Genomic DNA, 56,675 nt, shown 5'->3' with positions numbered 1-56,675 from the left:
ACCTTGATGCAACTGATCAAAGTGAAGAACTGAAAACCGCCATCGAAAAATCGAAGCAAAAAGACGATGCAAAGATTGAAATGATCCCCAACGGAAATTGGCGGGAAGCCGTGCCATCCATGGATTGGATTTTGTATGTCGGAGAAGGTGAAGACTCAAAAAATCTCCGCGAATTGGAAACGGTTTGCAAACAAGAGCAAAAAGGATTTTTTCCGGCAGTCTGCCTCAAGCAGGTTGGTCTTCTCGGACCTGTTATACCGCCTGATTCAAGTGTTTTTTGGGAGGCGGCATGGCGGCGTGTACACCGTAGTGCCCTTCATGAAAATCGGGAATCGAAAGCCTTTTGTTCAGCGGGAACAGACATCCTGACAAACGTTCTCTCCTTTGAATTGTTCAAAATGGTCACCGGACTTACGCCGCCGGAAAAGCGGCATGAAATGTATCTTCTTGACTTTAAAACGCTTGAAGGGGCTTGGTATCCGTTTCTTGACCACCCGCTCATCAACTTCGACGGAGCTGAGGCTGAATTGCTGGAGGATATTGAAGAAAAGGCGGAAACGAAGCACCGGGACGGCCGGTTATTTCAGTTATTCAGCGACCTGACATCGACAACAGCGGGGATTTTTCACCTGTGGGAAGAAAAACATGTAAAGCAGCTGCCCTTGTCACAATGCATTGTTCAAGCCGCTGATCCCTTGTCATCCGGACCGGCCGAACTTTTGCCTGAAACGGTGTGCGCCGGTTTAACACATGAAGAAGCACGACGAGATGCAGGCCTGACCGGGATTGAAATGTATATGTCAAGACTTGCGGGCCCTTACCTCAAAGAGATAGGACAATACGGAATCGGCGCCGGGGAAACGCTTGCCGAAGGCGTATCAAGAGGAATGCAGATATGTTTGGATGATCATTTCACACAGAGACAAATTAGCGGAACAGAAACGATCAAGCTAAGCCAGTTGGGTGCTGTAAAAGATACGCATGCCGCCTACTATCTCGAAACACTGTCCATGATGCACGGCACCCCCGCGCTCGGCATAGGGGAGGACGTTTTTGGCTTTCCCGTTGTATGGGCGGGCGTTGATGACCTCTGGTACGGAAGTCCGGGGCTCAATCTGACATTGGCGTTCAGGGAGGCGCTCAAGCGGGCGCTGATGGATATCAATCCGCTGCAGGAAACGGCCGTTGTTTTACAAGAAAACGAAATGAAGCTGGAGATTCCTGCTTTTGAGGATCCCCCGCAAGCCCTAAAGCCGGCATGTCAAAACATCAAGCGCAGCGGTTTACAGCTCTTCGTCTACGATCTGCCGGCAGAACCTTTTTTGCAAGAAAATCTCGCCGGTATTTATGCTGCACGCATCAAAAAGGAGGAGGCTTGATGAAAGAGAGAATGCTGCTTGTTGGTGAAGGCGTAATTGCAGAAGCTGTATCCAACCGTTTGGCCGCTCATTACACATTCACCCGCCAGCCTGATTTTAATGCTGGAGTACCCGAAGGAACGGCATTCGCCATTGTTGTTCACGATGCTTCGCGTCCTTTGCTCTATCGGGAGGCCGAGAACAGATTGAGGCCCGCCGGCATCCCCTGGCTCCGCGCTTTCGCAACATTTGGCGAAGGCGTGATTGGACCACTCATTGATCCGAACGAATCAGGGTGTTCGCAATGCGCTGATAAGAGGAGGTTTATCGCTGCCCCGGACAGCAGGGAAATGCTTGAGCTTGAGCTCGAGCAAAACAACCGAGACGCCGTCCGCGATCCTTGGGTATCAAAGACTGGAGCGCGCCATATAGCCCTTTTCATCTGCAATGAAATCGACAGGATCATGGGAGGCGATACCAGCCAATTGAAACAAACGCTGTTATTGATCAATTTAAACACATTAGAGAGTTCTCTTCACTCTTTTATACCTGACCCGCTGTGCACGATCTGCAGCGTGATGGCTGATGACTCACAGGAGGCGGCGAAAATCGCGCTTCAGCCAAATCCAAAAACGAGCCCGGAAAGCTTTCGCGTCAAAGAGGCTGACGAATTAAAGCAAACGCTCGGAAAAGGCCTTCTCGACCAGCGGACAGGGATTTTCAACGGCAAAATGTACGACGCGATCTTGCCCTTTGCCGATATGATCGTTAACATGCCTCTATGGACGGGACATGAAGGTGTCGGCGGCCGCAGTCACTCATATGAAAACAGCGAGTTAACCGCTCTATTGGAAGGTTTGGAGCGTTATTCAGGAATTGCACCGCTCGGCAAAAGAACAATCGTTCACGACTGCTATTTCAATGTAAAGGACCGTGCACTTGATCCAGTGAAAACGGGATTGCATGACGAAAATCAGTATCGGCAGCCCGGCTTTCCTTTCCGGCCGTTTCATCCAAAACGGCCGCTCCATTGGGTTTGGGGCTATTCCTTTTTACAAGAACGGCCGATATTGGTTCCGGAATCGCTCGCCTATTACAGTCTCGGCCGGGAAGACGCCTTCGTCTATGAAACGTCCAACGGCTGTTCAATCGGCGGAAGTTTGGAAGAAGCGATTTTCCATGGCATATTGGAAGTGGCTGAAAGGGATTCGTTTTTAATGACCTGGTATGGGCGGCTCCCCTTAAGGCAGCTAGATATTCAGTCGTGCGAAGATCTGGAATTGAAGCTGATGGTCAATCGGGTTCGCAGAGTCGCCGGATATGAACTGTATGTCTTTAATTCGACAATGGAACACGGCATCCCAAGCATTTGGGCCGTCGCCAAAAACAGCAAGCGGCAGGGGCTCAACCTTATTTGTTCTGCCGGGGCGCATCCCGATCCTGTCAAAGCGGTCAAAAGCGCCCTTCATGAGCTGGCGGGCATGATGCTGAAGCACGACCGTCACCTTGAAGAAAGCCGGGATAAATACGAAGCGATGCTGCACAATCCTTTTTTGGTCCGGGAAATGCAGGATCACAGCATGCTGTACGGCTTGCCGGAAGCCGAAGAACGCCTCCGGTTTTTATTGGAGCAAACGCGCCCGCCGCAAACATTTAGCGAAGCCTTCAAAGAAAGAAAGAAAACCCTTGATTTAACGGAAGATCTTCGTCATCTGCTCGAAACATTCCGCCGCCTGAACCTTGAAGTGATCGTCATTGATCAGACGTCGCCTGTGACCAAACGAAGCGGACTGTCCTGCGTGAAAGTCCTGATTCCAGGCATGCTGCCGATGACATTCGGGCATTCCCTCACCCGGTTGTCTGGGCTTGAGAGGGTGCTTACGGTTCCGATGGAACTCGGCTATACAACAGAGCCGCTTCAATCCGAACAGCTGAACCCGCACCCGCATCCGTTTCCTTAAATTTCATAACATGTCTATTTTTTTTGCCTGTTCTGCTTTATAATAAAGCGGAACTTTTTTAGGCGGTGAATGCATGAAACAGGAATACAAGCGGCCGCTTCTGTTCGCATCGGCTCTTTTAATGGCTTTTTGCTTTCTTTACTACGGCGGCAAGCTGATCGGCTTTTATATGACGGAATATCCCAAATGGACCGGGAAGAGCGCTGACGGGAATTGGGAGGCGGTCATAAAAAAAAGCGACAACGGGTACAGCGGAGATTTATATTGGACAGGCGGCGAACCGGATGATACGTATTTGGAAACATTCGTTGTGAAATTTGATGATGAAACGGCCCTCAGCTCCGAAATTGAAACGGCGATGAGCGACTATTCCGGCGGTGTTTTGCCCGGCGGAGGAAGAAAAGAGGAATCCGTATCTTTTCTGGAAAATATGGAGGAATCCGAATTCGACGGCCGCACAGTCACCGTGCAATTGAATTGGAGACAGGGAAAGCACGTTTCCCGTACAGAATTTATCCTTGAAAAGAAAACATTTTAAAACGGCGAAGTGTCACACTCCGCCGATTATAATTTTGCTTTTCATAACAGCTTCCTCCCGCGGTCCCAAAGCCTGAAAGCCTGTGACCTCATGCGGCAGATCAAGATTCGGGGCGTTGGTCATCCATGTATAGGGCTCCAGACAAAGCAGGTCTGAATCGTCAGATGTCCCGTTATACACGACCCAGTGTTTGAAATGACTGTCGCACTGATATGACAGGCGGATGTCGGCAAGGCGGTCGCAAATGTCCGCGGTGCTGTTTCCTTCCTGATCCACTTCAGCCGCGAAAATATCATCCAGCCTTTCTCCAGCCGCGGTTCTCCCTGTCTTAAATTCCTCTGTCACATGATATTCACCCGTCGGCAGCAACCGGTCTGTCAGCACCCATTGTTTCTCAGTCGGCAGGGAAAACAGACATTGCGCTTTATCTCCTTTTTCATTGAACGGATAGCGGAATGAAGTGTGATATCCAAGGCCGAGCGGCATCGGTTCTTTGCCGTGGTTGACAACAGAAGCATCCATCTGCAATTGTTTGCCTTCCAGCCTGTAGGTGATGACGATCGAAAACGAATGGGGAAAGATGCTTTGAATGTCGGGATGCTCGTCCGCATGCAGCACCGTCTGCGCCATGCTTTTCTGATCATCGGCCTCCGCTTTTGTCAGCGTCCATTTTTTATCATGAAGAAATCCGTGCAGATGATTTTGCAGCGGTTTTTCATTGATGGGCAGCTGATAGGTCTTTCCGTCATATGTAAATCTTCCTTGGTCGATCCGGTTTGGCGGAAAAAGGATCGGGATTCCGAATAAAAAAGGGTTGGCATCATACTCTTCCTTTGTTTCAGGCGTTTTCAGCAAGCTCAATCCGCCGGGCTTCCACTTCAGGGAAATCAAATTGCTCCCCCATCCCGGCACAAGTACAGCCTCCAAATATTCATTTTCCATCAAGATTGCTTCTTCATTTAAAAATCGGCTTTTTTTGGCAGTGCAGGACATCTCGCATTTCCCCCTATTTTTCATCTATTCAATACAGGCATACGCTAAAAACCTTTCTATAAGCCTATTATATCTAAAGAAGTCAGCGCTTTCAAAAATACGCCCGCACACACGAAAAGTTTTTGAAATATTTTAATTTAAGTATATCTTCTATTTTTCTGTTATAATACGTTTACGCACAAAAGCATAAAAGGATTAAAGACTGATATTTTTTCTAATGAGGTGTATGATTTGTCAAACGAAAAACGCTTATCGTTTTCCATATCGGCTTTATTATTTGTTGTCATCTTAGCGGTCATTTTTACATGCCTGTTTGTTTTTCACGCCGAACCGCATGTGCCATTATTGATTTGCGTCGGCTTTTTGGCGGTCGTGGGCGTGTTTAAGGGCTATTCCTGGAAGGAGCTCGAAAGCGGCATCGTCTCCGGAATCCAAAATGGCGTACAGCCGATTATCGTCCTTTCTTTAATCGGCATGTTAATCGGAGTTTGGGAATATAGCGGAGCGATTCCGACCGTAACGGTTTACGCGTTAAACCTGGTCGAACCGCATTATCTGCTCCTGACGGCTTTATTCAGCTGCCTGATCATCAGCTCACTGGTCGGTTCAAGCTTTACGACGGTCAGCACGATCGGCGTCGCCTTGATCGGCGTCGCCCAGGCGGCGGGTGTGCCATTGACATGGGTGGCAGGGGCCGTGATTTCGGGCGCCTGTTTCGGCGATAAAATGTCCCCTTTGTCTGATACGACAAACTTTGCCGCTGGAATTGGCGGACTTCCGATTTTCAAGCATATTAGACATATGATGGGCACGACGATTCCGGCACTTTTGGTGACCATTCTGCTCTTCTTTTTCATGGGGCGCACGCTTACCATCGGCGCGGCCTCTACGGATAATATTCAAGCCATTGTCAGCGGGATTGAAAACACGGTCGATATCAGCCTGTGGACGCTGTTATCACCTCTTTTGGTGATTGTGCTTGCCGTCAGACGTATGCCGGTCATTCCGTCCCTTGCGGCGGGAATCGTGTCGGCGGGCATTCTTGCCGCGCTTATTCAGCCTGATGCAGGCATTTCCTCCTTTTTATCAGCGATGCAAAAAGGACCTGTTTTTTCAGCGGAAACTGAAGCTGTTGCCAATATTTTAAACCGCGGCGGCCTCCAATCGATGATGGGCTCCGTTTCCCTGATAATCATCGCCTTTGCGCTCGGCGGTTTGATGGAAAAAACGGGATTGATTACAAGCCTTCTTGAAGGCGTGATCCGCGGCATCCGTACAAAAGGCCGCCTCGTTTTCTCAACCGTTTCATCAAGCATCGGCATGAACTTGTTGACTGGTGAGCAGTATTTATCGATTTTGATTCCCGGCCAGTCGTTTAAAAAACTGTATGATCAGCTTGGGATTGACCGGAAGCATTTATCAAGGTCACTTGAAGACGGGGGAACATTGATCAATCCAATGATTCCGTGGGGCGTCAGCGGCGCGTTTATGTCAAGCGCGCTCGGCGTTCCTGTCATTGAATATTTGCCGTTTGTGTTCTTCCTGTATTTATCACCGTTCTTTTCCGTGCTGTTCGGATTTCGCAAGTCATAAAAAAGCGCCGTTTCCAGAGATGGAGACGGCGCTTTTTTTATTACACAGGTTTTGCTGTTTCTGCCAAAATACTGTTTTGCATTGCTTTTTGCACTTCTTTTGTAAGCGGTCCGGGCGTTCCCGTGCCGATCTCCTGTCCGTCGATTACAGTGACCGGGATCACTTCAGATGTTGTTGAAGAAATAAACACCTCATCGGCGGTCAGCAATTCTTCTTTTGTGATGGCCTTTTCCTCGTGCTTCCAGCCGTTTTTCGCAAACAGCTCCAACAGCTTCATCCGCGTAATCCCGTTTAGAATCAGGTTTGTCGCAGGATGGGTGTAGATAACGTTTTGTTTGACGGCATATACGTTTGAAGACGTTCCTTCTGTCACGAACCCGTCGCGGACCAATATCGCCTCAAATGAGGACACTTCGCTTGCCTTTTGTTTGATCATCACGTTGTACAGCAGATTCAAACTTTTAATATCGCACCTCAGCCAGCGCAGATCATCTGCCGTAATCGCGGAAACGCCGTTTTGCTGTTCTTGTTCAGGCTTTTTGATCGGGAATGTATAGGCGGTCACCTGCGGGGTAAGGCCTGCTTCATATTGGTGCTTCCTCGGCGCCTTCCCTCTTGTCACCTGAAGGTAGAGCCCTCCGTCTTGAGCCTGGTTGACTTCAATAAGCTCTTTGAGCTTTCCTTTCAGCTCCGTTTCTGAAAACGGCAGTACGATACCGATTTCAGAGGCGCTTTTGTAAAAACGGGCAATGTGTTCGTCAAGCGTATAAAAGCTTCCATTGTAGATGCGGATCACTTCATAAACACCGTCTCCAAACTGATAGCCTCTGTCTTCGATATCAACAGCACATTCGCTCCGTTCAACGAGCCGGCCGTTAAAAAGAACCTTCATTTCTCCATCCCCTTGCTATTTTGTTGGTTTCTCGATTTTCTCCATTCCATTCTAACACGTCGCCCCCGTTCAAAATAGTGCAAGATTTCCAAAAATTTTCCGAGTCTCATAGTCTGCAAATTTCAGCATGTTCTCTAAAAATTTGCTATATTTTTCGTCCAATCCGGTATCCAACTTCTTTCCAATCCTGTATACTTAAACATTGTGATCCATTATTTTATGAGACTCGCAATCTATATACATAATGGAGCCGAAAAATGATACGGAGAGAGTTACATGCGCCAAGTTTCCAAAAGAACTTCCCCATCTGTCACCTACCTGTTGATGAAAACAGCATGTTTTGTCATTTTGTGTCTGATCCTTCTTTACGTTTGGGATTTATCACAGTCAACTGAAGCTCCCGGCAAAAAGGAGCTGACAATGTCCGAAAACAGCCAGATGCGGCATGAAGGAGACAGCATTCCGCTGAAAAAAGCGACACAAGGTCAGCTTATGGATCACCTGAGCACGAAACAGGAGGCAGCAAAACGCAAAGAAGAAAAAGAAAAGAAAAAAGCGGCGGAAGAAAAAAAGAATCAGAAAACGGTTTATTTGACTTTTGATGACGGGCCTTCTGCGGTCAGCCAAAGACTGCTTCAAGTCTTATCGGAACATGATGTCAAAGCGACATTTTTCATGCTTGAACCAAACATGAAGGTTCATAGACAAGCCGTAATCCAAATGAAGCAGCAGGGCCATTCACTCGGGCTTCATGGAGTGACACATGACCAGAAAAAGTTTTATAAAGACGCCAATTCTCCCAATCTGGAAATGAAACAGGCGCAAAAAACGCTGAAATCCATTACCGGGGTTGAAACCCATTTGATCAGAACGCCTTACGGCAGCAAGCCGTCCCTGACCGAAGCTCAAAAGAAGGTTCTGAAGAAAAACGGGTTTACTTATTGGGACTGGAATATCGACAGCCTGGATTGGAAATACAGAAGCCAAAAGTTCGTTCCGGAAGTCATGAACCAGCTCAGCATCATCGAAAAACGGCAGTCAAAACAGCCGATTGTGATTTTGCTGCATGATATCCCTTCAACCGTTCAGTCATTGCCGCTGTTGATCAACAATTTAAAAGAGATGGGCTATTCATTTGACACGCTTGATGAATCAATGACACCTGTCCATGAATAGCATGACGATCCCCTTTAGCAGGGGATTTTTTTATTTGTCATCAAATCTGACACATTGTTTGCCGAAAAAACGCTTTCGGCTATAGTAAGGGGCGAGGTGTTGTAAAATGCAAATCGAAGAAGTAACATCGATGTCACCGTATATGGACCAATTGGCAAACCTTCTCGTTCAAGTGGTGAATGACGGCGCATCAATCGGCTTTCTGCCGCCGCTTGATCATGAGCAGGCTTTAAGCTACTGGAAAACCGTCCTCTCACCGGACGTCATTTTGTTGATTGCCAAACAAAACGGCGAAATTGCCGGGAGTGTCCAGGTTGCCCTTTGCACTAAACAAAACGGACGCCACAGAGCCGAAATCTGCAAGCTCATGACAGCGCCCTCCTTCAGACGGCAAGGCGTCGCCCGTGCACTCATGCAAAAAGCGATCGAAAGGGTGAAGCAAGACGGCCGATCCCTGCTTGTTCTTGATACGAGAGAAGGCGACCCTTCAAACCTGCTTTACGCATCACTCGGATTTCACGAGGCCGGACGAATTCCCGGATACGCAGAATCGGCAGACGGAAAACTGGATGCCACCGTTTTTTATTTTAGATGTTTAACGAAAGGGGAAACATGATGATGACATGGAAAGTGAAAACAGCCAGTGAACAAGACGCTCCCGTCATTCACAAACTGATCGAATATCGCTGTCTTGCCGTTTCCCTCCAGCGCGTTGACGGAAACGGCGGAATCCTTAAAGACAGCTGTGCAAAACGGTCCAGAACAAGCCGTTTTAGTTCCGCTCGGTTCAGCCAAATGTAGATTCTCTCGTCTTTTCACGGCTCTCTGTCACACCAAAAGCGAGGGAACATTCATTCTGGCGTATTTCGAACGTCATGCCGCAACCTAAGGCAAAGCAAAAAGCTGCTGCTTGGTGCGGACCTCACTGCCTAAAAACATCAGTTTTGCGGTGATCAAAGAAGAGGATGTGGTCAACCCCGAATGGCTTTTTCGTGAAAACCGCTTTGATGGAAAAAGCATTGCGCTAAAAAGGCGTTCCCCCTATGGAACGCCTTTTTATCCGTTTATTTCTTTGACAAATTCTGCGACTTTACGATGGATGACAAGGTCAAACAAATAATCATCATCCGTTTCATCCAGATTGATCATGATTTTCTTCAGACCCGGTATGCCGTGGGCCTCCTCAGGAACAAACCTGACGGGCGCCACTTCAAGCGAGGTGCCGATCACCAGAAGCAGATCGGATTGATCAAGGCTTGCAAACAAAGTATCGAAATGCTGAACAGCATCGCCGAACAATACGACATCCGTCTTTAAAATCAAACCGCATTCCCTGCCGTTTTCATTCACACGGCTGCATCTCGGAACCTCATCCTGCAAAATGTATTCAAGTCCGTAGCGCGTTCCGCATTTAGGACATGCCGCCGTTTGGATGGAACCGTGCAGTTCGTATACATGGCGGCTGCCCGCCTTGACATGGAGCCCGTCAATATTTTGCGTGAACACTTTGACTTCTTTTCCCTGCCGCTCAAGATCGGCTAAATACAGGTGCCCGGCATTCGGCTGATACGATCCGGTCATTTTCATTTGAAACAGCTCTTTAAATTTCGGCCAAAAAAGCTTTGGATAACGCTCATAATAATCGAGGCTCATCGCTTCCATTCTGGACATATCTTCCGTCCAGATTCCCCCGGCTGAACGGAAATCCGGGATTCCGGACTCAGTGCTCATTCCGGCCCCGGTTAACACGGTGATACGTCTGGCGCTTTCGATCAATTTCAAAAATGTCTCGGCTTCTCTCCGCATGTGCCGCTCCCCCTTCATGAACCGCTGATCACGCTTGATCTTGCTGATCCTTCATCTTCTTTAATTCAAACAGACTGTGGCCGGGTGATACAAAATCCACCTGTTCTTCTTCCATGATCTCAAGGATCCGGTAGTTCACATCCTGTCTGACGTCCAAGTTTTCGGCCCAAACCGTCGTCTTTGTATAGTAGTTGAAGAAAATGCTCATATGCGTATCCTTCAGCACCTCAAGATTGACCATGATCACTTCCGGATGGACTCCTTCATGATTCCTCAGCATGTCTTTAAACCGTTCCACACATCTTTCGACTTTTTCCCGCGGGTTTGACGGATCAATATCAAGCGAGAATGTGACCTGGCGCTTTCTCATCTTCGTCCAGTTGCTGATCGCTTCATTGGCCAGAACCGAATTGGGAACGGTGACGAGCGACTCTCCCGCGGTGCGGATTTTCGTGCTTCTAAACGATATATCCTCGACCGTTCCGGTGACGATGGTCGTTTCAATCCAATCCCCAATTGTGAAAGGCTTCTCCATAATGATGACGATTCCTCCGAAAAAGTTCCCGATCGTATCTTTCGCCGCAAGTGCAAAAGCAAATCCGCCGAGCCCGAGTCCGGCGACAAACCCGTTCACATCATAATTGAACTCCCCGGCGATCACGCTGATACCGAGCGCCACGATAATAAAGCGGAGAATTTTCGACAGGAACGGAGCGAGTATGTCGTCCATATCCAGTTCGAGCCGCTTCGAGATTTTGTTGAACAAAACAGATGATGCTGCCGTTAAATTGTAGAGGCCGCTGACAACAATCACAACAACGGACACTCTGTACAGCCTATGAATAATCGCCATATGCTCTTCGAAAAACGGCGAGTAAATAATGGCTAAATAAATACCGAGAATCGCAAAAAACCATCTCGCAGGCTTCTCAAACGCGAGCGCCACCTGATTGAAAAAATCGGTTTTCGGTTTATGCGTTAATTTCAATATCAAGTTGAACAAGTATTTCGTGAATATTTTTCTAAGCAAGAAAAATAAAAGCAAAATCCCGATGCTGATCCCGATTTCAGCAGCGAAATCCATCGTCATATACTTTGTAAACATTGCTGTCTCTCCTTATTCACATTCATCAAGCATTCATTATACTAAAAGCTTCGAAAAATTTCTCTTTTTATTGTACAGGGGAGAATCATGCCAAGTGTAACCCATTTGTATTTTTAAAACAATCCCTGCAGACAGCCTTCCTCCAAACCCCGCATAAAAAAACTCCGGGAAAAATCACCCGGAGTTTGACTGTTCGATTTTGATGTTTCCAAGAGACAAATGATTCGGGTCAACACGGCTATTTTTTCTTCTGAGACTGTGTTTGATCAAGGAGAGTCGCTTTAAACATTTCAGCATCGGTTTCGATCTTAATCCGTTCTTCCACTTTTATTCTCCCTTTACCCATCAGCTAAGCCTCCTTTTTTTCATTATAAATTATCTGAAAATGAAACAAATGAAACTTTCGCACTAATTTTGCCGAGGCTTGTCGTTTTAAGCAAAGCGGGCTCACTGCCAGCGCCATTTTAATTTTACTTGCATCACCTGTTCGGGTATCCTTGATATGGAAAGAACTTTATGAAGAGGAGCTGACATGTTTGCATATCATCGCCCATCGCGGAGCCTCAGGTTATGCACCGGAAAATACGTTTGCCGCTTTTGAAAAAGCATGCGAGCTGGGGGCTGACTTCATAGAGCTTGATGTACAGTTGACAAAAGACGGCAGGCTTGCTGTCATTCATGATGACAGGGTCGACAGAACGACAAACGGCGCGGGCTTCGTTCGGCAGTTTACGATGAGCGAGCTCGAAAAACTTGACGCGGGAAGCTGGTTCAGCCCCGCTTTTAAAGGCGAAAACATTCCCATCCTTGACGAGGTTCTCGAAAAGTATCACAAAAAAACGGGGCTTCTGATCGAAATCAAGTCTTCTAAAACACAACCGGGAATTGAAAATGTCATCGGCAAGCTGATCAGCAGTTTCGGATTTTCCATGAAGACGATCGTGCAATCATTTGATGCCGGTGCCATTAAAACGATGCACAAGCTGTATCCTGCCATCCCGGCCGCTGTTTTGATCAGACCGAGATTCGGCATGGTGCCGCGCGGTCAGCTTCGGCACATCGCATCTTTTGCCGATTATGTCAGCGTAAAACATACGAGGCTCAGCCCGTTTTTGATCAACGCGATTCACAGCCATGATTTAAAGGCTTTAGCCTGGACGGTGAACGGACAAAAAACCGGCCGCCGGTTAGAGAGCTGGAAGATTGACGGAATCATCACCGATTATCCCGATTATTTTAAGAAAGAAGGAAAAGCATGAAATATCTCGCTGTTTTTATCGGAGGGGCACTCGGTTCACTTCTTCGTTATATAGTAAACTTGAATGCAGGAGCCGGTTTTTTTCCTTGGGCGACTTTTATCGAAAATTGCTCGGGAAGCTTGCTTCTCGGCCTGCTGACAGGCTTTTTTTCGTTTCGGGCGAAAAAACCGCTCGTCCAGCTTTGCTTAGGAACCGGCTTTTGCGGAGGATATACGACAATGTCGGCGTTTTCCAAAGAAACCGTCTTGATCCTGCATTCCTCCGCCCCTGAGATCGGAATCATGTACTTGGCGGCGTCTCTCGCCGGCGGGGTATGCTTCGCATTGCTCGGCATTATGTTAGGAAAACGAATCGGCGGCACAGCGGAAAACAAAAAGGAGCGTTTTGGATCATGATCGCAGCTGGTTTTATGATTGCAGGCGGAATCGGATCTCTATTAAGGTTTTGGCTCGGCAATATCATCATGTCGAGGGTGCCGAAGCCGCGCATCCCCGTCAGCATTATGCTGATCAATATTCTCGGCTCTTTTGCCCTCGGCATTTTTGTCAGTCTTGGCATTGACAATCACGCGGTCTCGATCATCGTCGGCACGGGATTTTTCGGGGGATTCACAACATTTTCCACGTTCAGTGTTGAAGCGGTAGAGCTGATTCTCGCCAAACGGTTTTCGGCATCGGCAGCATACATATTGCTCACACTTGGCTTATGTATCGGGGGATTCTGGGCGGGGAGCGTCATATAATGAAGCAGCTGTTTAGGATCGGCATAGAGTTTCCGATTTGCGCCCGCCTAAAGGCAGGGGAAAATCCACGAATGTCAAGTAAGATCGCTGCCTGACGAAAAAAATCCATTTTGGCTTTCCGTCAAAATGGATTTTTTTCGCTTTAGCCTTATTCGATCATCGTCATACTTTCCCCGCTTGCTGCTTCCACATATGCCTCCCGGGACCAATCAGCCGTCATGTTCGATTTCCTCTTTTGTCAACGGCTTAAAAATGTTTTTTGAGCCTGAATAAAAACCGACTGATGACAATCCAAGCCAGGTTCCGATCATCATGTCTTCCTTCCAGTTCCCCGATGTCAAAAACAAAGAAATCCAGATTCCGAACATAATCGCAAAAACGGGGAGAAATCGTTTCTGAACGCCCAAAATCTTTACCGTATGAACCAAACCTGTGACAAGCGGAACGAGTGCGATATCAGAAATATCCATGCTCTTTCTCCTCCTTAGTTTGTTGAAACAAAGGCCGGTTTTCCTATACACCTGCCCCTGTTTTCATCATCATATAAGAAAGCAGCCCTCATGCCGCGTCAACATTCCGTCAATAAACTGAAGAATTCCCGAATCCACCCCGTCCTAAATATTCGTAATCGCCACCAAGCTGACGAGCAGCTTGTCCAACAGCGCTTTTTTCATTAAAAACAGCGTTTTTTCACTGCAGCCGATTTCCATTGCACATTTGCCCATGCTCCAATTATGGAAATAGCGGTATTCAATAAATGTGCGCTCAACCTCATCCAATTCGGCCAAAGCCGTTTCCATGGCGTCCAGCAAATATTGATAGAGTCTTTTTTCCGAGGCGATTTGATCGTTCACATCCGCTTCTTTGATCAATCCGCTTTCCGCTTCCTTATCCATCCTCCTTTCCAAATTGAATACGGCGGCTTTGTAATTTTTCCAATTGCGCAAATGAAATTCGATTCGCTTCATATACGTTTTCTTTTCATTCTCGGAAAGGCTTTCATACCAAAGCACAACCATCCCCCCCTATAAACAGAACATTTGTTCCCATTATAAACGAACGAATGCCCTTGTTCAAATGCCTTTTCTCTCAGGGTCTTTTTTCTTACAAACATAAAAATCACCTTGAGCTACTTTTCGCTCAAGGTGATTTCGTTTACGACAATCGGGTTTGACGGTGCCAGCTCCACGTGTTCTGTCGTCTGCTCCTGTTTGATTTCCACATGCTTGATCAGCCGGCCTTCCATCTCAAGCACCGTGATCGTATAGGAGCCGACATGAACCGCCTCTCCTTCCGCTATATCTATATTTTCCTTCAACACGAGTCCGCCGACCGTTTCGACTTCCTCCTCCTCGATCTCATCGGCAAACAGCTCATTGACCTGATCGATTCTGACCTTTCCGTCCATGATGTACTCATGCTCGGAAACCTTTTGAATGAGCGGTGTTTCGTCTTCATCAAATTCGTCTCTGATGTCACCGACGATTTCTTCGAGAATATCCTCAGTCGTCACAAGGCCTGACGTTCCCCCGTATTCATCCGTTAAAATCGCCATGTGAATCCGTTCCCGCTGCATTTTAATCAGCAGCTTTTGCACAGGGACGGTGTCAATCACTTCAATGACGGGACGGACGTAGGCTTCAAGGGACAGCCGCTTTTTCTCCGCGTCCGACATGAACAGCATATCGGTAAACAGCTGTTTCGTGTTGATCATGCCGATCACATGGTCCTTATCGCCTTTATAGACGGGCCAACGCGTGTATTTTTCTTTCAGCATCACAGACAGCGCCTCATCGATCGGCATATCCACAGAGACGGAAGCGATTTCTGTGCGCGGCACCATGATTTCTTTGGCGATCCGATTGTCAAACTCAAAAATTTTATTGACGTATTTATATTCAGACGGATTAATTTCTCCACTTTTGTAGCTTTCTGATAACAGGATTCTCAGCTCTTCTTCGGTATGGGATTCATCCTTTTCCGAAGCGGGCTTCAAACCGAATAATCCGGTCAGCACTCTGGCCGACGCATTCAGCACCCATATGAATGGGAACATGACAACATTGAAAAAATGCAGCGGTCCTGCCAGCCACAATGTGATTTGTTCGGCTTTTTGGATCGCGATCGTTTTCGGAGCGAGTTCGCCAACCACGACGTTCAGGAATGTAATCAGGCAAAAAGCGATGGCAACCGACAGTGCATGTGAAACAGAATCTGAAACATGCAGGCTTTCAAAGAGCGGATGCAAAACCTTTCTGACCGTAGGCTCACCCATCCAGCCCAAACCTAAAGCAGTGATCGTAATTCCAAGCTGGCAGGCTGACAAGTACTCATCCAAATCAGACACCACTTGCTTTGCCCGAACTGCCCTTTTATTTCCTTCCGCTATCAGCTGATCAATCTTTGAGCTCCTCACTCTGACAATCGCAAATTCTGATGCTACAAAAAAAGCGGTCAAAGCAATCAGAACGCCGATGATAATCAGACTAACTATATCGTCCATTTAACCTTATCCCTAAAAGGATAAGGAGTCACCTCCTGATGAAATCAAATTCACGTAATAAGGCTGATGTGTGTTCTGTATGAATGACTATGCAGAGGGCCCCATCAAACCACCTCCAAGCCAATATATACTATTATCTTACTTTATTAAAAAAGAGTCAGTCAAATGTCTAAACTTTAAATCTAACAATATTTTCACAAATTTTTAGAAAAATAAAGCGGTCTGCATCATGTTCTCGCCCTTTTTTATTCAATTAACTTGTATAAACGGCTTCTAATATATTAAAATGTTTTATAACTATAACGTGATGGTTGAGGAGGGATGCAGATGGGGCAGAGAAATATCGTATTGGCGAATTAGCAGCTGCAGCAGGCGTAACAAAACGGACCGTTGATTATTACACGAATCTCGGGCTTTTAACGCCTGACAGATCATGTTCAAACTACCGTTATTATGATGAAGTTGCTCTCAAACGGCTGAAATTTATTACAGACTGCAAGCAGCAGAGATTGGCCCTGTCCGACATCAAAATGCGGCTGGAAAACCAGTTTCCCTCTTCAACAGTGAATGATGACGAAATTGGAAGCCTGACGGCGGAAATTGATCATGTCAATGACAATATCTCCGTGATTATAAACAGAATGAAACGGCTAAATCCCGATGAGCGGGAGATTCTCAAAAGCCGGCTTTCTCCTGAAAAAATGACGGTCATCCAGTCATTTTTGCTGCTGCTTTAGTTAATCTTTACTAAACAGGAGGTGTTACCTTCATTCTCACGCTAGAGTGAAGGTCCTAATTGGAAATAGTTAATTTGATTTTTGTTGCTGTTTTAATTGCTTTGACAGCATTTTTCGTAGCGTCTGAGTTTGCGATTATCAGAATCAGAAGCTCGCGGGTTGACCAGCTGATTGCTGAAGGAAACAAAACAGCGGTATCGGTCAAGAAAGTGATCACGCATTTAGACGAGTACTTATCGGCCTGCCAGCTCGGCATTACTTTGACGGCACTCGGCCTTGGATGGCTCGGGGAGCCGACGGTCGCCCGTCTGCTTGAACCGCTTTTTACCGAATGGAACATTCCAAGTTCTGTTTCACATATCGTGTCCGTTGTGATCGCCTTCAGCTTCATTACGTTCCTGCACGTTGTCGTCGGGGAGCTTGCACCAAAAACGCTGGCGATTCAAAAGGCGGAAGCGATCTCCTTTGCATTCGCAAAACCCCTGATCTGGTTTTACCGCATCATGTTTCCATTCATTTGGGCGCTGAACGGATCAGCAAGGCTGTTGACGAAATCGTTTGGCCTTGAAGCGGTTTCGGAAAACGAAATGGCGCACTCGGAAGAAGAGCTGCGGATCATTCTGTCAGAAAGCTACAAAAGCGGCGAAATCAATCAGTCCGAGTTCAAATATGTAAACAAAATTTTTGAATTCGATGACCGTCTTGCCAAGGAAATCATGATTCCGAGAACAGAAGTCGTCAGCTTTCCGCATGATATGAAAATCAAGGATATGATCGACATTACGAAAGCCGAAGGATACACGCGCTATCCCGTCGAGGACGGCGATAAGGACAACATCATCGGCGTCGTCAATGTCAAAGAAATACTGACGGCCTGCATCAGCGGAGAATGCTCCAAAGAAGACACGATTGAGCAATTTATCAACCCGATCATTCATGTGATCGAAACCGTTCCGATTCACGATCTGCTCCTCAAAATGCAGAGGGAACGCGTCCACATGTCCATTCTGTCCGATGAGTACGGCGGAACGGCCGGACTGGTTACGGTTGAGGATATCATCGAAGAAATCGTCGGTGAAATCCGCGATGAATTTGATATAGACGAAATCAATGAAATCCGCAAAATCGATGAAGATCACTACATCCTCGACGGAAAAGTGCTGGTCAACCAGGTCAACGATCTGCTCGGCATCCAGCTGGACAATGAAGAAGTTGACACGATCGGCGGGTGGTTCCTGACGCAGAAATACGACGTCCAAAAGGGCGACATGATCGCAGAACAGGGATACGAGTTTACCATTAATGAAATCGACGGCCACCACGTCTCATATGTAGAGGTCCAAAAAGCGGCTGAACCGCTGCTTGAAGAAGCGGAATAACAATATAAAGATGGATGTTCATTCTGAACATCCATCTTTTTTTGGTCATTTAGGATTCGGCCCGTATTGATTTTCTCCCTTTTCTCCGTCTAGACAAAGCAGTATCAATAAAGTCAACATGCCAATGAGAGGAATAAAGACGATGAAGATCCATCCTCCGTTTTTTCCGGTATCATGCAGCCTGCGAATAGTAACGGCCAGAGCCGGCAGAAAAACGGCGATCAAATAAAGTCCGCCCAGAAAAGAATCGGTGCCAGTTAACGGAAGATTCATCAATCCTTTAATCACACCGTAGATGACAAGAACCAAGTAAGAGAAAATGGCAAATGTCCAAAACTCCTTCCGTCTCGCCCTCCCTTGAAACCCTATATAATTCTTCAACGCTTTGAAATACCATTTCATATCAGTTCCTCCAATACGATAGAAAACATATACATTGTGTAAATAGTGTTTATCAGCCGCTGATCAAAAATGTAACCACTTGATTACATCACGAATTCCCTTTAAAATGTAACCATCCGATTACATTTCAAGGAGAGACATATGACAAAACAATTAACGAGAGAACGCATTATTCAGGCGGCTCTGAATCTCTTTAAAGAAAAAGGTTTTACAGCCGCTTCAACCAGAGAAATCGCCGAAAAAGCAGGTGTCAATCATTTAACCCTTTTTAGACATTTCGGCAATAAAAAAAATTTATTCCGGGAAAGCGTGATTCAACATGTCACTACGGACGATTTTATCCGCGGTCTTGAAGAACATCTGACCGGAAATCTGCTCGCGGATTTAACATTGATCGCAGAAACCTATTTCGAAGAAAATTTGGAAAAAGACAGCGTCTTTTGGGTTTACTTCAGGGAATCAACACAAGATAGCGGGATTTCTGAATTGATCATGGAAATTCCCCGGCGTTTAAATCGCTTTTTAGCGTCTTATTTGGCAAAGCATCACAACCGCCAAAACATTTCAAAAGAAAGGTTCTGCATTCTCAGCAGCATGTTTTTCGGGCTGCTCAATCAATACATCATGTTCCATCATCTGCCCGCATTCAAGGAAGCATTCTACGATCAACCAGAAGACTATATTGAGGAGTGCGTCGAATTGTTTCATGCAAGACTTGAAAAGGAAGTGCTGTCTTGATGAGCCCCCAGCCTGTATTACACGCCCCTTCCGAATCTCGTTGGGATGAAAAAATCGAGATCAAAGTCACCGGGCTCACACCGATGGAGATGATTGATATCATGGTTCAAGCGGAGGATGAATCCGGCGTCAACTGGAGATCGCACGCCGTTTTTCAAGCCGATCCACTCGGGGAAGTTGATCCTGGTGCGGCTACTCCACTAAAAGGCACATATCAAGTGCAAGATCAAATGGGACTTTTCTGGTCGATGCAGCCTGTCGGGTCTTCCTGCTCATTCGAGAAAAAAACGGTTCATCCTGCTGTTTTCCGCATCGAGGTAAAACGGAAGGGATGTGTCATCTTGCGCAAAGAAGTGAAACGGGTGCTTCTTTCTGAAACGATCGACAGACAGGAAGTGAAGGAAAACGGATGGTACGGAACCTTTTTCCGTCCTCATAACGCTGTCCGGCCGCCCGTTATCATCGTTTTAGGCGGCTCTGACGGAGGGCTTGATGAAACATTGGCAGGCATGTTGTCAAATTACGGATATGCGACGCTTGCGATTCCTTATTTTCAATACAAAGAGCTTCCCGGACAACTGATGGAAATCCCGCTTGAATACTTCCAAAAAGCCATCGCATGGCTTCTTCGCCATGATGGCATCAATCATGACCGAATCGGAATATTTGGACGGTCAAAAGGGGGAGAATTGGCGCTTTTGATCGCATCTCACTTCCACGAGATCCGTTTTGTGATTTCTCATGTAGGGGGAGGGATCGTCTTTCAAGGCGTCGGCTTGAAAAAACTCCGGCGTACATCTTCCTGGAGCTTTGGAAGAACGCCGCTCACCTTTGCATCTCTTCCGTGTTTCAGCATTCTTTCCCTGTGGACATTCATCAAACAAACAATAACAGGGCGGCCGCAGTCTTTTCTCTCCCTTTATCAAAAGGCATTGCGTCACGTAAATGATGATCATCCCTCTATCATCAAAGCCGAACATATCAATGGGCCCGTCCTTCTCACGTCGAGTACAGATGATTCCGTATGGCCATCGGCACTCATGAGCAAAAAAGTCGCCGAACGGCTGAACAAGAAAGGCTTCCCCCATTCTGTTCTGCACTTAAGTTTTGAAAATGCCGGACACAATATCAGGCCCCCTTATTTTCCAACCGCTGCGCGCCAGAGCCGAAAGGTTGTATACGGGGGAAACACTGAGGCGGATGCCAAGGCCTCTCGGACATTTTGGCGGGAATTGCTTTTGTTTTTGGAAGAAACGGCTTTACGTTAAGTTACTCCCCAAGAAAGAACACTCCCGCAATTTAAGGGAGTGTTCTTTCTTGGCAATATGTTCTTATGACATCTGCTTTAGCTGCTGTTCAAGCCCTTTAATACTTTCATTTAAAGCCTCTGTCATTTTCGCCAGCTTTTCTTTTGACGAATATTGAGCAAAGTCTTCCTGATTGAGCGGCTCGCCGATGATCAGCTTCATTTTGCCTTTCTTGAACAGCTCTTTTCCGTTGGACGGCCCGCTGTAAGCCGCCGGCACAAGCGGTGCTTTTCCCATTTGGGCGATCGTGACCGCCCCTCTTTTTAAAGGAACGTCTTCCGATGTTCTCGTCCCGCTCGGAAAAATGCCGACGATCTTTCCTTCTTTCAGCAATTTAATCGGGGTTTTGATGCTGCTCGGCCCCGGATTTTCCCTGTCGACCGGAAAAGCGTTGATGCTTGAAAGGAAAGAACCGGATAATTTATTTTCAAAAAGCTCTTTTTTCGCCATGTAGTGAATTTCATGAGGCAAAATGCCGACTCCTAATGCGACGACATCCACCCATCCGGAATGTGTGCAGGCCAGCACGAAACCCGTATCTTTAGGAAGGTTTTCCTTATTGTATACTTTAATTCCGCCGCGCAAAGAAAGAATCACTTTTGCAGCATTACCGATAAACTGATACATATGGCACTTCCTTTATTGTAGTAGTCGATTTTAGGTTTTCCTTTTCTATTATAACAACTTTTTTTATTACCTGGTACTAAAAATTGATTTTTCATTAAAAACTGGGGATTGAGGCTTCATATACGGGCTCGTTTTAGCTGATATTTCGCGTTTTAAGTGCACTGACTTCGCTGACATACTCCTGAAAGACTCGAGTTTTCCTCGCCCCAAAAACGAGAAAGGCCCTTCTCATAATTTGAGAAAGGCTGGTGTTTCACTTTAACCGAATACTGCGTTTTCAGCAATTTTTATCGGCAAGGTTTCGTTAGCTTCAATTGAGCTTGATGTCATATTGTAAAGACCTAAAACAAGAAGACCGCCTAAAACTGCAGTTGCAATAATAGATTTCATACGCTTCATGATAATACCTACGCGTCAATTTAAGAATTTGATCCTTCGCATGACATGCCTGTTCAAAGTATTTCGCTGAATGATAAATATTTCCTTCTTTTTTGTAATGAAGTGCAATTATGGTTGTTAATTCTGCAACATCTGACCACAACTTTTTTTCTCTCAGCTGTCCCAAAGCTTCGTCTATTTTTGCAGGATCGTGCCGATCATACAATGAGTATATCATTTGAAGCTTTGCCTTATATTCAAATTCATCTTCTGCATCGGCCCAGGAAAAGCTTTGTTGATACCAACGACGAGCTTCATTCAATAAATTTTGTTTATAATTCACTCGGCTCAACATATATGTACTGCGTATTCCAAAAATCGAATTTTCGCGTTCTTGAATGTTTGCCGCTTGTTCAAAGTATGTTTTTGACTCGTCCAACAAATCTCTTCTTTCGTAACACACCCCTAAATTAAAACATGCAAAGCTTTCAATAAGGCTGTTTTTATTGTCGCGTGCCTTATTTAAAGCATGTTTATAAAGCTTTGCGGCTTCTTCAAAACGATATAAATCAACTTGATTAGCGGCAAGTACCATTTCGCTGTTAATCACTCGATTGCTGTACTCTTCATAAGCCTTAAATGAATCTAACGCTTTTTCAATGTGATTTAGCGAAAAGAAGTGTTGCTTCATTTTGTAATAGGCGATTGCCACTTGATAATGAAATTCTGCTATCTCGATTTCATCCGGAATTTGTTGAAGCTTAGATTCCGCTATCCTGTAAAAATGAATGGCATCGGTGAAATTCTTCATATAAAATTCATACATACCGCTGAAGAAATAAAAATAATATTGCAGCATGTCGTCCGTCTTCTTTTCTTCAGCTTGATGTTCCATTCTTTTCAAGAGACTGCCTGACAAGCTATATTGATCAACCAGCATTTTATATCTTGAATCTATTAAATTAAAGACAGTAGGACATCTTGGTCTTCTTCCATGTTTTTAAGAGCATGTTCAATCTGATCTCTCATTAATTTTGCTTTATGAACCTGCTGAAGCTTAATGATCCCATACCATTGATTTAACATGTTTCCCACTTTTTGAGACGGTATTTTTACACTCAAGGCCCCTCATCCCTTTCCCCAAATTGAAATTTTTCAGTCTAATGAAAATTTTTTACATCTTTTTTGATTTATGGTAATTATTTTGCGGAAGGAGGCATTTTTTGACAACTGGATTTGTGCTATTCCGTCTATTCAATTTACCGCAGTCTATAGATCGATTTTCAAGAACCCGTCTGTGTCCGGTTCTTCAGTAAATAAAAAGCACTCCGTCAGCTAACCCTTGACCAATAACAAAGCTTTATGGTATCTCTAATTTTCTGTCGTTATCTAACACGAGTTTGTCCGGGCGATTGGGGGAACTTTCAAAAATTCCCTCTCATCCATCATTAGTTTTTTTGAACATGTTCAGTTATTATATAGGATAGATGATTTTTAAGGGTAAGAAATTGGAGGAAAAAACAGCCGTGGACATGTTGAGTGCAACTTCAAACCTTTCTTATGCGTTTATAACATAGAGGGGAGAAAAGGCAGTGACTATCGATGAAATTTACCAAATGTATATGAATGATGTTTACAGGTTTCTGCTCTCCATGACGAAAGACAAACATCTTGCAGAGGATTTGCTTCAGGAAACCTTTATGAGAGCCTACATACACATCCACTCTTACGACCACAGCAAGGTGAAGCCCTGGCTTTTTCAAGTGGCTCGGAATGCGTTTATCGATTATGTCAGAAAGCATAAAAAGGAAGTAACGATTTCTGACGATATGATCGGAAGCTTGTTTCAAAACGCGGTCCAAAGCCCTGCCCACCAGGTCGAGATTAAGGAAGTGTTGACGCTATATATGAACCAGCTCCCCGATAACTACCGGGAAGCGCTTACGCTGTATTATTTAAAAGAGCTGAACTACAAGGAAGCATCAAGCTTGATGAATATCTCAGAGGCTAATTTTAAAAGTGTTTTATTTCGTGCCAGACAGCGTCTGAAAGCACTTTACAACAGAGGTGTTAACGATGAATGAAGATTTCAAAAAACGTTGGGAACAGTATAAAAACGGCGAGCTTTCCGAAGCGGAAATGATCAAGGTTGAAGAAGAGCTTGAACAGCTCGAAGAGTATCAGAACATGCTGGATCAGGAAATGAAAGACGAAAATTGGGACCTCACCCTCAGTCCTGAAAAGCAAAAAGCGATTTTAAGATATGGGAAAAATAAATCATATATGCGGATTTCAGCTCTTGCTGTCCTTTCCACGCTCATCATTCTGCCGCTGTGCACGCTTGGAAGCTATTTATACTACGGCATGGGCGGACATGAAAGCAAAGGAAATGCGTTGGTGCAGACCGCTTCAATGACGGTGGCCGTCACAAAGCCGAACATTCAGGTGGATACGGATGCACTCGTCAACAAAGTGCAGCTTTTTGGCATCAAGACCCAGTTTCCATTAAAGAAACAGATCGGCAATGTGACAAAAGTGGTTGGAAACGAGGAAGTAGAGATGTTCTTTGACCAGCTGAAGGCCCCGCGGGTTCACCAATATAACCAGGAGCTCACACAGGAAGAAAGGCATTTTGTCTATCCGGGAGGCATCAAAGAAAAATCGACTTCCAAAGCCAAAGCGATCTTGAAACAATTGCCTGACGGAACGGTGACAGAAGCTTACGTTTCATTTGAAAGATCCTATCCGACAAGGGAACTGTACGACAAGTTAAAAAGATATGATGTACGCGTCCTTTGGAATGCGATTGAAACAGAAACCGATTTAAAAGAGCATCCATACGCTGAGCCGATCGGCTATCCAGGGAAGGATTCCGACCGCATTTACGTCTATCAAAATTCCGATCAAAGCGATGCGGAGCAGTTCAAAGCAGCCCTGTCATATATGATCAAACACAATAAGTGGGCTGAAACGATATCAGGCAGAAAAGACTTAAAGCTTGCAAAACGGCTTGACTACGTTGAGAAAAACGGTGTGAATGTGTATGGCGCGGTGGTGACCGGTCCTTCAAAAGAAATTGAAGAGCTGATTGATAAAGGTCCTGTAAAAGCAGCTAAAGTAGGTGAGGTGGCATTATGGAACTGGTAAGAATTTTTAAAGAGCATAATGTATTTGGATGGGTATCTGTCGCGACAGCGATTCTTTCCCTGCTCATTTTAAATTTGGCGATCATCAGCGATTCATTCGCTTATTCCTTTAAAATGCTTCCTTTTGCAATGGCCGCCATTCCGCTCGGCATCATCGAGCTATTCATCAAAAAAGGCCGGACCGGATTAGGGCTCCTTGGTGTTGTGCTCAACATTTTCATCCTCATCTGCGTCTGGACGATTGTGTCAATTGATACGAATCTGCAGCTTGGTTTTTGATGATGGAGCTTTGAAAACTAAAGACGCGGAAGTCGAGAGCGGACACCAGCGCCATAAGCCGATGTCCGCCCCGCTTTCCGGAAAGATACCCATTTGAATAAAAAACCGCCTCCGCATTTTGGTTTTACCATCACAGCAGGAGGCGGTTTTTTATGCCTTTACATCCGCTCCCCTGCTAAAGCGGCTTTCGGTATAAATAACTCGCCTTATTGTATTTCATTTTTTCTTCGTAAAAACGGTGGGCGTCGCGTCGCTGTGTCCCTGATGACAGTGCGACAGACCGACAGCCCTGCTGCTTGGCCCATTCCTCGACAGCCGAGAGCAGCTGTTTTCCATAGCCTTTTGACCGGTGTTTTTCACACGTCACCAGATCCTCCACCCAAACATGGGCTCCTTGATTTAATGTTACTCGCTTTGAGAAGCCCGCCAAAGAAACGGGAACGTCATTGCTGTACAGTGCCAAAAGCTTGTAATTTTCGGTTTTCTGCAATGTTCCAACGAGCTCTAAAAACGCCGATTCATCGAGATGCGGTCGCAGCTGTTTCATCACCGGATATACTTCCTTTCGTTCTGTTTCAGATTGAATTTCTTTGAAATAAAGCAACAATATCATTCCTTTCTATTGGTTATGGATTTACTTTAACCTGACATCTGGCATGATTAAAATAGTCAGTTTTGCTAAAATAGTGAATGCCAGTTATCTTGAAAGGTATGATCATATGGATATAACACCTTTTTTAAACCGTGAACATGACGAGCCGCTTTATCAGCAGCTGTATACGTTTTTCAAAAATGAAATCCATAGCGGACATATCCAGCCGGGGACAAAACTTCCCTCCAAACGGGCGCTCTCCAGACATTTAAACGTCAGCCAAACAACCGTTGAGCATGCATATGATCAGCTTACCGCCGAAGGCTACCTGATCACAAAGCCACGGAAGGGCTGGTATGCGGCTGAAGCAGATGGTGATTTTCAAGCGTTTTCGCCCCCTCCTCCTTTTGAAACAGCGGAGGAAGAAGCACCGCTCTCCGAGGAAGTCATCGATTTTCACCACGGCCATGTCGATCTCTCGTCATTTCCGATCTCCGCATGGAAAAAAACGCTCGCCAAAACGATTGATATTTCAAGTGCCGAACTTTTTCAGAGCGGGCCGCCGGCCGGAGATCTGTCGTTAAGAAAGATGATTGCCGTATACCTCAGAGAATCGCGCGGCGTCGTTTGTTCACCGGAGCAAATCATCGTCGGCGCCGGGACACCGATTTTACTGCAGTTTTTATGCCGGCTGTTCCCAAGAGGCGCGGCCGTCGGATTTGAAAACCCGGGATTCCATCGCTCCAAATCGGTCTTGCAGACAGGCGGGCTCAAGGTCATCCCGACAGCCGTTGATGACAGCGGAATTTGCGTCAATGAACTTGCTCAACACCAGCCCGCACTGGCTTATGTTACACCCTCCCATCAATTTCCGCTCGGCATGATCATGCCGGTCGGCCGCAGAATGAAGCTGCTTGATTGGGCGACATCACGGGGCGCTTATATAATTGAAGATGATTATGACGGAGAGTTCCGCTATGCGGGGCAGCCGATTCCCTCCCTCCACGGACTTGACCAAAACGACCGTGTTATCTATATGGGGACTTTTTCAAAGTCGCTGATTCCCTCCTTAAGAGTCAGCTACATGGTTCTGCCCCTTCCTTTGGCCGAAAAAGGACATGAGCTTGCTTCATTGTATAAACATACCGTTTCCCGCCATTTGCAGCAGGCTATCGCGAAATTTATGGAAAACGGCGAATATCAAAGACATATCAACCGTATGAGGACGCTTTACAGAAAAAAACGGAAAACATTGCTTGAAGCCGTTATACGGGAGCTGGGAGGATATGCCGCCATCAAGGGAGAAAATGCGGGTCTTCACATCATTCTTGAAATACAAGGCGAACAAAGCGAAGAACGGCTGATTTTAAAAGCGCTTGAAGAAGGCGTCAAAGTCTATCCCGCATCTGTCTCATATGCGGCGCCGCCGCAGAATACGGCTGTACTTCTCGGATTTGGAGGGCTTTCTGAAGAGGAGATTGCATTGGGCATCAAAAGGCTGCACAAAGCGTGGTTTGGTCAATAAATAAATCCCTGCACAACCGGGCACGAAAAGTCGGATGGCCTGATTCGCTTCCTGTTAATGTATAGACAAAGGAGGTTATCTTATGGATTTGCTGAAGAACATGAATGAAGCCATGTCGTACATCGAAAAACATCTGGCGGACGATATTGACATTAAAAAAGCGGCAAAGCTCGCTTTATGCTCTGAATATCATTTTAAACGGATGTTTTCCTTTCTCGCCGGTGTCTCCCTGTCAGAATACATTCGCCGCAGACGCCTGACGCTAGCGGCGTTTGAGCTGAAAGACGGCGGAGCTAAAGTGATTGATGTTGCGGTTAAGTACGGATACAGGTCCCCTGACGCTTTCACAAGGGCGTTTCAAAAACTGCACGGGATCACGCCGACGGAAGCAAGATACGGTTCTCACATGCTGAAAGCATATCCGCCGCTGACCTTCCAATTAACCATCAAAGGAGGAAGTGAAATGAACTACCGGATTGAAGAAAAGCCGGCCTTCCGCATCGTCGGCATCAAGAAAAGGGTGCCCGTCATATTTGACGGAATCCATCCGGACATCGCCGCCATGTGGAAAACGTTAAACAGCGATATGATCAAGCAGCTGAAAGAACTGTCCAATGTGGAGCCTGGCGGAATCATTCAAGCGTCCGCCAATTTTTCTGAGGGGCGGATGGAGGAGCAAGGTGAGCTCGATCATTATATCGGCGCCGCTACAACGAAAGAGTCCCCGCAGCATTTTACACATCTTGAAGTGCCAGCTTCAACATGGGCCGTATTCGAAGCGATAGGCCCGTTTCCCGATACACTGCAAAGTGTGTGGGGGCGGATTTATGCAGAATGGTTTCCATCCGCAAACTATGAACAAATCGAAGGGCCGGAAATCCTTTGGAACGAGCACCAGGATATCGCCTCGCCGACGTTCAAAAGCGAAATATGGATACCGGTTCAAAAAAGGAACTGAGCGGTAGACAGACGGAATCCCCACATATAAAAGCCGAGTCTTCAAAGCCTGCTTTTCACATCGTGAACGAAAAAAGATATGGGAGAAGGGAATAAAATAAGGCCCTTTTTCCATATCTTTTTGACGTTTACCAGGTTGTGACATCCGACGATTCAACATGCGCTTTTAAAAAATCAATATACCCGTCAACCGCTTCAACCGTCGTGTAAGGAGACACACTGTAAAATTTCTGCACGTAGAGCGGTACAGGCGACCGGCTGTCAGCAGGATAGACATATTTTTGTTTTTTGGTGCTGCCAAAATACGTCTGATTGCGGAACCTCCCCAATCTTTCCGCAATTTTTTCATTATACTTATTGATGTTTTCCACTTCCGCCTCTGTAATGTTTCCGGTGAGTTCATCTTGATAGCGGACATCACGGGGGTAAAACCGGAATGTCGTCACCGGCGAAGCATCATTGGTGACAGCTGCATTTGAAAAAGCTTCTGTCAGCTTTTTGCGAAACGCGAGATTGACCCTGATGTAATTCGCTAAAATCTCTTGGTAGCCTTGGATGCCGAAAGCAAGCAATGACGCATAAATCGGAATGCTGCTCCCCATTCGTGAGCATTCCAGCGTATAGCTTGTATGATAGCTGCCAAATCCTCTGTTTCCGACATACGGCGTCTCATCCGGGTCAAGATCGACCGCTTTTAAAGCCTTCCTGTTTTTGATTAAAAAAAGACTTGTCGTATATGGGGTTTGCCCGAGTTTATGAAAATCAAAGACAAGGCTGTCCGCAAGATGCAGGTGCTGAAAATGCGATCTGTAGCGGACAAGTGTTTCAAGCACTTCCTCCTCAAACCGGAGCGGATTTTCCGCAACATCATACCCGTTAAAAAAGCTGTACATTCCGCCCATCGCCGTGTCGGCATGGATGTAGATATGGGGCAGGCCGTATTTGCCTTCAAGCTCCTCCGTCACCTGCCTGATCCCCGCTAAATCATCGATTCCGAATGTATCTGTCGCACCAAGCGTTGCCATCACATAAACCGGTAGTCCGCCGTCAGCAATGACAGCCTCCATTTTCTCACGCAGATCGATCAGACTCATCGCATGATCGCGACCAGTTTTGACCTTGATCAAATGGTCCGTTCCTATCCCTGAGGCTTCCATCGATTTATAGAGGCTGAAATGCGACAGTTCGGAACAAAATGCGTACAGATGGTGCGGCGTCCCTTTTTGATTCGCTTCCGGACACGCATTTGCGATCGCGATCCTGAGCGATTGAAAGACGGCGCCCTGTCCTCCCCAGGTCGTAAAACCCGCGCTTGTTTGCCTGTCAAGCCCGACGATGTCCGAGAGCATGCTGGTGATTTTCACCTCTGCTTTGGCAGCTGCCGTGCCATCGACATCCCATAGATTATTTCCATTTAAAAGAACCATGAGCAGATTGCCCGCAATGCTGGCATTGTTCGGCAGCGGGGTCGCATTCGCTACATAATGCCGATTGAGAAAACGATGGCCATCCGCCAATGTCAGCAGTTCTTCAACACTCTTTTTTGCTCCAAGCCCTTTCACAGGCAAAACGGCCTCATCGATCACTTTCTCGTAATAATCTGACGCAACGGCTGATGCAGTGCCGAGCGCCAGCCGGCCCGGATCTTTCAGCTTATCGATTCCGCTCAGGACGGTTTCAAGCAGTCCGAGCAGCTCAAACCGCGCCTCATGATTGCCATCCTCGCTTGGAAACATCTTTTGAAGGTGTTGCATCATAATCTCCCATCTCCTGATCAATTTAAAATGAAAATACGCCGATTAAGTTTAAGAAAACAAGAACGATCGCGAGCGGAACAAGAAAGCGGAGCAGGTAAAACCACACGAGAAAGAACCCTCTCCCCGCCTTTGATCCGCTTTTCATCTCTTCAAATAAATCGCGCTTTGACAATTTCAGCGGCACAAAAATGGAAATAAACAGCGCTCCCAGCGGCATCAGCACATTGCTGACAATGTAATCCGCCGCATCAAAGAACGTCTTGTCAAAAATGAACGGCTGATGAAGCACACCGAATGACAGACATGAAGGGATGCCCGCGGCAAAAATCAGAAGCCCGATTGTCCAGGTCCATGTCGCCCTTTTGGCCTGCTCACCTTTCGTCACAGCGGCGACGATGATTTCGATCATCGAAAAAGCCGATGTCAGCGCGGCAAATAAAAAGGCGACCAAAAAAGCGATAAAGAACAGCATGCCGAACGGAAGCTGGCCAAAAACTGCGGGCAGCACCGCAAACAATAAGGTCGGACCCTCATCAGGCTTAAGGCCGAATGAGAAGACGGCCGGAAAAATCGCCAGACCGGCCAAAAGTGTGACGGCAAGATTCATGATGACGATCGACAGCGCCGATTTTGGCAGGTTTTGCGTTTTTGACAAATAAGAGCTGTAGGTCACCATCACGGACACGCCGAGTGTCAATGTGAAAAAAGCTTGTCCAAGCGCAAAAAGGACCGCCTTTGGCGTCAGGCTGCCAAAGTCCGGGACAAGCAGGAAACGAACGCCGTCCATCGCATGATCTAATGTTAAAGCCCGTAAAACAAGGGCGATAAATAAAATAAATAAGAGCGGCATCATGATTGTACTGACCCGTTCGATTCCTTTTTGTACACCTTTGGCAACGACAATGATCGTCATGATGATAAACAGAAGCTGCGCTGCCAGCGTTTGCCATGGATCTTGTATGATCGAGCCAAAAAGGGCCCCATATTCAGCTTGTGAAAGACCCGACAATGAACCGGACACAGCTTTCATGATATACAGCAGGATCCAGCCGCCGATCACACTGTAAAAGGACAGCACGAGAAAACAAGCGGCGATTCCAATCCAGCCTGTGACCACCCAAGGCGTCCCCGGTGCTATTTTTTGATAGGTGCCGACGGCATCGGATTGGCTTTTTCTTCCTAAAATAAATTCCCCAAGAAGCAAGGGATACCCTAAAAGGATTGTAAAAAGGACAAACACAAGGAAAAATGCGCCCCCTCCGCTCGTTCCCGCCACATAAGGAAACTTCCAGATCGCTCCGAGACCGATGGCAGATCCCGCGGCGGCGAGGACAAATCCTATTTTCGATGCCCATCTTGCTGTGATTGTGCGATCGCTCATTCATACACTTCCTTTCTATTACTTTTTCTATTATCTCTTACCGAGAGGCTTTTTTTAAAGTGATCTTATAAATTCTTATTTTTCGGAATTAATAAACAAAAAAACACGCACTTCAAGTTCAGAAGGCGTGTGTTCTCATTATTGGGTGACCGTGTCTCCGATATATTTGGCCGACGGCCGGAAAATCGTATTGTTTTCGGCCTGCTCCAAAACGTGGGCACACCAGCCGACCATTCTGGCAGCCGAAAATGTCGGCGTAAACAGCGATGCGTCAAAATTAATCGCTTTCATGACGGCTGCTGCGTAAAACTCAACATTGGTGTACAGCTTCCGGCCCGGTTTATATTCTTCCAACAGGCGGATCGCCGTATTCTCAACATGAAGCGCCAGATCAATATCCTTGTCGCCTCCGGCAATTTCCTCCGCTTTGATCCGCAAAGCCTTCGCTCTCGGATCATGCGTTTTATAGACCCGATGTCCAAATCCCATCAATCTCTCGCCTTTTTCCAGCTTCGCTCTCAGATAGCTTTCAGCACGATCCTTTTCACCGATATCCTCAAGCATTTCAGTCACCGCCGACGGTGCTCCGCCGTGAAGAGGTCCTTTCATGGTCCCCAGTGCGGACGTAATGCTTGACACAAGATCGGATTCGGTAGATACCGTCACCCTTGCCGAAAAGGTTGAAGCGTTCATGCCGTGTTCCATCGCGAGAATCATGTATGTTTCGAGCGCTTTTTTCTGCGCTTCGGTCGGACGCTTTCCTTTCAGCATATAAAAATAATTTTCCACAAAGCCAAGTTCAGCATGCGGCTGCACAGGTTCCTCTCCATCGATCAGGCGCTTTCTGAAAGCGATGATGGACGGTGCGGCAGCAATCAGCCGAACGGCTTCCTCCATCGTTGGGCGGAACGTATACGTTTTATCCCCGAATGAAGAGATAACGGTGCGGAGAACCGCCATATCGTCGAATTCTCTTGGAAGACAGGCGATCAGCTTTTCAGCCGCTTCCGGCAGCATGCGGAATGAAGCAAGCGTTTCGGTGAATGAGCGAAGTTCTTCCTCTTTTGGAAATGTTCCATTCAGTATTAAATACGCAATTTCTTCAAATGTCGAAGCAAGCGCCAGTTCATCTGCACGATATCCTCTGTAGATCAGTTTTCCCTTTTCACCGTCAATATGGCTGATCGCTGTTTCAACACAAGTAACCCCTTTTAATCCATGATATACCATATGTATTCCTCCTTTTTCCTTTGTTACTTTCATTATAGTTGATATAATATTTAAAAAATATTGAATTATATTGATGTCTTCGATTAAAAATATTAATCAGGAGGAGCGCAAATGGATTTTAAATGGCTACATACCTTCGTAACCGCAGCAAAATATGAAAATTTCCGAAAGACGGCAGAAACCTTATTTATTTCCCAGCCGACTGTAACCGTGCAGATCAAGCTGCTTGAAGAAGAGCTCGGCTGCGAGCTCTTCACCCGGAAAGGGAGAAGCATTCATTTGACAAAAGAAGGGAGGGCCTACCTGCCTTTTGCCCTGCGTCTTCTGGAAGACTATGAGTCTAGCATGCAAGAGCTCCACAGAATCAGGCAAGGCTATTCGCAAACATTGAATCTCGCAGTCTCGCCGCTTATCGCCGATACGATACTGCCTTTCGTGTTAAAAAAATACACATCGCTTCACCCCAATTCGGAAATCAAAGTGAAGATCGCCGAATCAGCTGAAATCGCCCCGTTGATTTCAGCTGGGAACGCAGATATCGGATTAAGCTGCTTAAAAGTTCAATCATCAAATCTGACCTGTTATTCGATGTACAGCGACCCCGTCATTCTGGTGGCCCCCCATGACGGCCGCGACTCGGAAACCGCGCCTTCGCTCGAGGTCAAAGTGCTGCTCGAAGAATATTTATTGCTGACCCATAACCACCCGGAGTACTGGGATGACTTGGTCAGACAGCTGAGAATTAAATTTCCGTTTGTGAGAACGATGCTCGTCTCCCAGACGCATATTACGAAAAGGTTTATTTCAGAAGGGCTCGGCATTTCGTTCTTGCCGCTTTCAACCGTGCGCCGCGAGCTGATGGAAGGAAGATTAATAGAGGTTCCGTGCGGATTTATGCAGCTTCCCGTCGTCGGAGGTTATGCGATCAGTTTAAAAGATAATGAAAAAGTCGAGCACTTTTTGACCTTTTTATCCCAGTTCCGATTTTAAAAACGGAAAAAATTGCTCAACCTGGCTGTCCAGCTTGTGGATTTGAGTAAGATTGAAAGCTCAAAACACGATTGCAGGAAAAAGAGCCGTCTGATTTTGGGTCACAAGGTTTATCATACTGCTGCTGAATGAGGGAATAAGGGAGAAACGCCGTATTTCGCCTTCCAGGCTGTCCTTGATGACCAAGCTTCCGGCTGCCGTACTTCACATCGTTTGGCGTGAGCTTTGACCTCTGCCCAAATTGCCGGCCTCGAAGTAAACTCAGAGGCGGCTGGAAGAGGAAGTACCGATAAAAAGTAAACCAATATCTGTTTATTTTTTATTCCACTGTGATACTATATAGGTATGACAGTGACTACTTTTAGATAGCAAGTGCTCCTAATATGATGAAGTGCATTTCTTCTTAAGAAATGCATAAAATAAAAAAAGCCCTGACTGCTGGTCACAGTCGGGCAATGTACACAAAGCTGGCCCAACAAGTGGCCCGGCTCCGAAGGTGTAAATACATGGACCTCACTCTCAAACATTGAGAGTGTTTTTATGATGGAAAAGAAAAACCCCGGGTTATTGGACGACCTTTATTCCCCCTCTCATCAGGAAATAGAAAAAGGCTGTCGATTTTTTCGACAGCCTGTCCCGTTTCTAAGCATGAACGGGTTTGGTTACATATGACTAGAAGCGTTTTGCACCAAGATAGCGCGGCTTCCAATAGCTGCTTGTCATATCGCTTGTTGTCACACCGTCTGAACCGGCATGAATGAACTTGTTGTTGCCAATATACACGCCCATATGTGACGGTCCGGGCTGGTATGTGGTAAAGAAAACAAAGTCGCCGACAGCTGGGCTTGATACGCTGGTCATGGAATTCCAGTAGCCGACTGTATTCGTTCTTGCGACATTCGTTTGTTTATTTAAGAGATACCAGACAAAGCCGCTGCAGTCAAAACCTGAAGGCGATGTGCCGCCCCATTTGTAAGGTGTGCCGATCAGGGCTTGTGCATCTGAGACAAGCTTTGATGTATTCAGCTTTGAAGAAGACGTTTGAGATTTGCTTGTCTGGCTGGATTTAACCGCTGTATTTGAAGATGCCGCTTTTGCATTCCCCTTTACCTTCAACACTTGCCCGATACGGATTAAATCTGTTTTTAAACCGTTCAGATTTTTCAGCTCATTCACCGTCATATTGTAGGACCGCGAAATTTTCCAGAGGGTGTCTCCTCTTACGACTTTGTATGTCGAAGAAGATGTGTTTGTGCTTGAAGATGTTTTACTGCTTCCATTGATGGAAAGCGTTTGTCCTATGTAAATGATATCGGAATTCAGCTTGTTTTCTTTTTTAATCTTGCTGACTGTCGTTCCGTACTTTTTGGAAAATCCCCATAATGTGTCGCCTTTTTTCACCTTAACCGTTTGTGCCGACGCCGCTCCCGCAAACAAAGTTGTCCCCAAAACAATCGCTGATGCAGCCGTTAATACTTGTTTCTTCATGTTGTCCTCCCAAAGTAGATTTTTTTATGTTTTTCAATACAAGTGATCTCTTATTGTTAGAAAGTAAAACGGCTTCTACCGCCTTCCTTTGTTTCTATTATAAGGAGACGATTCCATCAGAAATAGTCTTGACTTCCCACATCAAATTTCTTACTTATTCGTTTTCAAAAAAAGTTTTTAAGGGTATAAAACATTTCATTTACATTGCAAAGGTAACCTAAATACTACATTATTACGTTTCCAATAGGTAAATATCGGCATTTATAGAAAGACCACCCCGTCAAAACATTTACTATTCTACAATACTTATACAGCATTTTAATAAATAAGCAGAACTGGACAAACATGCTTTCTTTCCCGACTATAGTGAATGACTCTAATAGGCGGATCAATCCTTTAGACAACCGTTTGAATACAAACCGGACACACCGGTGCAGCGGTCGGCCCTTTTCAAGAGCGATTTAGCGGTTATTGGCGGTGCAGCAAAAAAAGAGGGGAATCCCCTCTTTTTCAGGCTACAAATATCTGCGATGAACAGCCTTTCCGTCATATGAAAACATGACGGGTTTATCCTCAAGCACGGTTTCGACATGCACGCTTCTTCCCCACAGCTGATGGAGGTAGGGCAGCACTTTTTCAAGATACTTTAAATCGAGTTCAATTCCTTCATACCAATGTTTGATATAGAGTTCGTTATTTTTTAAATAATCTCCGTCCTCGACGGTCAGGTATGGAAAGCCTCCGTTTACCCTCATGCTGACAAGCTGATCGCGAACGGCTTCCCATTCCTTGTCAACAATTTTATAATCCCTTCCCTGCTTTTGAAACAGATAGAGGTCTTCTCTCATCACAAGATCCTTTGTCAAGTAGTTGCGGATAAAGGAAATGTCTGATTCGATTTCCCTCACTTCAAAGATTTTCTCTTTTCCGGAGTTTGGCTCAACCCCCATTTTCTTCATGTCTTCGGTCGGGTTGTTGTAGCGTTCTTCGATGTCTTCAAAAATTTTCAAACCGAGATAATAAGGATTGATGCCGGTTTTAGATGGCTGGACGACACCCGCATTCAGCTTGGCAAATTCGATCGCTTCACTTGAGGTCAGATCCAGCTCGCGGATGATCCGCTGATGCCAATAGGATGCCCACCCTTCATTCATGATCTTGGTTTCAAGCTGCGGCCAGAAGTACAGCATTTCCTCTCTCATCATTGTGAGGATATCCCGCTGCCAATGTTCCAGTTCTCTGGAGTGCTCTTCTATAAAAAGCAGGATGTCCTTTTCCGATTTGGGCGGAAACTTTTTCTTCGCTTTTTTCTTCTTCTGTTTCGGCTCCTTCCGATCCAGCTCCCATAGATCATCATAAGGACTTGCCGGCGTTTCCGCTTCCTCCTCCTCATCATCGATGCTCCAGGATAGTTTTGGCCTGACCAACGAAGGATCAATGTGTTCTTCAATCGCCAATACCGCATCAAGAAACGCTTCCACTTCCTTTGAACCATGGATCGTCTCATAATGCTTAATCCGCTCCGCCGTCGCCGCCATGCTTTCGACCATATCGCGTTTTGTATTTTGAAAGCGGCAGTTGTTTTTAAAGAAGTCGCAGTGTGCCAAGACATGCGCGACAATCAGTTTGTTCTGGATCAATGAATTGCTGTCAAGCAAAAACGCATAGCAAGGATCTGAGTTGATGACAAGCTCGTATATCTTGCTCAGACCAAAATCGTAGTGCAGCTTCATTTTATGAAACTGCTTGCCGAAGCTCCAATGGCTGTATCTCGTCGGCATCCCGTATGCGCCGAATGTATAAATAATCTCAGCCGGACATATTTCATATCTCATCGGGTAAAAATCAAGGCCGAATCCTTTCGCGATTTCCGTAATTTCCTCAATCGCCCGCTCCAGTTCTTTTTGCTCCCGTACGCTCAATACTCAAATCCCCCCCGGTTGGACTTATCTTATTGTATGAGCCGGTTTGCGAAAAGATGAAATACGCGAAATATGTTTTAAGGCAGCTGCCAATTTGACAGCTGCCTTTTGTTTAATTCGCAATCTCCATCTCGAGAGAAGATGCAAAGCTTTCATAACGGATGTTTTCCATGGGAACACCGAGATTCCGCAATCCATCGATGACGTTTTTCATGAAGGAAAGCGGTCCGCACACATAAAATTCACCGTCTTTATCATGCACGATCGTTCTCAAAAGCTCCTCATCCACCCGGCCTTTGATGACATGTTCGCCGGATGTTTCAACAGCGCGGCTGTAAACAAACAGCAGGCGGTTTTCCGGATTCACGCTGATTAGTTTTTCAGTTTCTTCTTTAAATGCATGCTGTTCTTGGGACTTGGCTGCATGTACGAACGTGATGTTCCGGTCAGCTTTTGCGGCCAGTGTTTTCGCCATGCTCATCACCGGAGTGATGCCGGATCCGGCGCTGATAAAGTAAACCGGCTTATCCGTCTGTCCGGACAGTGTGAAGTCTCCCGCCGGGACGCTCACTTCCAAGCTGCCGCCAATCTCCATCTGTTCATGCAGGTAGCTTGATACCCTTCCTTTCGGCTTGCCTTCTTCGGCTTCCAATTTGACTGAAATCCGGTAGTAATCCATATTCCAGACGTCTGACAAGCTGTACTGTCTTGTTAAAAAGTATGCCTCTCCCGGAATTTTAATCCGCACAGACACGTATTGGCCCGGGCTGAAAGGCGGCAGGTCTGTTCCGTCAGCCGGTTTTAAATAAAAGGAAGTGATCGTCTCAGATTCCTGCCGCTTATCTAAGACGACAAACGGTTTAAAGCCTTCCCAGCTTTCAGGAAGTTTTTTGTCTTCATCATACATTTGCTTTTCGATTTCAATAAACACGCGGGCGATCTCTTCATACGCCTCTGCCCATGCCTGAAGAATCTCCTCTGTCGCAGCGTCGCCGAGCACGATTTCAATCGCTTCCAACAGGTGCTGGCCGACGATCGGATAGTGCTCAGGCTTCACATCCAGACTTTTATGCTTATGTCCGATCTGTTTGACAACCGGCAGGAGCGCTTCGAGGCGGTCGATATTCTCCGCCGCCTGCAAAACCGTGTAAGCCAGCGCTTTAGGCTGGCCGCCGGTCTGCTGACGTGACATGTTAAAAATGTTCTTCAGCTCAGGATGTGCGTTGAACATTCTTTTGTAAAAACAAGATGTAATCTCCGTTCCTTTTTCCTTTAAAACAGGGGCAGTCGATTTCACGATTTGCATTGTTTTTTCAGATAGCATACTGTTTGCTCCTCTCCAGTTTCTTTAAAGATATATTTAAAATACATCTTTAAAGGCGCAAAACGGTCTTTTTTAAAGTATTTCTTAGGTTAAAGATGTATTTTATCTACATCTTTATCGTAGTCCTTTCGGTTCATTAAAGCAATATTATGAACGAATGTTTTATATTTTTGTAACAATTTCCGCTTCACCCTCATAAGCGGAGGCAAATGTGATAAGATAATGTAAACTTGTTTGATTGAGGGTAATGCGATGAAATTAACAAATTATACGGACTACTCATTAAGAGTTCTGATTTTTCTAGCATCCAAAAACTCAAACGAGCTTGTCAATATAAAGGACATCGCCGACACCTACTCCATTTCAAAAAACCACCTCATGAAGGTGATTTACGAGCTTGGCAAGCTTGGCTACGTGGAAACGATTCGGGGCCGCAATGGCGGAATCCGTCTCGGAAAAGCGCCTGAACAGATTAATATCGGTGAAGTCATCCGAAAAACTGAAGATGATTTTGATCTTGTGGAATGCTTTAATAAAGAAAAAAACAACTGCATTCTTTCCCCTACATGCGGGTTAAAACATGTATTAAACAAAGCGCTTTCCGCATATTTGGAAGTGCTTGATCAATATACTCTTCAGGACATCATCTTTAATCAGGACCACATACGTAAATTGTTGAGTTAACGAAGGAATCGTCTCCTTCGTTTTTTTTACAGGGGAAATATCTGTACGCTGATAATCGCATTTGTCACCGGATGAAAATAGACTTCCGCATGCGCTGAAAAGGCTTTGCCTTCCTGAATGACGGTCACCCTGAATACATCTTTTGCCTGTTCATCATTGACCTCGGTCCGCCCTACATATTCATAATCCTCTAATTTGGCGCCCTTGTATTTTTCCTCAAGCGCGCTCCAGGCGATTCTTTCCCACCTGTCAGCCGAATCGTGTTCAAGCCCTGATATATGGTTCTCCATGAATGTGAAAAGCACGAGCACACTGAAAAAGACCGCGAATTTCTTCATTGTTGGATCGCTCCGTTTGCATTGTACATATGATTATCATGACCAGAAAAACGGCTGACATGCAAAATTTTTCGTTTTCCTTATACCATCCTCATATTTCTAGGCTCTGCACGTCAGGGAGACCAAGTTTTGCCCGAAGAAAAAATGCCTCCGTCACATAAAATAATCAAGACTCCTTAAGAAAGAAGGGAGAATCGCGAAGTGAACTATGCCGATTATGATAAAGCTTTGTATTACACGCACCGATCTCAATGGGATAACCTGCTCATCTTAATGGTGCGCACCGAGGATGATTTGCTATCCAAACGAATTGAACATTTCTTGCACGCCTATAATTTTGAAAGGGACGACACCATAGTCGAAAAAAGGCTTTATGACCTGCTTCAATATATTGATCATGCTTCATTTACCGGGCATGAAAACGAAAACGGCGTGCTTGTCTTCACATAAAAAAAGCCTGGCGCTTTATCAAGCGTCAGGCTTTTTGAAATTTGGCAAACAACAGAAGTTCTTCCATCACATGTTTGATGCTCACTTGCGCTTCTTCTGCGACCGTACTGTTTGCCTCATCAATATGGATCGGGTCGAGTATCAGCTGCTTTGTGATCACATTCGCATACAGGCCGCGAGCTACGATGCGCATGTTGGTCAGAGCGTTCATCCCGCCTTTTCCGCCGCCGGCACATGCAAACAATGCCACCGGTTTTCCGGCAAACTGCTCATTGCTTAAAAAGTCGAGCGCATTTTTTAAAGCGCCGCTCATACCGCTGTGATATTCCGGGGATAATAACACGACAGCATCCGCTTCTTTTACGGCTTTTTTCAGGTTTTGCACATTTTCCAAGGCAAACTGTTCTTCCTCTCCGTTAAAAACCGGCAGAATGAATTCGCTTAAATCGATCAGGTCGGTGTGGTATGTGTTGGCGATATATGATGCGGCGATCCTCGTTCTTCCTTTTTTTCTTGCGGTTCCGCTGATAACGGTGATTTTCATTTGATCATCTCCTGGTATTTGGATATATATCATGTTTCACGGCAAACAATGCAGCCTGTGTCCGATCTGACAGTTCAAGCTTTGACAGCAGATTGGATACGTGGGTTTTGACCGTTTTTTCACTGATAAATAATGAAGCTGCAATTTCCTTATTGCTTTTGCCTTGAGCAATTTCAAATAAAACATCTTTTTCTCTATTTGTCAATTGGTGGATTCTTTCTTTCTCATGAGCCTGTGACATATGGTGAAAGATGTGGGACATAATCTTCGGGTCAAGCGTATGCCTGCCTTCGTGCACAGCCCTGATCGTTTCGACAAGCTCATCCGGCTCGGCATCTTTGAGCTGATAGGCTTCAGCGCCGGCCTGGATCGCCGGAATCACATGCGCTTCATCGGCATAGCTTGTCAAGACGATCACTTTTACTCGAGGATGGGCTTTTTTGATCTGTTTTGTCGCTTCAATTCCGTCCATTTCGGGCATCGATAGATCCATCAGGACGATGTCGGCCGCGTGCCGCTTCAACGCTTCCAACACTTCCACACCAGTCGATGCTTCCCCTGCGACTTCGAGATCTCTTTGCGTTTTGAAAAAAAACAGCAGGCCTTTTCTGACAATATGATGATCATCGGCAATGATGATTTTTATTTTCTCCACTTTGCCTCCCCCTTCTCCCTTAAAGGCAGTAACACCCGGATTTTCGTCCCTTTGTTGATGTCCGTTTCAAGCTGGAAGAGACCGCCGGCTTTTTCCGTCCGCTCTTTCATCCCTTTTAAGCCGAACGTTGGAAGATTTGAATCGGGATCGTATAGAAATCCTTTACCATCATCCTCAATTTCAAGTACGGCAGATGACGGGGACACACTGATGTTTACATGGACGAGTTTCGCTTCGGCATGTTTTTTACAGTTGCTGAGTGCTTCCTGGCTCAGGCGCCAAAACAGCTCTTCCTCTTCCGGCGATAAGCGGAGCACACCGCTCTGTGTCATGTTGACATCAAGCCCGAGGACTTCGGCATACTTTTCAACAGCCGCCGACAGTCCTTCCTCAAGTCCCTGGGGCCTGAGCTGCCAAATCAACGCCCTCATCTCAAGCAGTGCTTCATGTGACAGATGCTGGATAAACTCAAGCATTTCACAGACGTCAGGGTTATCTGTCAGCTCGCCCGCGGCTTTGGCGGTCAAGCTTAAAGAAAAAATCATTTGATTGACGGAGTCATGCAAATCTTGCGCGAGCCTGTTCCGCTCGGTCAACAATAGATTCCTGCGTTCATGTTCGGCGAGCTTGATCCGCTTAATCGCTGTGCCGATTTGGAGAGCGACGGCCTCTAAAAGAGCCAGCTCTTCCCGATCAAAATGGCTCTTGCCGGGAGCGGCCACATTCAAAAGACCGAAGCGTTTATTCTGGTCTCTAAGGGGCACTGTTGCATGGTGTGTAATGCCTTCCGGGTCGCCCCTCTTCATTTTAATCGCCGCTTCAATGCGCTGACAGTGAATGATATTTGTCGCCCTGTCCATGTTTTCATCCCTGTACTGCTGAATGCAGTAGCATCCTCCTTCACACAGTAAACGACTGTTGTCATAAGCCAGAGCCTCGGGTAAAAAAGCGGAAGCTGCCAGCTCAAACCCGCCTTTTTCATCAATTAAAAATAGCCATGCCGTCCTGAGTCCTGTTAGATCAAGCAGCTTTTTTAAGACGGCATCAAGGGTTTCCTGTAGATAGTGCCCTTCATTTAAAGTTTCCGCGATTTCTTTCAGTGTTTTTAACTTTTCAAACCGGGTGTTTTCTCCCAACAGCTTCATCCGCCCTTCTTTTAAATTCGTTCGAACTGACGGCTTATTTTATTATACAAATGTTTTTTAAAAAGCGGCTCCCCCAGAGGTTCTGAAATGGCTCACCATTTGTGCTGAATCGTTCTAAGACTTTTGGCTTAGGACGCGAAGTGTCATCTTTGAGGTGTTGTGATGGTCGATTTTCTTATATTCCCTAATCGGCTTGACTTGCTATGTATTCCGCAAATCCCCTGTGCCAAACAAAAAGAAGAATTCATCGTCCGGCTTCAATCCCAAAATAATTCGTCCAACGTTTTGTCCAGCGCTTTTGCAATGGCGATGCAAAGCTGCAATGTCGGATTGTATTTGTTTTTTTCAATCAGCCCGATCGTCTGCCTTGTCACATGAACCCGTTCGGCCAATTGCGCCTGAGTCCACGATTTTTCGATTCGGGCCAATTTCACTCTGTTAACCATCTCCTCACCCGCCATGTCGATTTAATCATCCAAAAGATCTTGATTTTTTTTGAAAGATTTGTGTAAAGAAATAAAATTGGTGATGAAGTAGAGAAAGGTAAAAAGCACAAACATGACAATCAGGTCCAGCCATTCCTCCGGGCCGTCCGGAATGCCAGTGAAAATAAGCGTTAAAATAGAAAAAATGATACCTGAAGTAATGCTGACGGCCAGCATTTCTTTTCTTTTTTTTCGGTAAGCCGTTTTGCTGGCAATCTCCGGATACTCAAGGCCTGATAAAAGATAGCGGAGCAAGATCCAGCCCGCGTATACTGCAAAAGCGATCCCGCTGACCAAATATTCGGATGATGGCCTCTGCAAAATTAAGCCTCTGATCAGAAAATCGAGAAACAATAGGGCTGCGATCATCATACCGGCTTCGCTGAAAAATTGGTTCATGCTCTTGTTAACATATTCGTCTCCTGATTTAAAGAACTTCATGACAGCTTAATCCCCCTCGTTATATGCAATATATACATTACTTAATGCAAATTATATATTACATCAATCAGGATAACTTTTCAATGCAAACGAAAAAATCCGCCTGCCCGGCGGATTTTTGGCTTACGATTTCGAGGTTGCCTCTACAATCTCGTCTATTTTTTTCATCACTTCATCTGATAAGGTGTTCAGACGGGCTTCACTGTCTTCGTCCGTATCGCCTTTGACCGCGAAATAAAACTTCACTTTCGGCTCCGTGCCGGATGGCCTTAGGCAGAACCACGATCCGTCTTCAAGGAAATATTTCAGCACATTCGATTTTGGAAGGTCGATCATTTCTTCCTTGTTTTCCTTCAAAAGCGTCCGTTTGCCGGCGAGATAGTCTTCGGCTGATACCACGTCTTTTCCGGCGATTACATGTGGCGGCTGCTCTCTAAAAGTGCTGAGAATGGCAGCGATCTGTTCAGCTCCTTCTTTCCCTTTGAGGGTAAGGGATTTCAAGCCTTCACGATAATAACCGTATGTTTTATACAGCTCCTGCAGCCCGTCGTACAGGGATTTTCCCTGCTTCTTGTAGAAGGCGCAGACTTCAACGGCAAGGAGCGCAGCTTGTACGGCGTCCTTATCCCTTGCAAAGTCGCCGATTAAATAGCCGTAGCTTTCTTCATAGCCGAACTGGAAAGTGTATTCGCCTGAAACATGGTACTGCTTAATTTTTTCGCCGATGAATTTAAAGCCTGTCAGCACATCGATTGTATCGAGCCCGAATGAAGCGGCGATATCGCGCCCCATTTCACTTGTCACAATCGTTTTTAAAACGACTCCGTTTTCCGGGAGGATTCCTTTTTCCTGTTTTTGCGAAAGCAGGTAATGAAGGAGTAGCGCTCCTGTCTGGTTGCCCGTCAATACAACGTAGCGGCCGTCGTGATCTTTCACGGCGACGCCGAGGCGGTCCGCATCGGGATCGGTCCCGATCAGGATATCGGCTCCTTTTTCTTCTCCGAGTTTGATCGCATACTCAAAAGCGGCGTGTTCTTCAGGATTCGGTGAAGAAACGGTTGAAAAATCGGGATCAGGAAGCTCCTGTTCAGGGACAACGGTTACCTGTTCATAGCCGAGTGCTTTCAGTCCTCGTCTGACAGATTTGTTAGCCGTGCCGTGAAGCGGTGTGAAAATCACCTTTACATCTGTTTCTTTGGACAAATCCGGATTGACGGAGATCGTTGTCAGCTTCTCAAGGTATGCTTGATCAATATCTTCGCCGATGATGTTAATCAGCCCTTTTTCTGTTAAGGCATCCTGATCGCCTTCTGTGATCTCCAGTTCGTTTTCTATCGCATTGACATGGCCGATGAGCTTATCAGCAGCTTCTGGCGTCAGCTGTGCTCCGTCATCGCCGTATACTTTGTAGCCGTTGTATTCCGGCGGATTATGGCTTGCCGTAATGACGATTCCGGCGTATGCGTTCAGTTCTCTTACAGCAAATGAAAGCTCAGGTGTCGGGCGAAGTTCGTCAAACAAGTATGTTTGCACACCGTTTGCGCCAAGTGTTTTGGCCGCTTCCATCGCAAATTCAGGCGACTTGTGGCGGGAATCATAAGCGATGACAACGCCCCGCTTTTTGGCTTCTTCACCGCTTGCGGCAATATAAGAAGCAAGCCCCGCCGATGCTTTGCGGACCGTATAGACGTTCATCCGGTTTGGACCTGGTCCGATTTCTCCGCGCATACCTGCCGTTCCGAATTCAAGCTTTTTATAAAAGCAATCCTCCAGTTCTTTTTCATTTCCTTCTGCTGCAAGAAGCAAAGATTTTAATTCAGGATCCAGGTTATCCGTGTTCTTCCAGCGTTCATAGCTTTTTCTCCAGCTCATGACAGACCTCCATTGTTTCGCTTATGTAATCGCGGCTTTTCTTTTTATATTATCGGATAAACGCCTGCTTTGTCCAAAGTTAGACGGCTCATCTCAAAAAATGAGGCTGCCCTTTGCGGGGGCAGCTCCATTTTAGTCATATAGACTCTATTATGAGCAAAATCGACACAGGTCTTTAGAATCAATTCGCTTATTTGCTTGCAAGCGGGACAACGGCGTCATGGAGAAGCTGTTCCAATGTTTTGACCTGTTCGGCCTTTGTTTCAGCGTCCCAGTTCAGCTTATCACTCATATACTCCGTAAGTCCCTCTTTATAAGTGCGGACCCAATCAATGTCAAAGAATAATGCACCCGTTCTGCGGACAAAGAAGTCTGCTAGTGAAGCGGCCATTTCTTCATCGATGGCGTAGTCCATCTCCGCCAGCACGTGAACCGGAATACGTCGTTTAGCTGCTTCTTCTTTGAGCGTTTTCACCCGTTCAAACAGGCGGTCTGTATTTGATCCGTATCTTGCAGCAAGCTGAGCGGCTGTTTGTTCTGTCAAACCTGCTGCAGCGCCTTCGGCGGCTTTTTTCTCGATAAAAGCCTGCAGGTTTTTGGAACCGCCGATGTGGCCGCCTGAAATCGGCATCGTTTTCGTTTTGCAAGGTCCGAAGTCTTTGTCTCCTTCCTCTTTTAAGCGCGTTCTGACAAGATCGACGATATGTTCAGCCATTTTTCTGTAGCCGGTCAGTTTTCCCCCGGCAATCGTGATCAAACCGGAGTCCGATGTCCAGATTTCGTCTTTTCGGGAAATCTCGGACGGATCTTTTCCTTCTTCATGAATCAGCGGTCTGAGCCCGGCCCAGCTGGATTCCACATCATCGGCTTTGATGCCTAGACTAGGGAACATATAATTGATCGCGTTGATGACATAATCCCTGTCTTCAGTCGTCATTCGCGGATGTTCAAGATCTTTGGTGTAGACGGTATCGGTTGTTCCGACATATGCCTTGCCGTCCCTCGGTATGGCAAAGACCATGCGGCCGTCGGGTGTGTCGAAATAAACCGCTTGTTTTAATGGGAATACCGATTGGTCGAAGACAAGGTGTACACCCTTTGTATGCTGAAGGTGTTTGCCTTCTTTTGAACGGTCTTTTTCTCTCAGGCGGTCGACCCAAGGGCCTGTCGCATTGACGACTTTTTTCGCATAGACGCGGTACGTTTTCTTTGTCAGGACATCTTCAATGACCACGCCTCTGACCTTGCCGTTCTCATAGAGAAATTCGCTTACTTTCGCATAGTTTACGGCATCGGCTCCAAAATTGACCGCTTCTTTTAATACTTCCATTGTCAGTCTGGCGTCATCTGTGCGGTATTCGACATAATAGCCGCCGCCTTTCAGGCCGTCCTTTTTCACAAGCGGCTCTTTGTCGAGCGTTTCGTTCGCGTTCAGCATGCTTCTCCGCTCGGATTTTTTGACGCCCGCCAAAAAGTCATACACCCTGAGGCCGATCGATGTCGAGAACTTGCCAAATGTGCCTCCTTTATGCATCGGCAGAAGCATCCATTCGGGTGTTGTCACATGCGGTCCGTTTTCATAAACAATCGCCCGCTCTTTGCCGACTTCGGCGACCATTTTGACTTCAAACTGCTTTAAATAGCGGAGCCCTCCATGGACGAGCTTCGTTGAACGGCTTGATGTCCCTGCGGCGAAGTCCTGCATTTCGCAAAGAGCTGTTTTCATCCCCCGTGAAGCGGCATCCAAGGCCGTTCCGGCTCCCGTGATTCCCCCTCCGATAATAAACACATCATACGTCTGTTTTGTCATAGCCTGCAGAATATCGTCGCGTTTGCGGCTTGAAAATAATGATTCCATTATAAAAGTCCTCCCTTGTTGTCACGGCAAATAACAGAAAAAGAGACCACAAACATCCAAAGCAAATATTGTGCTTTGGTGCCTGTGGTCTCTCCTCTTCTCCAACCGTTTCTATTAACTTAAGTTCATTGTAGCATAATGATTGATTATTTAAAAGCCATAGCTGCTTGAACGGCCTTTTTCCATCCGCTGTATAGGCTCTCGCGTTCTTTTTCATCCATTTTCGGCTCAAAGCGTTTATCCAGATGCCATTGGTCTTTGATTTCTGAACGGTCGTTCCAGAAGCCGACTGCAAGGCCTGCTAAATAGGCTGAACCAAGCGCGGTCGTTTCATTGATTTCCGGACGTTCAACCGGAACATCGAGAAGATCCCCCTGAAACGACATCAAGAAGTTGTTCTTCACGGCTCCGCCGTCCACACGCAGCGTTTTCACTTCAATTCCGGAATCCTCTGTCATCGCATCAAGCACATCTTTCGTTTGATATGCAAGCGACTCAAGCGTTGCTCTGATAAAATGCTCTTTCGACGTTCCGCGGGTCAGGCCGAATACCGCGCCGCGGACATCGCTGTCCCAATATGGCGTACCTAAGCCGACAAATGCTGGAACCACATAGACACCATCTGCGGATTCCACCCTCACAGCGTAATTTTCACTTTCCTTCGCATCTTTAAACATTCTCAGCCCATCGCGCAGCCACTGGATGGCCGAACCGGCGACAAACACGCTTCCTTCCAGAGCATACTCGACCTTTCCGTCAATTCCCCAAGCGATCGTCGTCAACAGGCCGTGCTCTGATTTAATCGCTTTTTCCCCGGTGTTCATCAGCATGAAGCAGCCTGTGCCATACGTGTTTTTAACCATTCCTTCTTCAAAGCAGGCTTGGCCGAACAATGCCGCCTGCTGGTCGCCGGCCGCTCCGGCAATCGGAATACTCTGTCCGAAGAAATGGTAGTCGACCGTTTCAGCGTACACGTGAGAAGATGGCTTGACTTCCGGAAGCATGGATTTCGGAACGTCGAGAATGTCGAGCAGCTCCTCATCCCACTTCAAGTCATAAATGTTGAACATCAATGTTCTTGAAGCGTTGGAATAATCCGTCACATGGGCTTTTCCGCCAGACATTTTCCAGATCAGCCATGTGTCGATCGTTCCGAAGAGGAGGTCGCCGTTTTTGGCTTTTTCCCTCGCCCCCTCGACATTGTCCAAAATCCACTTTACTTTTGTTCCTGAAAAGTAAGGATCGATCAAGAGTCCTGTTTTTTCTCTGACCGTCTTTTCATAGCCTTTAGCTTTTAATTCATGGCATATATCCGCCGTTTGCCGCGACTGCCAGACAATCGCATTGTAAACCGGCTTGCCGGTATGCTTATCCCAGACGACTGTCGTTTCCCTCTGGTTCGTGATACCGATTCCCGCTATTTGTCCTGCCTCAATTCCTGATTCGGAAAGAGCCGACGCGATCACCGCCAGAACCGAGCCCCAGATTTCATTTGCATTGTGCTCAACCCAGCCCGGGTTTGGGAAATACTGAGTGAATTCTTTTTGCGCAACATGCACGATTTCCCCGTCTTTGTTGAAGATAATCGCTCTTGTGCTTGTCGTCCCTTGATCAAGAGATAAAATATACTTTTCCATTTTAAATCCCCCTTATTGTGTCTGTTCAAGCAGATGCTTTCTTAAAATGTGACTGATTTATCGACAGCCTGTTTTTTCATATGAATATAGAAACCTAACAATATCACAGCGAGTACAACGCTTACAATCCAAAAGGTGTTTGTCAGATGTCCTTTAAAAACAGCATTGTAAAATACGCCTGCAAAAGAGCCGCCGAGAACCGGTCCGAGAACTGGAATCCAGGCATATCCCCAATTGGAGCCGCCTTTTCCTGCAATCGGCAGAACAAAGTGGGCAATTCTCGGGCCTAAATCGCGGGCCGGGTTGATCGCATATCCGGTCGTTCCGCCAAGCGAGAGACCGATGGCCACGATCAGAAATCCGACGACAAGCGGATTTAGACCATCTGTGAATTTATTTGCACCAATTGCTAAAATACCGAGTACGAGAATAAATGTCCCGAGTGTTTCACTGAACAGATTGGCAAATGTATTGGGAATGGCCGGACCTGTTGAAAACACCCCGAGCTTCGCTCCCTGATCTTCTGTTTCTTTCCAATGCGGCAAATAATGAAGATAAATGAGGACAGCTCCTAAAAACGCGCCGATCATCTGGCCTAAAATATAGGAAGGTACCTGTTCCCAAGGGAAATCACCGACAAACGCCAACCCCAATGTTACAGCGGGGTTTAAATGCGCACCGCTGATATTCCCGACGGCATACACGGCCATGGCTACGCCAAGCCCCCAGCCAAATGTGATCACAATCCATCCCGATTGATGTGAAAGCGATTTCTTCAAATTCACTCCTGCACATACTCCTGCTCCAAACACGATGAGCAGCATCGTTCCTACAACTTCCCCCCAAAATGCTGTCATGATGATCCCTCCTAAACAATCTATTGATAAGTCCGTGTATTCCAGATGAACGTTATCGTCCACCTTATCCACTGTGCCTAAAAAACCATAAAAAAACACAGCAAACTTTCTTTACATAGTGATAGTAAAGAATTGCTGTGGTCTCCGCGTCTCCGTCACAATGTATTAACTTAGTAAGATCGTATCGTATTTTGTAAGCGTTGTCAATAAAATTTCACACTTTCATTTTTTCAGCCCCAATATTTTTTCCACAGTTCCGTATTAGAGGTGGTGACAGCGGCGGCTCCGGCTGCCAATGCCTGTCTGACATCGTTTTCGGAACGGATGAATCCGCCTGCGAATATCGGAATTCCGGTTTTTTCCTTTACTTCTTTAATTAATGCCGGCGAGATTCCCGGAAGCACTTCTATATAGTCAGGCCTGTGTTTTTTGACAAGCTCAATGCTTTTGCTCATGGCGCTTGTATCGATTAAAAACATGCGCTGGATCGCATATACTTTCTTTTGCTTCGCCTTGGCGATAACGCTTGACCGGGTGGACAGAATGCCCGCCGGCTTCATTTCCTGGCAGATGAATTCAGCTCCGTATTCATCATGCTTGATTCCCTGGATTAAGTCGACATGGACAAGCATCTTTTTTCCGCGGGACCTCGCCGCGCTAATGACGCCGCCAAGCTGTCCCAGATGAATATCAAGAAGGACGCCGTATGAAAAAGGACTGTCCAAAAAAGTATCAAATTGTTTCATGTTCCGGACGGCCGGTAAAATTTGCTGATCGTGAAAACTCATGTTTCATCTCCTTCACTTTTTTACTGTTTTACACTAAAGGAATTTCCTGCGCATTGCAATCCCCTTTAGAAAGTTTGGCCTCTTCGGGCTGTATACCATTCCCAGACAGATCTTTTACATTCCTTCTGACTAAACAGATATAATTGATTTCAAATAATCAAAGGAGGAGTCTTGATGAAAGCGATCATTCATGACGGAACGACCGGACTTGCAGGTCTTACATACGAAGACGTACCGGCAAAATCGCCGGGGAGCGGTGAAGTAAAAATCAAGCTGAAAGCGGCAGGGCTAAACCGCCGGGATCTGTTTCTGTTTCAATCCAGAACAATCAGCGATGCCCCGTATATACCGGGTTCGGACGGAGCGGGTGTGATAGAAGAAATCGGCGGGGGCGTTCACGATCTCTCCGTCGGAACAGAGGTGATCATCAATCCGAGCATCGATTGGGAATCGACGGATTCCGTTCCAGATGTGCCGGACATTCTCGGGGGCCCTTCTGACGGAACCTTTGCGGAATACGTCATAGCTCCGGCCAAACACGTTGTGAAAAAGCCCGCTTACCTTTCATGGGAGGAAGCAGGCGTCTTGCCATTGGCCGCTCTGACAGCCTCTAGAGCCCTGTTTACGAGAGGAGGCTTGAAAAAAGGCCAGCATGTTTTAATTCCCGGCATCGGAAGCGGTGTCGCAACATATGCGCTCTTGATGGCAAAAGCTGCGGGAGCACATGTCACCGTGACCTCCCGGAGCGGGGAAAAAAGGGAAGAAGCGCTCAAGTACGGAGCAGACCAAGCCTTTGACAGCCGCAGTGATTGGAAAGAAAGCCTGAATGGAAGCCTTGTTGACCTCATACTTGACAGCATCGGTCCGGCAACATTTGATCACTATTTTGATGTGATCAAGCCGAATGGACGTATCGTCAGTTTTGGAGCCAGTTCGGGAGACAGCATCACCATTCCCCTGCGTTCGCTGTTCTTTCCGCAGATCAGCATCATCGGAACATCGATGGGCAGCCTTGAAGAATTCAAGGAAATGCTCAGTTTTATGGAACACCATTTGCTGAAACCGGTCATCGATCAGGTTTTCCCATTATCAGAAGGGGCTGCTGCCTTTAAGCGGCTCGCCGACGGCGAACAGTTCGGAAACATTGCTCTGTCAATCGATGGTTAAGACGGCTCGCCTGCGGCGGTTCCTTGCCGCCGCTTTTTTTGACCGCCTGTGTGCTGCCGGTGGTGAAGTTTCCCCATCATTTCTTAAACTATTTCTCCGGAAGAGATGCCGTTCCTTCTTTTCTTCTCACCACGCAAAAAGGCCGCCCAGGTCATTTTAGGTCAGCCCCACAAAGACAGCATCCACAGTACGATCGGCAGGGTGGCGATGCTGAGCATCGTACTGATGAAGGTTGAGCTTGAGACAATTTCCGGCTTTGTTTGAAACTGTACGGCCATCAACGTCGTATTGGCCGCTGTCGGCATAGCCGCGGCCAGGATCATGATTTTTTTGACAAGGTCATCGACAGGCAGAATCATGGTAAACCCCCATGCAATCAGCGGAGACACGAACAGTTTCAGCAGGAGCGAGTAAGAGACCTTCCGATATTCGATTTGTTTAAAGGAGATGACGGCAAGCTGCATGCCTAGAATAATCATGATTGTCGGTATCGCAGCGTCGCCTACTAATTTAATTGCCGTCATTAACTGTTCGGGAATCGAAATATGAGTCAGCTGAAAACACATGCCAAGCAAAGCACCGTATGCGACGGGCATCCGGGTGACTCTGGCCATGACCGTTTTAAATCCGCCCGCTTCAGGACTTCCTTTCGCCGCGTAATAGACGCCGATCGTGCTCATGACGAGCTGCTGAAGGACCATCAGCACAACTGCGATATCGAGCCCTGCCGCCCCATAAACAAGCAATACGACCGGAGTCCCGTAGTTTCCGTTGTTCATGAACGCCGACGACAGCACAAGCGCGCACCGCTCTTGATTGGAATACCTATGAAAATATGAAATGACATAAACAAAAAGAATCAAAATGATACAAAGACCGAGACAAAAGACAGACATATAGACGTAATCCATTGTCAATTTGTTTTCATAAAAGGTATCAAACGCCAAAAAAGGAGACATTAAATAAAGCGACATTTTAGATAAGTTTTGGATGTCAAAATGAAGCAGTTTCTGACCGGTAAACCCGATCGCAAAAATTCCGAATACAGGCAATAAAACAAGCAAAAACTCCATGATGCACCTTCTTTTTATGTATAAACCGATTCAGCATTAATTTCAATCATATAGAAAATTCCGTTTATTTTCAATGGGCATCAAAAAGACAGAGCCGGCTGACTCTGTCTTTTTTTCTATTTAATCGCCGTACAGCCGCTTTTTCTTTTCTCTTGCAAACGTATAGTGTCCTTCATATCGAGTCAAACGCCCGTCTTCCAGCCAATACGTCACATTGAAAATCCGGTCGAGAAAATACCTGTCATGGGAAACAGCAATAATGGTTCCCTGAAATTGGCTTAGCGCTTCTTCGAGCACTTCCTTTGACTCGATGTCCAGATGATTTGTCGGCTCATCGAGAATCAGGACGTTGTGATGCTGGTGAACGAGCTGTGCGAGGCGAAGCCTCATCCGCTCTCCCCCGCTTAACTCTTTCACTTTTTGAAAAACGGCGTTTCCATAGAATAAAAACTTGGCGAGCATCATGCGGGCTTCGCCTTCTGCCAGCCTGACTTTTTCCCTGAATTCGTCCAAAACCGTCAGCTCTTCATTCATTTCAGCGACATGCTGGCTCAGATGTGCAGCCGACAACCGGCTTCCAAGCTGCACTTCACCGCTGTCAGGGGCAGCCATTCCGCTGATCAGCTTCAAGAGCGTCGTTTTTCCGCTGCCGTTCTCCCCGACAATGGCGACCCGATCCTGAAAGCGGACGTGCATGTTCACGTCCCGTAAAAGAAGCCGGTCCCCGAATCTTTTGCTGACACCGTCCAGCTTGACAACGTCTTTTCCGCTTCTGTCATTCATATTGAAGGACAGGTCGATTTTTTTTCGCTCGAGCACCGGTTTTTTCACTACCTCGATCCGTTCCAAGGCCTTTTCCATGCTTTTCGCGCGCCGATGGAGACCATCGTTTGGGGGATTGGACCGATTTGCCCAGTCTTTCAGCCGCTTAATCGTTTCCTTCATTTTTTTGATTTTTTTCTGCTGATCCTGATAGTGCCGGAATTCATTCAGGAGGCGCTCCTCCCGTTCAACCGCATAGTTTGAGTAGCCGCCTTGATATACGTGAAACCCGCCTTCATCGATGTCCAAAATCGATGTAACGGCCTCATCCAAAACATACCGGTCATGGGAAACGATGACCGCCGTTCCTTTGTACTGCTTTAAAAATGAGGTGAGCCATTCGATCGCAGTCAAATCCAAATGGTTTGTCGGTTCATCCAGTAAAAGCAAGTCAGGCGCTCTCAGCAAAAGCCGGGCCAGGCCGACCTTCGTCCGTTCGCCCCCGCTCAAGCTCCGCCATTCGGTTTCATAAAGGCGGCTGATGTTCAAACCGGCCGCCACGCGTTCCACTTGCGCGCTGATCTCATATCCGCCTTTTTGCTGAAATTCATCCTGCAATGTTCCATACCGCTCCAAAAGCCGTTCAAGTCTTTTCATATCTTTTTCATCCGCAAGCTCCCGTTCCATCCGGGAAAGCTTCTGCTGTATCTTCCATAACGGAGCAAACGCAGCATAAAGCAGCTCCCTCACTGTTTTATGGGCGTCCATGGAAGGGTGCTGCTCAAGCAGCCCTGTCGTTATTCCCTTTTTCCAGGTCACAAGGCCATCATCAGGCTGCAATCGGCCGCTCATAAGCTTTAACAAAGTTGTTTTCCCTGAGCCGTTTCGGCCGATCAGACCGATCCGTTCGCCTTGTTTAATCTCGCACGATATACCATTGAAAATCGCATGTCCTCCGCTGGTTTGCGTGACATGCTGAATACTGCACACGATCATTGATCTCTTCCTCCATATTCCGTGAAGAGACACCGCAGCATAAAAAAGACGGCAGAGCTTCCCCTGCCGCAAGTCTAATGATTTAAAATCCGATTGTGGGCAGATGTCTCTCACTGGCATTTTTTCCTATTTGAATGTCAAAAAGGGCAGACTGATCCCGTAGTCCGCATTCTTCGGAAAAAATCGCACGACAAATATACAAATAAAGTTGTGTGTCCGTCATGCGCTTGCCAGTTTGATTCATCTTTCCCACCTCCTTTTCGATAATTACAATATATGAAAAATAAACCAGTTCGTCAACTCCAAAAAAACCGGCCAAAAGCGGCCGGCTGTTATTTTTTATAATGAATCCGGTATATATCATGGCGTCTGTCTTTAAGCTGGCGGACCGTTCCGTCCTGGCGCTGCCTTCTGAGAATCTCCAAATCGACGTCGCCGATGACAACCATTTCAATGTTCGGGTTGCACTCTCCGACGATTCCGTCCCTTGCAAATTCAAAGTCTGAAGGCGCGAAAATCGCCGATTGCGCATATTGAATATCCATGTTCTCCGTTTGCGGCAGGTTTCCAACCGTTCCGGAAATAACGGTGTATACCTGGTTTTCCACCGCCCGCGCCTGAGCGCAGTATCTGACGCGCAAATAGCCTTGGCGGTCTTCCGTACAGAAAGGCGTAAAAATAATTTTGGCGCCTTTTTCCGTCGCAATTCGGCCAAGCTCAGGGAACTCAATATCATAGCAGATCTGAATCGCGATTTTTCCGCAGTCCGTGTCAAACACGCGCACTTCGTCTCCCCTGCTGATCCCCCACCATTTCCGTTCATTCGGTGTGATATGGAGCTTATACTGCTTTTCGATCGTCCCGTCTCTTCTGAAGAGATATGCGATATTGTAGATTTTCCCTTCCTCTTCGACAAAATGGGAACCGCCGATAATGTTCACATTGTATTTGACGGCGAGATCTGTGAACAAGCTGATATAGTCCTCCGTATATTCGGTAATCCGCTGCACGGCAAGGCTCGGGGAACGCTCTTCCAGAAACGACATCAGCTGTGTCGTAAAGATTTCCGGATAGACCGCAAAATCGGCTCCGGCGTCTGAAGCGACATCAGCATAGTACTCGACTTGATTGGCAAACTCTTCAAATGAATGAATCTGCTTCATTTCATATTGAATCACACAGATCCGAACCGGAAAGGCCGACTTGTAATAGCGCTTTGTTTGCGGGAGATAGTCGACATTGTTCCACTCCATCAATGTCGCATATTTGCTCGATGCTTTGTCATCCGGAAGATAGTTTGGATTGATCCGCATCATCGTAAATCCGTTCAAGAGCTGAAAGGAAAGGACCGGATCGTAAATCTGATGGTGGATGACCTGTTCGACATATTCCCTCGGCGTCATTTCCGCAGCATATTTATGATAATTCGGGATCCGTCCGCCGATAATGATGCTTTTCAAATTCAGGCGCCTTGCCAAATCTTTCCGGGCTTCATAAAGGCGGTGGCCGATTTTCATTCTTCTGTATTCGGGATGAACCATGACTTCAATACCGTACATGTTCAAGCCTTCAGGGTTGTGATTGGTGATATAGCCGTCATCTGTGATGTCCTGCCAAGTATGTCTGTCGTCATATTCGTCAAAATTGACCAAAAGGCTGGAACAGGAACCGATGACTTCACCTTCAAGCTCCGCACAAAACTGCCCTTCGGGAAAATGCTCGAGATGGCTTTCCAAATGCTCGCGCTTCCATGGGATCATCCCCGGAAAACAAAGCTCTTGAAGTCCGATGATGCTCTCGATGTCTTTTTCTTCAATATTTCGGATCACAATCTTTTTTTCAAAACGGGAAAGATCCAATTTTTCCGACACGCCTCAATTCCTCCTCTGACTGCTTCATGCTTGTTCAGACAGTTTCTCGATCAGCTGTTCCAGCTCCATTTCCGCCATCGATTCAAGGCGATGGTCGAAATGTTCAAACAACAAGGTTTTCGTGACTTGGTTCGGAACGATGACACACTTCATTCCGGCTCGTTTCGCCGCGGTCGATCCATTGACCGAATCTTCAAAAGCCATGCATTCTTCAGGCTTTACGCCGAGACATTCAGCAGTCTGCAAATAAAGCTCCGGATTCGGTTTGACCTCCTCGACATCATCGGCTGTCCGGATGCACTCGAAATCGTCATAAAGTCCGAGGTGTTTTAAATGCTGTGATACCCATTTATAATCTGAGCTTGAGGCAAGGCCGACTTTTAAGCCGAGCTCTTTGGCCGCTGACAAATAAGCTTCGACGCCTGGCCGCGCTTTTTCATTTTCCATTCTTTTGACAAAGCGTTCTTGTCTCATCTTTGTCAGTTCTTCATGGTCAAGCTTTTTCTGGATCTGCTCCTCTAAATAATGAAATGGCTTAAATCCGGCAGCCGTACCGATCACCTTGCCCCAAACCGACATGGGCAGGTCAGAGCCGTGCTCCTGAAAGATTTCTTGCAGCACTTCATAATCATGTGTTTCTGTATCTAAAATCAGACCGTCAAAATCAAAGATCACTGCTTTAATCATCGTGCTTTACCCCAACTCCTTTTGACTGTTTGCACACTCATTGTATCCTTCCTGCACGCCCTTGAAAAGCCCGAAGCCTTCACTTTAGTATGTATAAAGGAAGAAGAGCCTGCTGCTATAAGGCAAGCTCTTCCATCATTATTGTGTTTTTGTCGGAGTGGAAATGTTGGTCAGCGCCTGTCCGGCTGATTCGTTTGACAGTTCGTTTACCGCCAGGTCTCCAAGCGCGACAATGCCGACCAAATGATTGTTTTCCACAACCGGCAGGCGGCGGATCTGG

59 protein-coding genes (2 of these 59 cut by a window edge) are annotated in these 56,675 nt (G+C 46.4%); 23 read left to right on the top strand and 36 right to left on the bottom strand.

From position 1 onward, the window contains the following. From ACINLD_RS00660 to ACINLD_RS00650, 3 genes are all read left to right on the top strand, one after another. Positions 1-1,379, top strand: partial view of a putative thiazole-containing bacteriocin maturation protein gene (locus ACINLD_RS00660; RefSeq protein WP_409445017.1) — the 3' portion only. It extends 469 nt beyond the left edge of the window; 1,379 of the gene's 1,848 nt are visible here — the last part of the coding sequence; its start codon lies beyond the left edge, outside the window; its stop codon occupies positions 1,377-1,379. Beyond that, positions 1,379-3,319, top strand: a complete 1,941-nt coding sequence (locus tag ACINLD_RS00655) for a TOMM precursor leader peptide-binding protein (RefSeq protein WP_409445018.1) — start codon at positions 1,379-1,381, stop codon at positions 3,317-3,319. Before ACINLD_RS00660 ends, ACINLD_RS00655 begins: the two co-directional genes overlap by 1 nt. Before the next feature lie 73 nt (positions 3,320-3,392). Then, complete coding sequence (locus tag ACINLD_RS00650; protein WP_026586229.1) at positions 3,393-3,857, top strand: DUF4944 domain-containing protein; 465 nt, start codon at positions 3,393-3,395, stop codon at positions 3,855-3,857. Positions 3,858-3,869: 12 nt separating this feature from the next. Here ACINLD_RS00650 and ACINLD_RS00645 read toward each other — a convergent pair whose 3' ends face one another. After that, positions 3,870-4,850, bottom strand: coding sequence for an aldose 1-epimerase (locus tag ACINLD_RS00645; protein WP_026586228.1), 981 nt, complete (start codon positions 4,848-4,850; stop codon positions 3,870-3,872). A gap of 231 nt (positions 4,851-5,081) precedes the next feature. On the opposite strand from ACINLD_RS00645, the gene nhaC reads away from it, so the two are divergent. Then, entirely contained in the window at positions 5,082-6,443 is a 1,362-nt protein-coding gene (gene nhaC, locus ACINLD_RS00640; protein WP_277692567.1) for a Na+/H+ antiporter NhaC, read from the top strand. Positions 6,444-6,483: 40 nt separating this feature from the next. On the opposite strand, the gene dat is transcribed toward nhaC, so the two are convergent. Beyond that, a complete protein-coding gene (gene dat, locus ACINLD_RS00635) occupies positions 6,484-7,335 on the bottom strand; it encodes a D-amino-acid transaminase (RefSeq protein ID WP_026586226.1) in 852 nt (283 codons plus the stop codon). Between the two features lie 276 nt (positions 7,336-7,611). Here dat and ACINLD_RS00630 point away from each other — a divergent pair, with 276 nt between their 5' ends. From ACINLD_RS00630 to ACINLD_RS00620, 3 genes are all read left to right on the top strand, one after another. Next, positions 7,612-8,511: a polysaccharide deacetylase family protein gene (locus tag ACINLD_RS00630; RefSeq protein WP_026586225.1), complete on the top strand. Its 900-nt coding sequence runs from the start codon at positions 7,612-7,614 to the stop codon at positions 8,509-8,511. A 106-nt stretch (positions 8,512-8,617) separates the two neighbouring features. Continuing rightward, a complete protein-coding gene (locus tag ACINLD_RS00625; RefSeq protein WP_277692566.1) occupies positions 8,618-9,127 on the top strand; it encodes a GNAT family N-acetyltransferase in 510 nt (169 codons plus the stop codon). Further along, entirely contained in the window at positions 9,127-9,312 is a 186-nt protein-coding gene (locus tag ACINLD_RS00620; RefSeq protein ID WP_077737123.1) for a hypothetical protein, read from the top strand. Before ACINLD_RS00625 ends, ACINLD_RS00620 begins: the two co-directional genes overlap by 1 nt. Positions 9,313-9,567: 255 nt before the next feature. Here ACINLD_RS00620 and ACINLD_RS00615 read toward each other — a convergent pair whose 3' ends face one another. From ACINLD_RS00615 to ACINLD_RS00605, 3 genes are all read right to left on the bottom strand, one after another. Beyond that, entirely contained in the window at positions 9,568-10,317 is a 750-nt protein-coding gene (locus ACINLD_RS00615; protein ID WP_277692564.1) for an NAD-dependent protein deacylase, read from the bottom strand. A gap of 28 nt (positions 10,318-10,345) precedes the next feature. Then, on the bottom strand, positions 10,346-11,422 hold the full coding sequence (locus ACINLD_RS00610) for a mechanosensitive ion channel family protein (RefSeq protein ID WP_026586221.1): 1,077 nt from the start codon (positions 11,420-11,422) through the stop codon (positions 10,346-10,348). 238 nt (positions 11,423-11,660) lie between these two features. Next, positions 11,661-11,768 (bottom strand): YhdX family protein, encoded by a 108-nt coding sequence (locus ACINLD_RS00605; RefSeq protein ID WP_003180159.1) that lies wholly within the window; start codon positions 11,766-11,768, stop codon positions 11,661-11,663. Between the two features lie 190 nt (positions 11,769-11,958). Here ACINLD_RS00605 and ACINLD_RS00600 point away from each other — a divergent pair, with 190 nt between their 5' ends. Genes ACINLD_RS00600 through crcB form a run of 3 tightly spaced genes read left to right on the top strand, consistent with a single transcriptional unit; the run spans position 11,959 to position 13,423 of the window. Next, complete coding sequence (locus ACINLD_RS00600) at positions 11,959-12,681, top strand: glycerophosphodiester phosphodiesterase (protein WP_409445022.1); 723 nt, start codon at positions 11,959-11,961, stop codon at positions 12,679-12,681. Further along, positions 12,678-13,076 carry a fluoride efflux transporter FluC gene (locus ACINLD_RS00595; RefSeq protein ID WP_026586219.1) on the top strand — a complete coding sequence of 133 codons (399 nt, stop codon included), beginning with the start codon at positions 12,678-12,680 and terminating at the stop codon, positions 13,074-13,076. The genes ACINLD_RS00600 and ACINLD_RS00595 overlap by 4 nt, the downstream gene beginning before the upstream one ends. After that, a complete protein-coding gene (gene crcB, locus ACINLD_RS00590; RefSeq protein WP_026586218.1) occupies positions 13,073-13,423 on the top strand; it encodes a fluoride efflux transporter CrcB in 351 nt (116 codons plus the stop codon). The genes ACINLD_RS00595 and crcB overlap by 4 nt, the downstream gene beginning before the upstream one ends. A 209-nt stretch (positions 13,424-13,632) precedes the next feature. Here crcB and ACINLD_RS00585 read toward each other — a convergent pair whose 3' ends face one another. From ACINLD_RS00585 to ACINLD_RS00575, 3 genes are all read right to left on the bottom strand, one after another. Beyond that, positions 13,633-13,893: a hypothetical protein gene (locus tag ACINLD_RS00585; RefSeq protein WP_026586217.1), complete on the bottom strand. Its 261-nt coding sequence runs from the start codon at positions 13,891-13,893 to the stop codon at positions 13,633-13,635. A gap of 144 nt (positions 13,894-14,037) precedes the next feature. Beyond that, positions 14,038-14,436 (bottom strand): hypothetical protein, encoded by a 399-nt coding sequence (locus ACINLD_RS00580; protein ID WP_026586216.1) that lies wholly within the window; start codon positions 14,434-14,436, stop codon positions 14,038-14,040. A gap of 116 nt (positions 14,437-14,552) precedes the next feature. Further along, positions 14,553-15,926 (bottom strand): hemolysin family protein, encoded by a 1,374-nt coding sequence (locus tag ACINLD_RS00575; protein WP_026586215.1) that lies wholly within the window; start codon positions 15,924-15,926, stop codon positions 14,553-14,555. A gap of 311 nt (positions 15,927-16,237) precedes the next feature. On the opposite strand from ACINLD_RS00575, the gene ACINLD_RS00570 reads away from it, so the two are divergent. Both ACINLD_RS00570 and ACINLD_RS00565 read left to right on the top strand, forming a co-directional pair. Then, on the top strand, positions 16,238-16,663 hold the full coding sequence (locus tag ACINLD_RS00570; protein ID WP_026586214.1) for a MerR family transcriptional regulator: 426 nt from the start codon (positions 16,238-16,240) through the stop codon (positions 16,661-16,663). Between the two features lie 59 nt (positions 16,664-16,722). Further along, a complete protein-coding gene (locus ACINLD_RS00565) occupies positions 16,723-18,042 on the top strand; it encodes a hemolysin family protein (protein ID WP_026586213.1) in 1,320 nt (439 codons plus the stop codon). Positions 18,043-18,087: 45 nt separating this feature from the next. Here the strand turns inward: ACINLD_RS00565 and ACINLD_RS00560 are convergent, their stop codons facing one another. Next, positions 18,088-18,444, bottom strand: a complete 357-nt coding sequence (locus ACINLD_RS00560; RefSeq protein WP_026586212.1) for a DUF805 domain-containing protein — start codon at positions 18,442-18,444, stop codon at positions 18,088-18,090. A gap of 141 nt (positions 18,445-18,585) precedes the next feature. Between ACINLD_RS00560 and ACINLD_RS00555 the strand changes: the two genes are divergently transcribed. After that, positions 18,586-19,182: a TetR/AcrR family transcriptional regulator gene (locus ACINLD_RS00555; RefSeq protein WP_026586211.1), complete on the top strand. Its 597-nt coding sequence runs from the start codon at positions 18,586-18,588 to the stop codon at positions 19,180-19,182. Next, a complete protein-coding gene (locus tag ACINLD_RS00550) occupies positions 19,182-20,450 on the top strand; it encodes an acyl-CoA thioester hydrolase/BAAT C-terminal domain-containing protein (RefSeq protein ID WP_236251212.1) in 1,269 nt (422 codons plus the stop codon). The genes ACINLD_RS00555 and ACINLD_RS00550 overlap by 1 nt, the downstream gene beginning before the upstream one ends. Before the next feature lie 63 nt (positions 20,451-20,513). Here the strand turns inward: ACINLD_RS00550 and ACINLD_RS00545 are convergent, their stop codons facing one another. The 3 genes from ACINLD_RS00545 to ACINLD_RS00535 all read right to left on the bottom strand — a co-directional run bounded on the left by ACINLD_RS00545 (position 20,514) and on the right by ACINLD_RS00535 (position 22,616). Then, entirely contained in the window at positions 20,514-21,116 is a 603-nt protein-coding gene (locus tag ACINLD_RS00545) for a lysophospholipid acyltransferase family protein (RefSeq protein ID WP_026586209.1), read from the bottom strand. A 310-nt stretch (positions 21,117-21,426) separates the two neighbouring features. Beyond that, a complete protein-coding gene (locus ACINLD_RS00540; protein ID WP_409445026.1) occupies positions 21,427-22,389 on the bottom strand; it encodes a tetratricopeptide repeat protein in 963 nt (320 codons plus the stop codon). A gap of 62 nt (positions 22,390-22,451) precedes the next feature. After that, entirely contained in the window at positions 22,452-22,616 is a 165-nt protein-coding gene (locus ACINLD_RS00535; protein ID WP_256860466.1) for a hypothetical protein, read from the bottom strand. A gap of 470 nt (positions 22,617-23,086) precedes the next feature. Here ACINLD_RS00535 and sigM point away from each other — a divergent pair, with 470 nt between their 5' ends. The 3 genes from sigM to ACINLD_RS00520 are packed head-to-tail and all read left to right on the top strand — an operon-like array spanning position 23,087 to position 24,919. Next, positions 23,087-23,578, top strand: a complete 492-nt coding sequence (sigM, locus tag ACINLD_RS00530) for an RNA polymerase sigma factor SigM (protein ID WP_003180127.1) — start codon at positions 23,087-23,089, stop codon at positions 23,576-23,578. Beyond that, positions 23,571-24,641 (top strand): anti-sigma factor, encoded by a 1,071-nt coding sequence (locus tag ACINLD_RS00525; RefSeq protein WP_409445028.1) that lies wholly within the window; start codon positions 23,571-23,573, stop codon positions 24,639-24,641. The genes sigM and ACINLD_RS00525 overlap by 8 nt, the downstream gene beginning before the upstream one ends. Beyond that, positions 24,629-24,919 (top strand): hypothetical protein, encoded by a 291-nt coding sequence (locus ACINLD_RS00520; RefSeq protein WP_026586207.1) that lies wholly within the window; start codon positions 24,629-24,631, stop codon positions 24,917-24,919. The genes ACINLD_RS00525 and ACINLD_RS00520 overlap by 13 nt, the downstream gene beginning before the upstream one ends. 175 nt (positions 24,920-25,094) lie before the next feature. Here ACINLD_RS00520 and ACINLD_RS00515 read toward each other — a convergent pair whose 3' ends face one another. Beyond that, positions 25,095-25,466, bottom strand: a complete 372-nt coding sequence (locus ACINLD_RS00515; RefSeq protein WP_409445030.1) for a GNAT family N-acetyltransferase — start codon at positions 25,464-25,466, stop codon at positions 25,095-25,097. A gap of 172 nt (positions 25,467-25,638) precedes the next feature. On the opposite strand from ACINLD_RS00515, the gene ACINLD_RS00510 reads away from it, so the two are divergent. Both ACINLD_RS00510 and ACINLD_RS00505 read left to right on the top strand, forming a co-directional pair. After that, entirely contained in the window at positions 25,639-27,036 is a 1,398-nt protein-coding gene (locus ACINLD_RS00510; RefSeq protein ID WP_077737130.1) for a PLP-dependent aminotransferase family protein, read from the top strand. Between the two features lie 82 nt (positions 27,037-27,118). Then, a complete protein-coding gene (locus tag ACINLD_RS00505) occupies positions 27,119-27,994 on the top strand; it encodes a GyrI-like domain-containing protein (RefSeq protein WP_409445032.1) in 876 nt (291 codons plus the stop codon). Between the two features lie 127 nt (positions 27,995-28,121). Here ACINLD_RS00505 and ACINLD_RS00500 read toward each other — a convergent pair whose 3' ends face one another. The 3 genes from ACINLD_RS00500 to ACINLD_RS00490 all read right to left on the bottom strand — a co-directional run bounded on the left by ACINLD_RS00500 (position 28,122) and on the right by ACINLD_RS00490 (position 32,361). Continuing rightward, positions 28,122-29,747 (bottom strand): pyridoxal phosphate-dependent decarboxylase family protein, encoded by a 1,626-nt coding sequence (locus ACINLD_RS00500; protein ID WP_409445090.1) that lies wholly within the window; start codon positions 29,745-29,747, stop codon positions 28,122-28,124. Between the two features lie 25 nt (positions 29,748-29,772). Then, positions 29,773-31,131: a sodium-dependent transporter gene (locus ACINLD_RS00495; protein ID WP_409445034.1), complete on the bottom strand. Its 1,359-nt coding sequence runs from the start codon at positions 31,129-31,131 to the stop codon at positions 29,773-29,775. A gap of 138 nt (positions 31,132-31,269) precedes the next feature. After that, a complete protein-coding gene (locus ACINLD_RS00490; protein WP_026586201.1) occupies positions 31,270-32,361 on the bottom strand; it encodes a citrate synthase/methylcitrate synthase in 1,092 nt (363 codons plus the stop codon). A gap of 111 nt (positions 32,362-32,472) precedes the next feature. Between ACINLD_RS00490 and ACINLD_RS00485 the strand changes: the two genes are divergently transcribed. Beyond that, positions 32,473-33,351, top strand: coding sequence for a LysR family transcriptional regulator (locus ACINLD_RS00485; protein WP_409445036.1), 879 nt, complete (start codon positions 32,473-32,475; stop codon positions 33,349-33,351). 672 nt (positions 33,352-34,023) lie between these two features. Here ACINLD_RS00485 and ACINLD_RS00480 read toward each other — a convergent pair. The 3 genes from ACINLD_RS00480 to hmpA form a co-directional block, all read right to left on the bottom strand. After that, entirely contained in the window at positions 34,024-34,839 is an 816-nt protein-coding gene (locus ACINLD_RS00480; RefSeq protein WP_077737135.1) for a C40 family peptidase, read from the bottom strand. Between the two features lie 515 nt (positions 34,840-35,354). Continuing rightward, a complete protein-coding gene (locus tag ACINLD_RS00475) occupies positions 35,355-36,761 on the bottom strand; it encodes a SpoVR family protein (protein ID WP_026586198.1) in 1,407 nt (468 codons plus the stop codon). Positions 36,762-36,873: 112 nt separating this feature from the next. Beyond that, on the bottom strand, positions 36,874-38,085 hold the full coding sequence (gene hmpA, locus ACINLD_RS00470) for an NO-inducible flavohemoprotein (RefSeq protein WP_026586197.1): 1,212 nt from the start codon (positions 38,083-38,085) through the stop codon (positions 36,874-36,876). Between the two features lie 252 nt (positions 38,086-38,337). Here hmpA and nsrR point away from each other — a divergent pair, with 252 nt between their 5' ends. Continuing rightward, entirely contained in the window at positions 38,338-38,769 is a 432-nt protein-coding gene (gene nsrR / locus ACINLD_RS00465) for a nitric oxide-sensing transcriptional repressor NsrR (protein ID WP_026586196.1), read from the top strand. 26 nt (positions 38,770-38,795) lie between these two features. On the opposite strand, the gene ACINLD_RS00460 is transcribed toward nsrR, so the two are convergent. Next, positions 38,796-39,059, bottom strand: coding sequence for a DUF3889 domain-containing protein (locus ACINLD_RS00460; protein ID WP_372709768.1), 264 nt, complete (start codon positions 39,057-39,059; stop codon positions 38,796-38,798). Positions 39,060-39,308: 249 nt separating this feature from the next. Between ACINLD_RS00460 and ACINLD_RS00455 the strand changes: the two genes are divergently transcribed. After that, on the top strand, positions 39,309-39,557 hold the full coding sequence (locus tag ACINLD_RS00455; protein WP_026586194.1) for a YhdB family protein: 249 nt from the start codon (positions 39,309-39,311) through the stop codon (positions 39,555-39,557). Positions 39,558-39,582: 25 nt separating this feature from the next. Here ACINLD_RS00455 and ACINLD_RS00450 read toward each other — a convergent pair whose 3' ends face one another. The 10 genes from ACINLD_RS00450 to ACINLD_RS00405 form a co-directional block, all read right to left on the bottom strand. Beyond that, on the bottom strand, positions 39,583-40,101 hold the full coding sequence (locus ACINLD_RS00450) for an NADPH-dependent FMN reductase (RefSeq protein ID WP_026586193.1): 519 nt from the start codon (positions 40,099-40,101) through the stop codon (positions 39,583-39,585). 4 nt (positions 40,102-40,105) lie between these two features. Further along, positions 40,106-40,747 (bottom strand): response regulator, encoded by a 642-nt coding sequence (locus tag ACINLD_RS00445; RefSeq protein WP_026586192.1) that lies wholly within the window; start codon positions 40,745-40,747, stop codon positions 40,106-40,108. Beyond that, positions 40,744-41,892: a GAF domain-containing sensor histidine kinase gene (locus ACINLD_RS00440; RefSeq protein ID WP_026586191.1), complete on the bottom strand. Its 1,149-nt coding sequence runs from the start codon at positions 41,890-41,892 to the stop codon at positions 40,744-40,746. The genes ACINLD_RS00445 and ACINLD_RS00440 overlap by 4 nt, the downstream gene beginning before the upstream one ends. Positions 41,893-42,158: 266 nt before the next feature. Continuing rightward, positions 42,159-42,347: a helix-turn-helix transcriptional regulator gene (locus ACINLD_RS00435; RefSeq protein WP_026586190.1), complete on the bottom strand. Its 189-nt coding sequence runs from the start codon at positions 42,345-42,347 to the stop codon at positions 42,159-42,161. A gap of 21 nt (positions 42,348-42,368) precedes the next feature. Beyond that, a complete protein-coding gene (locus ACINLD_RS00430; protein ID WP_026586189.1) occupies positions 42,369-42,827 on the bottom strand; it encodes a DUF6773 family protein in 459 nt (152 codons plus the stop codon). Between the two features lie 123 nt (positions 42,828-42,950). Beyond that, a complete protein-coding gene (locus ACINLD_RS00425; RefSeq protein ID WP_026586188.1) occupies positions 42,951-44,699 on the bottom strand; it encodes a phospho-sugar mutase in 1,749 nt (582 codons plus the stop codon). Between the two features lie 190 nt (positions 44,700-44,889). After that, complete coding sequence (gene glpD / locus ACINLD_RS00420; protein ID WP_142246135.1) at positions 44,890-46,560, bottom strand: glycerol-3-phosphate dehydrogenase; 1,671 nt, start codon at positions 46,558-46,560, stop codon at positions 44,890-44,892. Positions 46,561-46,703: 143 nt separating this feature from the next. Beyond that, on the bottom strand, positions 46,704-48,194 hold the full coding sequence (gene glpK, locus ACINLD_RS00415; RefSeq protein ID WP_026586186.1) for a glycerol kinase GlpK: 1,491 nt from the start codon (positions 48,192-48,194) through the stop codon (positions 46,704-46,706). Between the two features lie 41 nt (positions 48,195-48,235). After that, complete coding sequence (locus ACINLD_RS00410; protein WP_026586185.1) at positions 48,236-49,051, bottom strand: MIP/aquaporin family protein; 816 nt, start codon at positions 49,049-49,051, stop codon at positions 48,236-48,238. Positions 49,052-49,281: 230 nt separating this feature from the next. Next, complete coding sequence (locus ACINLD_RS00405) at positions 49,282-49,839, bottom strand: glycerol-3-phosphate responsive antiterminator (protein ID WP_026586184.1); 558 nt, start codon at positions 49,837-49,839, stop codon at positions 49,282-49,284. 174 nt (positions 49,840-50,013) lie between these two features. Between ACINLD_RS00405 and ACINLD_RS00400 the strand changes: the two genes are divergently transcribed. Beyond that, complete coding sequence (locus ACINLD_RS00400) at positions 50,014-51,006, top strand: zinc-binding alcohol dehydrogenase family protein (protein WP_077737138.1); 993 nt, start codon at positions 50,014-50,016, stop codon at positions 51,004-51,006. A gap of 161 nt (positions 51,007-51,167) precedes the next feature. On the opposite strand, the gene ACINLD_RS00395 is transcribed toward ACINLD_RS00400, so the two are convergent. From ACINLD_RS00395 to ACINLD_RS00370, 6 genes are all read right to left on the bottom strand, one after another. Then, complete coding sequence (locus tag ACINLD_RS00395; RefSeq protein WP_026586183.1) at positions 51,168-52,079, bottom strand: AEC family transporter; 912 nt, start codon at positions 52,077-52,079, stop codon at positions 51,168-51,170. Positions 52,080-52,199: 120 nt separating this feature from the next. After that, a complete protein-coding gene (gene abc-f, locus ACINLD_RS00390) occupies positions 52,200-53,837 on the bottom strand; it encodes a ribosomal protection-like ABC-F family protein (RefSeq protein WP_077737139.1) in 1,638 nt (545 codons plus the stop codon). A gap of 82 nt (positions 53,838-53,919) precedes the next feature. Continuing rightward, entirely contained in the window at positions 53,920-54,081 is a 162-nt protein-coding gene (locus ACINLD_RS00385; protein ID WP_179115750.1) for a hypothetical protein, read from the bottom strand. Positions 54,082-54,169: 88 nt separating this feature from the next. After that, on the bottom strand, positions 54,170-55,708 hold the full coding sequence (locus ACINLD_RS00380) for a bifunctional GNAT family N-acetyltransferase/carbon-nitrogen hydrolase family protein (protein WP_026586181.1): 1,539 nt from the start codon (positions 55,706-55,708) through the stop codon (positions 54,170-54,172). A gap of 24 nt (positions 55,709-55,732) precedes the next feature. After that, complete coding sequence (locus ACINLD_RS00375) at positions 55,733-56,395, bottom strand: HAD family hydrolase (protein ID WP_026586180.1); 663 nt, start codon at positions 56,393-56,395, stop codon at positions 55,733-55,735. Between the two features lie 138 nt (positions 56,396-56,533). Continuing rightward, a protein-coding gene (locus tag ACINLD_RS00370; protein WP_372709771.1) for a CBS domain-containing protein crosses the window boundary here: on the bottom strand, positions 56,534-56,675 show its 3' end. 263 nt of this gene lie beyond the right edge of the window; only the last 142 of its 405 coding nucleotides appear in the window; its start codon lies beyond the right edge, outside the window; the stop codon is at positions 56,534-56,536.

The organism is Bacillus sp. z60-11 (assembly GCF_046464135.1).
GTDB classification, from domain to species: domain Bacteria; phylum Bacillota; class Bacilli; order Bacillales; family Bacillaceae; genus Bacillus; species Bacillus sonorensis_A.
The sequence above is the reverse complement of the archived record's forward strand: the minus strand, read 5'-3'. Positions and strand labels throughout refer to the sequence as shown.

Coding starts and splice junctions, on each gene's coding strand:
- ACINLD_RS00510 (WP_077737130.1), top strand. CDS start 25,639: ATGGATATAACACCTTTTTTAAACCGTGAACATGACGAGCCGCTTTAT.
- ACINLD_RS00450 (WP_026586193.1), bottom strand. CDS start 40,101: ATGAAAATCACCGTTATCAGCGGAACCGCAAGAAAAAAAGGAAGAACG.
- ACINLD_RS00575 (WP_026586215.1), bottom strand. CDS start 15,926: ATGGACGATATAGTTAGTCTGATTATCATCGGCGTTCTGATTGCTTTG.
- crcB (WP_026586218.1), top strand. CDS start 13,073: ATGATCGCAGCTGGTTTTATGATTGCAGGCGGAATCGGATCTCTATTA.
- ACINLD_RS00540 (WP_409445026.1), bottom strand. CDS start 22,389: ATGGAACATCAAGCTGAAGAAAAGAAGACGGACGACATGCTGCAATAT.
- ACINLD_RS00545 (WP_026586209.1), bottom strand. CDS start 21,116: ATGTATCAGTTTATCGGTAATGCTGCAAAAGTGATTCTTTCTTTGCGC.
- ACINLD_RS00605 (WP_003180159.1), bottom strand. CDS start 11,768: ATGGGTAAAGGGAGAATAAAAGTGGAAGAACGGATTAAGATCGAAACC.
- glpK (WP_026586186.1), bottom strand. CDS start 48,194: ATGGAAAAGTATATTTTATCTCTTGATCAAGGGACGACAAGCACAAGA.
- abc-f (WP_077737139.1), bottom strand. CDS start 53,837: ATGATCGTGTGCAGTATTCAGCATGTCACGCAAACCAGCGGAGGACAT.
- ACINLD_RS00425 (WP_026586188.1), bottom strand. CDS start 44,699: ATGAGCTGGAGAAAAAGCTATGAACGCTGGAAGAACACGGATAACCTG.
- ACINLD_RS00615 (WP_277692564.1), bottom strand. CDS start 10,317: ATGCGGAGAGAAGCCGAGACATTTTTGAAATTGATCGAAAGCGCCAGA.
- ACINLD_RS00625 (WP_277692566.1), top strand. CDS start 8,618: ATGCAAATCGAAGAAGTAACATCGATGTCACCGTATATGGACCAATTG.
- ACINLD_RS00550 (WP_236251212.1), top strand. CDS start 19,182: ATGAGCCCCCAGCCTGTATTACACGCCCCTTCCGAATCTCGTTGGGAT.
- ACINLD_RS00610 (WP_026586221.1), bottom strand. CDS start 11,422: ATGTTTACAAAGTATATGACGATGGATTTCGCTGCTGAAATCGGGATC.
- ACINLD_RS00435 (WP_026586190.1), bottom strand. CDS start 42,347: ATGGTTAACAGAGTGAAATTGGCCCGAATCGAAAAATCGTGGACTCAG.
- ACINLD_RS00385 (WP_179115750.1), bottom strand. CDS start 54,081: ATGAATCAAACTGGCAAGCGCATGACGGACACACAACTTTATTTGTAT.
- hmpA (WP_026586197.1), bottom strand. CDS start 38,085: ATGCTATCTGAAAAAACAATGCAAATCGTGAAATCGACTGCCCCTGTT.
- ACINLD_RS00585 (WP_026586217.1), bottom strand. CDS start 13,893: ATGGATATTTCTGATATCGCACTCGTTCCGCTTGTCACAGGTTTGGTT.
- ACINLD_RS00485 (WP_409445036.1), top strand. CDS start 32,473: ATGGATTTTAAATGGCTACATACCTTCGTAACCGCAGCAAAATATGAA.
- ACINLD_RS00555 (WP_026586211.1), top strand. CDS start 18,586: ATGACAAAACAATTAACGAGAGAACGCATTATTCAGGCGGCTCTGAAT.
- ACINLD_RS00515 (WP_409445030.1), bottom strand. CDS start 25,466: ATGAAACAGCTGCGACCGCATCTCGATGAATCGGCGTTTTTAGAGCTC.
- ACINLD_RS00560 (WP_026586212.1), bottom strand. CDS start 18,444: ATGAAATGGTATTTCAAAGCGTTGAAGAATTATATAGGGTTTCAAGGG.
- ACINLD_RS00395 (WP_026586183.1), bottom strand. CDS start 52,079: ATGGAGTTTTTGCTTGTTTTATTGCCTGTATTCGGAATTTTTGCGATC.
- nsrR (WP_026586196.1), top strand. CDS start 38,338: ATGAAATTAACAAATTATACGGACTACTCATTAAGAGTTCTGATTTTT.
- ACINLD_RS00655 (WP_409445018.1), top strand. CDS start 1,379: ATGAAAGAGAGAATGCTGCTTGTTGGTGAAGGCGTAATTGCAGAAGCT.
- ACINLD_RS00520 (WP_026586207.1), top strand. CDS start 24,629: ATGGAACTGGTAAGAATTTTTAAAGAGCATAATGTATTTGGATGGGTA.
- ACINLD_RS00525 (WP_409445028.1), top strand. CDS start 23,571: ATGAATGAAGATTTCAAAAAACGTTGGGAACAGTATAAAAACGGCGAG.
- ACINLD_RS00505 (WP_409445032.1), top strand. CDS start 27,119: ATGGATTTGCTGAAGAACATGAATGAAGCCATGTCGTACATCGAAAAA.
- ACINLD_RS00410 (WP_026586185.1), bottom strand. CDS start 49,051: ATGACAGCATTTTGGGGGGAAGTTGTAGGAACGATGCTGCTCATCGTG.
- dat (WP_026586226.1), bottom strand. CDS start 7,335: ATGAAGGTTCTTTTTAACGGCCGGCTCGTTGAACGGAGCGAATGTGCT.
- ACINLD_RS00430 (WP_026586189.1), bottom strand. CDS start 42,827: ATGAAGTTCTTTAAATCAGGAGACGAATATGTTAACAAGAGCATGAAC.
- ACINLD_RS00400 (WP_077737138.1), top strand. CDS start 50,014: ATGAAAGCGATCATTCATGACGGAACGACCGGACTTGCAGGTCTTACA.
- ACINLD_RS00630 (WP_026586225.1), top strand. CDS start 7,612: ATGCGCCAAGTTTCCAAAAGAACTTCCCCATCTGTCACCTACCTGTTG.
- ACINLD_RS00405 (WP_026586184.1), bottom strand. CDS start 49,839: ATGAGTTTTCACGATCAGCAAATTTTACCGGCCGTCCGGAACATGAAA.
- ACINLD_RS00620 (WP_077737123.1), top strand. CDS start 9,127: ATGATGACATGGAAAGTGAAAACAGCCAGTGAACAAGACGCTCCCGTC.
- ACINLD_RS00495 (WP_409445034.1), bottom strand. CDS start 31,131: ATGAGCGATCGCACAATCACAGCAAGATGGGCATCGAAAATAGGATTT.
- ACINLD_RS00490 (WP_026586201.1), bottom strand. CDS start 32,361: ATGGTATATCATGGATTAAAAGGGGTTACTTGTGTTGAAACAGCGATC.
- ACINLD_RS00650 (WP_026586229.1), top strand. CDS start 3,393: ATGAAACAGGAATACAAGCGGCCGCTTCTGTTCGCATCGGCTCTTTTA.
- ACINLD_RS00645 (WP_026586228.1), bottom strand. CDS start 4,850: ATGTCCTGCACTGCCAAAAAAAGCCGATTTTTAAATGAAGAAGCAATC.
- ACINLD_RS00480 (WP_077737135.1), bottom strand. CDS start 34,839: ATGAAGAAACAAGTATTAACGGCTGCATCAGCGATTGTTTTGGGGACA.
- ACINLD_RS00460 (WP_372709768.1), bottom strand. CDS start 39,059: ATGGAGAACCATATATCAGGGCTTGAACACGATTCGGCTGACAGGTGG.
- ACINLD_RS00375 (WP_026586180.1), bottom strand. CDS start 56,395: ATGATTAAAGCAGTGATCTTTGATTTTGACGGTCTGATTTTAGATACA.
- ACINLD_RS00595 (WP_026586219.1), top strand. CDS start 12,678: ATGAAATATCTCGCTGTTTTTATCGGAGGGGCACTCGGTTCACTTCTT.
- ACINLD_RS00500 (WP_409445090.1), bottom strand. CDS start 29,747: ATGCAACACCTTCAAAAGATGTTTCCAAGCGAGGATGGCAATCATGAG.